38 protein-coding genes, 1 tRNA gene and 1 other RNA gene are annotated in these 46,167 nt (G+C 62.1%); 11 read left to right on the forward strand and 29 right to left on the reverse strand.

Going from position 1 to position 46,167, the window contains the following annotated elements:
* Positions 1-411 precede the first annotated feature (411 nt).
* Together B5D49_RS12230 and B5D49_RS14895 are read right to left on the reverse strand one after the other, a co-directional pair.
* Entirely contained in the window at positions 412-1,128 is a 717-nt protein-coding gene (locus B5D49_RS12230; protein WP_078717997.1) for a class I SAM-dependent methyltransferase, read from the reverse strand.
* A gap of 113 nt (positions 1,129-1,241) precedes the next feature.
* Positions 1,242-1,415 (reverse strand): thioredoxin domain-containing protein, encoded by a 174-nt coding sequence (locus B5D49_RS14895; RefSeq protein ID WP_159447228.1) that lies wholly within the window; start codon positions 1,413-1,415, stop codon positions 1,242-1,244.
* Positions 1,416-1,592: 177 nt separating this feature from the next.
* Between B5D49_RS14895 and B5D49_RS12235 the strand changes: the two genes are divergently transcribed.
* Both B5D49_RS12235 and B5D49_RS12240 read left to right on the forward strand, forming a co-directional pair.
* Positions 1,593-4,490 (forward strand): insulinase family protein, encoded by a 2,898-nt coding sequence (locus B5D49_RS12235; RefSeq protein WP_078717998.1) that lies wholly within the window; start codon positions 1,593-1,595, stop codon positions 4,488-4,490.
* A gap of 167 nt (positions 4,491-4,657) precedes the next feature.
* Positions 4,658-4,861 carry a hypothetical protein gene (locus B5D49_RS12240; RefSeq protein WP_078717999.1) on the forward strand — a complete coding sequence of 68 codons (204 nt, stop codon included), beginning with the start codon at positions 4,658-4,660 and terminating at the stop codon, positions 4,859-4,861.
* A gap of 441 nt (positions 4,862-5,302) precedes the next feature.
* On the opposite strand, the gene cysS is transcribed toward B5D49_RS12240, so the two are convergent.
* The 10 genes from cysS to B5D49_RS12290 form a co-directional block, all read right to left on the reverse strand.
* The gene (cysS, locus tag B5D49_RS12245; protein ID WP_078718000.1) at positions 5,303-6,757 is read right to left on the reverse strand and encodes a cysteine--tRNA ligase; all 1,455 of its coding nucleotides are present in this window, start codon (positions 6,755-6,757) and stop codon (positions 5,303-5,305) included.
* A 66-nt stretch (positions 6,758-6,823) separates the two neighbouring features.
* A complete protein-coding gene (locus B5D49_RS12250; protein WP_078718001.1) occupies positions 6,824-7,708 on the reverse strand; it encodes a hypothetical protein in 885 nt (294 codons plus the stop codon).
* Positions 7,709-7,776: 68 nt separating this feature from the next.
* A complete protein-coding gene (gene ispD, locus B5D49_RS12255) occupies positions 7,777-9,024 on the reverse strand; it encodes a 2-C-methyl-D-erythritol 4-phosphate cytidylyltransferase (RefSeq protein ID WP_078718002.1) in 1,248 nt (415 codons plus the stop codon).
* Between the two features lie 66 nt (positions 9,025-9,090).
* An RNA gene (gene rnpB / locus B5D49_RS12260) (RNase P RNA component class A) lies at positions 9,091-9,450 on the reverse strand.
* An 86-nt stretch (positions 9,451-9,536) separates the two neighbouring features.
* Entirely contained in the window at positions 9,537-10,274 is a 738-nt protein-coding gene (locus B5D49_RS12265; RefSeq protein WP_078718003.1) for a zinc ribbon domain-containing protein, read from the reverse strand.
* 80 nt (positions 10,275-10,354) lie between these two features.
* Positions 10,355-11,374 carry a Nif3-like dinuclear metal center hexameric protein gene (locus B5D49_RS12270; RefSeq protein ID WP_078718004.1) on the reverse strand — a complete coding sequence of 340 codons (1,020 nt, stop codon included), beginning with the start codon at positions 11,372-11,374 and terminating at the stop codon, positions 10,355-10,357.
* A gap of 154 nt (positions 11,375-11,528) precedes the next feature.
* Positions 11,529-11,604: transfer RNA gene (locus B5D49_RS12275), tRNA-Ile, on the reverse strand.
* A gap of 77 nt (positions 11,605-11,681) precedes the next feature.
* Positions 11,682-12,170: a D-glycero-beta-D-manno-heptose 1-phosphate adenylyltransferase gene (gene rfaE2, locus B5D49_RS12280; RefSeq protein WP_078718005.1), complete on the reverse strand. Its 489-nt coding sequence runs from the start codon at positions 12,168-12,170 to the stop codon at positions 11,682-11,684.
* Positions 12,167-12,928, reverse strand: coding sequence for a YkgJ family cysteine cluster protein (locus B5D49_RS12285; RefSeq protein WP_078718006.1), 762 nt, complete (start codon positions 12,926-12,928; stop codon positions 12,167-12,169). The genes rfaE2 and B5D49_RS12285 overlap by 4 nt, the downstream gene beginning before the upstream one ends.
* Before the next feature lie 141 nt (positions 12,929-13,069).
* Positions 13,070-14,497 (reverse strand): sigma-54-dependent transcriptional regulator, encoded by a 1,428-nt coding sequence (locus B5D49_RS12290; RefSeq protein WP_078718007.1) that lies wholly within the window; start codon positions 14,495-14,497, stop codon positions 13,070-13,072.
* A 322-nt stretch (positions 14,498-14,819) separates the two neighbouring features.
* On the opposite strand from B5D49_RS12290, the gene B5D49_RS12295 reads away from it, so the two are divergent.
* Genes B5D49_RS12295 through B5D49_RS12305 form a run of 3 tightly spaced genes read left to right on the forward strand, consistent with a single transcriptional unit; the run spans position 14,820 to position 20,059 of the window.
* A complete protein-coding gene (locus B5D49_RS12295) occupies positions 14,820-16,898 on the forward strand; it encodes a glycosyltransferase (protein WP_078718008.1) in 2,079 nt (692 codons plus the stop codon).
* 54 nt (positions 16,899-16,952) lie between these two features.
* Entirely contained in the window at positions 16,953-18,695 is a 1,743-nt protein-coding gene (locus tag B5D49_RS12300; protein WP_078718009.1) for a glycosyltransferase, read from the forward strand.
* Positions 18,671-20,059: a deoxyribodipyrimidine photo-lyase gene (locus B5D49_RS12305; RefSeq protein ID WP_078718010.1), complete on the forward strand. Its 1,389-nt coding sequence runs from the start codon at positions 18,671-18,673 to the stop codon at positions 20,057-20,059. Before B5D49_RS12300 ends, B5D49_RS12305 begins: the two co-directional genes overlap by 25 nt.
* Positions 20,060-20,101: 42 nt before the next feature.
* Here the strand turns inward: B5D49_RS12305 and B5D49_RS12310 are convergent, their stop codons facing one another.
* Positions 20,102-21,442 carry a response regulator gene (locus B5D49_RS12310; RefSeq protein WP_078718011.1) on the reverse strand — a complete coding sequence of 447 codons (1,341 nt, stop codon included), beginning with the start codon at positions 21,440-21,442 and terminating at the stop codon, positions 20,102-20,104.
* Between the two features lie 281 nt (positions 21,443-21,723).
* Entirely contained in the window at positions 21,724-21,990 is a 267-nt protein-coding gene (locus B5D49_RS14770) for a hypothetical protein (RefSeq protein WP_144019479.1), read from the reverse strand.
* Between B5D49_RS14770 and B5D49_RS12315 the strand changes: the two genes are divergently transcribed.
* From B5D49_RS12315 to B5D49_RS12330, 4 genes are all read left to right on the forward strand, one after another.
* On the forward strand, positions 21,989-23,158 hold the full coding sequence (locus B5D49_RS12315; RefSeq protein ID WP_078718012.1) for an amidohydrolase family protein: 1,170 nt from the start codon (positions 21,989-21,991) through the stop codon (positions 23,156-23,158). The two genes, B5D49_RS14770 and B5D49_RS12315, sit on opposite strands and share 2 nt — an antisense overlap.
* A 114-nt stretch (positions 23,159-23,272) precedes the next feature.
* Positions 23,273-24,202 (forward strand): aspartate carbamoyltransferase catalytic subunit, encoded by a 930-nt coding sequence (locus B5D49_RS12320; protein WP_078718013.1) that lies wholly within the window; start codon positions 23,273-23,275, stop codon positions 24,200-24,202.
* Positions 24,203-24,205: 3 nt separating this feature from the next.
* Entirely contained in the window at positions 24,206-25,489 is a 1,284-nt protein-coding gene (locus B5D49_RS12325; RefSeq protein ID WP_078718014.1) for a dihydroorotase, read from the forward strand.
* A 50-nt stretch (positions 25,490-25,539) separates the two neighbouring features.
* Positions 25,540-26,871: an HD domain-containing protein gene (locus tag B5D49_RS12330; RefSeq protein ID WP_078718015.1), complete on the forward strand. Its 1,332-nt coding sequence runs from the start codon at positions 25,540-25,542 to the stop codon at positions 26,869-26,871.
* A 106-nt stretch (positions 26,872-26,977) separates the two neighbouring features.
* Here B5D49_RS12330 and tyrS read toward each other — a convergent pair whose 3' ends face one another.
* The 13 genes from tyrS to B5D49_RS12395 form a co-directional block, all read right to left on the reverse strand.
* Positions 26,978-28,243 (reverse strand): tyrosine--tRNA ligase, encoded by a 1,266-nt coding sequence (tyrS, locus tag B5D49_RS12335; RefSeq protein WP_078718016.1) that lies wholly within the window; start codon positions 28,241-28,243, stop codon positions 26,978-26,980.
* Positions 28,244-28,256: 13 nt separating this feature from the next.
* Positions 28,257-28,841, reverse strand: coding sequence for an LOG family protein (locus B5D49_RS12340; RefSeq protein WP_078718017.1), 585 nt, complete (start codon positions 28,839-28,841; stop codon positions 28,257-28,259).
* Positions 28,842-28,854: 13 nt separating this feature from the next.
* Positions 28,855-29,628 (reverse strand): TIGR00282 family metallophosphoesterase, encoded by a 774-nt coding sequence (locus B5D49_RS12345; protein ID WP_078718018.1) that lies wholly within the window; start codon positions 29,626-29,628, stop codon positions 28,855-28,857.
* 207 nt (positions 29,629-29,835) lie between these two features.
* The gene (locus B5D49_RS12350) at positions 29,836-31,161 is read right to left on the reverse strand and encodes a histone deacetylase family protein (RefSeq protein WP_078718019.1); all 1,326 of its coding nucleotides are present in this window, start codon (positions 31,159-31,161) and stop codon (positions 29,836-29,838) included.
* 69 nt (positions 31,162-31,230) lie between these two features.
* On the reverse strand, positions 31,231-32,928 hold the full coding sequence (locus B5D49_RS12355; RefSeq protein WP_078718020.1) for a hydantoinase/oxoprolinase family protein: 1,698 nt from the start codon (positions 32,926-32,928) through the stop codon (positions 31,231-31,233).
* Positions 32,929-33,128: 200 nt separating this feature from the next.
* Positions 33,129-34,112, reverse strand: coding sequence for a class II fructose-bisphosphatase (glpX, locus tag B5D49_RS12360; protein WP_078718021.1), 984 nt, complete (start codon positions 34,110-34,112; stop codon positions 33,129-33,131).
* Between the two features lie 106 nt (positions 34,113-34,218).
* Complete coding sequence (gene tkt / locus B5D49_RS12365) at positions 34,219-36,213, reverse strand: transketolase (protein WP_078718022.1); 1,995 nt, start codon at positions 36,211-36,213, stop codon at positions 34,219-34,221.
* A 27-nt stretch (positions 36,214-36,240) separates the two neighbouring features.
* On the reverse strand, positions 36,241-36,675 hold the full coding sequence (gene rpiB, locus B5D49_RS12370; RefSeq protein WP_078718031.1) for a ribose 5-phosphate isomerase B: 435 nt from the start codon (positions 36,673-36,675) through the stop codon (positions 36,241-36,243).
* Between the two features lie 57 nt (positions 36,676-36,732).
* Entirely contained in the window at positions 36,733-37,020 is a 288-nt protein-coding gene (locus B5D49_RS12375) for a hypothetical protein (protein ID WP_078718023.1), read from the reverse strand.
* A gap of 71 nt (positions 37,021-37,091) precedes the next feature.
* A complete protein-coding gene (locus B5D49_RS12380) occupies positions 37,092-38,096 on the reverse strand; it encodes a hypothetical protein (RefSeq protein ID WP_078718024.1) in 1,005 nt (334 codons plus the stop codon).
* On the reverse strand, positions 38,093-39,904 hold the full coding sequence (locus B5D49_RS12385; protein WP_078718025.1) for a tetratricopeptide repeat protein: 1,812 nt from the start codon (positions 39,902-39,904) through the stop codon (positions 38,093-38,095). The genes B5D49_RS12380 and B5D49_RS12385 overlap by 4 nt, the downstream gene beginning before the upstream one ends.
* Positions 39,905-39,942: 38 nt before the next feature.
* Positions 39,943-40,701, reverse strand: a complete 759-nt coding sequence (locus B5D49_RS12390; protein WP_078718026.1) for a hypothetical protein — start codon at positions 40,699-40,701, stop codon at positions 39,943-39,945.
* Positions 40,694-41,704, reverse strand: coding sequence for a sigma-70 family RNA polymerase sigma factor (locus B5D49_RS12395; protein ID WP_078718027.1), 1,011 nt, complete (start codon positions 41,702-41,704; stop codon positions 40,694-40,696). Before B5D49_RS12395 ends, B5D49_RS12390 begins: the two co-directional genes overlap by 8 nt.
* Before the next feature lie 250 nt (positions 41,705-41,954).
* On the opposite strand from B5D49_RS12395, the gene B5D49_RS12400 reads away from it, so the two are divergent.
* Positions 41,955-44,375: a homocysteine S-methyltransferase family protein gene (locus B5D49_RS12400; protein WP_078718028.1), complete on the forward strand. Its 2,421-nt coding sequence runs from the start codon at positions 41,955-41,957 to the stop codon at positions 44,373-44,375.
* Between the two features lie 64 nt (positions 44,376-44,439).
* Here B5D49_RS12400 and B5D49_RS12405 read toward each other — a convergent pair whose 3' ends face one another.
* Together B5D49_RS12405 and selD are read right to left on the reverse strand one after the other, a co-directional pair.
* On the reverse strand, positions 44,440-44,814 hold the full coding sequence (locus tag B5D49_RS12405; protein WP_144019483.1) for a hypothetical protein: 375 nt from the start codon (positions 44,812-44,814) through the stop codon (positions 44,440-44,442).
* Positions 44,815-44,846: 32 nt separating this feature from the next.
* A complete protein-coding gene (selD, locus tag B5D49_RS12410; RefSeq protein WP_078718030.1) occupies positions 44,847-45,917 on the reverse strand; it encodes a selenide, water dikinase SelD in 1,071 nt (356 codons plus the stop codon).
* A gap of 52 nt (positions 45,918-45,969) precedes the next feature.
* Here selD and B5D49_RS15065 point away from each other — a divergent pair.
* A partial coding sequence (locus tag B5D49_RS15065) for a hypothetical protein (protein ID WP_234990736.1) occupies positions 45,970-46,167 on the forward strand: 198 nt, incomplete at its 3' end.

The raw sequence follows: 46,167 nt of genomic DNA on the forward strand, positions 1-46,167 counted from the left end.
TGGCCTTCGGCGACCAAGGGGAAAAAGAAGTGGCCTTCGGCGACCAGGGGGAAAACCTTTCTGAAGAAAGGTTCTTCCCCCTGGACCCCCTTTCCAAAGACTTTTCCTAGCTCCAGACCTGCGGTCTGTCGCAGATGTTCGTTGTTTATCTGATTTTTATTTTCTCCCCCCTCCCAAAGCAAAAGAACGGCCGAAGCCGTTCTTTTGCTTTGGGGCGCACCGTTGCCGCGAGTTTCGGGAGGGCGCAGCCATCCCGGAAATCGCGGCAACAGAACGACACGCCGCCGCGCTGCTCCCCGCTGCCATCCTCCAGACGTCCTCCCACCCCATGCCCCCGGCCGCGCGCAGCGCGAGACCGGTAAATGGGGGTCCAGGGGGCCGCGGGCCTCCTGGCCGCCGGAGGCATGCCTTTCAGCCGGCCTGTGATCCGTGTGTCCAGGAGGCGATGGGCGTAAGTGGTGTTTGGTCTTTGAAGTCGACCCGGGCAGCGGTGAAGGCTCCGAACCATGGCGGGATGCAGCGTGAGTTCAGCAATCGGAAGGGCATACTTTTTTTCCAGGAGCTGACGGGACCGGGCAGCACGGAAAAGGCGTGCTCTGCGGGTCGCCCCACATTGACTTTGATGAGCCGCCGCATTTCCGGCCAGCTGAACCAGTGGGCGCGTCCCAGGCTTTTTTGTGGATTTCTTCCGTTGCTGAGGTAGTACAAGGACCAGCGATTCAGAAAGCCGATGAGCACGCCTTGTTCGGCAACGCGTGTTGCTTCGCGCAGCATGGCGGCGGGGTCACTGCTGAATTCCAGCACGGTCCAGAGGATCACGAAATCGAATTTCCCGGCCCGGAAGGGCAGGCATTCTCCGTTGGCTGTTTCAATTTCCGCGCGTTTTCCCATGCGTTTTCGTGCGGCCTCGACCATGCTCAGGGAGCGGTCAACGCCTGTGACGTTGAAGCCTTTTTGCCACAAAGATTCCAAAAACAGTCCTGTTCCACAGCCGATTTCCAATAGTCGCGTGCCGCGTCTGGGCCAGCCGGCCACCATGAAGTCAAGCAGTCGCCGTTCGCAATCCAGCGCCACGGCTCCGGCGGTTGTGGTGAACCACTGTTCGTATTTTTCAGGATCCCAGGTCATGCCGACTCCAGGGGCTTGCATGCGGGACCGACCCAAGGTAGGTTCCTCGGTCCGGCAACGGTGTTACTCATGAATGGATTCGTAGACGCATCCCACCAATTCTTTTCTGGATGTCAGCGTTTTTTTGCCCGGGTGACCAATTTGGCGGGGCAGAAAAAGAGTACGGTCCATTTTCCTCGGTGTTGCAATTCCGAGCGGGTCACGCGGGTGAATCCACCCTCTTCCGGATCAAAGGCGTCGAGCGTGAAGTCCTTGACCAGCCCGCCCACACGGGCGCACTCGGGCAAATCTTCAAGATGGTCATGTGCTCAGCTCCTGCGGCCCATCTCCTTTTTTTGTTATCAAGCGTCCTTAACAAGCAGGGTAACGCTGATTATACAGAGGTAGAACGCGATGATTGTGGCGTCAAGCCGCGAGTTCTGGTAGCGTGACAGAGAGGGAATCTCCAACCTTTGGGACAAATAATGGCTAAAAAGCATGGATTTAGGTTGATCGCGGAACGGGAGGTGCCGGAAATCTCCTCTCGTGCGCTGCTGTATGAGCATGAACGCACTGGCGGGCAAGTGCTTTCGATGGTCAATTCGGATGAAAACAAAGTCTTTGGCATCAGTTTTCGGACCACTCCGGCGGACTCCACGGGCCTGCCGCATATTTTGGAGCATTCGGTGCTTTGCGGCTCGCGCAAATATCCCGTGAAGGAACCGTTCGTGGAGCTGCTCAAGGGGTCATTGCAGACCTTTCTCAATGCCATGACGTTTCCGGATAAGACGTGCTACCCCGTGGCCAGCGCCAATGCCCAGGATTTCTACAATCTCGTGGACGTGTATCTGGACGCGGTGTTCTTCCCCAGACTGACGCGCAACGTATTGCGGCAGGAAGGCTGGCACTACGAGCAGAAAGACGCGGGCGAACCCCTGACATGCAAGGGCGTGGTCTACAACGAGATGAAGGGCGCGTATTCCTCCCCGGACAGCCTGCTCTACGAATATTCGCAGCATGCGGTTTTCCCGGACACGGCCTACAGCCTGGATTCGGGCGGCGACCCCGATGTGATTCCCCAGCTCAGTTTTGAACGCTTCATGGCCTTTCATCGTGAGCATTACCACCCGTCCAACGCGTTCGCATTTTTCTGGGGCAACGACGACCCGGAAAAACGGCTGGCCGTGCTGGATGAATATTTCGACCGTTTCGAGCAGGGCGAACCGGGGCGCATGGTCCGGTTGCAGCCGCCGTTTGCAGCCCCGCAGACCGTGACCCGCCACTATCCGTCCAGCGGCGAAGGCAGGAGCATGGTCACCGTGAACTTCGGCCTGCCCGAAACCAGCGACCCGGACCTGAACCTGGCGCTGAACGTGCTGGAACACCTGCTCATCGGTCTGCCGTCCTCTCCATTGCGCAAGGCGCTGCTGGATTCGGGTCTGGGCGAGGACATTACGGGCGTGGGCCTGGAAACCGACATCCGCCAGATGTATTTTTCCACCGGACTCAAAGGGGTTGCCCTGGAAGATGTGGACAAGGTGGAAGACCTGGTGCTGGATACCTTGCGCCAGATTGTGGAGCAGGGCGCACACCCGCACGACGTGGAAGCCGCGTTGAACAGCGAGGAATTCGCCCTGCGCGAAAACAATACCGGCAACTATCCCCGGGGCATGTCCGCCATGTTCCGTGGCCTGTCCACCTGGCTATACGGCGGCAATCCCGTTGACATCATTGCCTTTGAGGGACCGCTCCTGCGCCTCAAGGAACGTGTCGGCTCGGGCGAGGCCGTGTTTGAAAAAATCATTCAGGAACATTTCCTGGACAATCCGCATCGCGTGACCCTGAAGCTGTTCCCGGATCCGGAATTGGCGGAAAAAGTCCGCCGCAAGGAAAGAGAACGCCTTGAGGACGTGCGCCAAAGCATGACCGAAGAGGAGCAGGCCCGGCTGCGCGACATAGCGGACCATCTGCGCGAACAGCAGAGCAAGCCCGACGACCCGGAAAAGCTGGCCGCCATCCCGCGGCTTTCGCCGTCGGACCTCCCCCCCCGCAACCAGATCATCCCCTTGGAATCCTACGAGCGCGACGAGTCCTGCACGCTGCTGCATGACCTGGATACCTCGGGCATCCTGTACCTGGATCTCGGATTTGACCTCTGCCGTCTGCCCGAACGGCTCCTGCCCTACGTGCCGTTGTTCGGCCGGGCCTTGCTGGAAATGGGTACCGAACACAGCGACTATGTGACCCTGACCAAACGCATCGCCCGCAAAACCGGCGGCATTGAGCCGATGACCTATGCAGCCCCCACGCTGCTGACCGACGCGCCCTGCGTTTCCAAGCTCTTCCTGCGCTGCAAATGCACCGTGGATCGCGCCGACGAATTGTTCAGCATCCTGCTGGAAGTGCTCACACAATGCCGGATGGACAACAAAGACCGCTTCCGCCAGATGGTGCTGGAGGCCAAGGCCCGGGCCGAGCAGCGCATGATCCCCTCGGGACACAACGCCGTGGCCGCCCGTCTGCGGGCCGGAATGCACGAAGCCGGACTCACCAACGAACTGATGCACGGAGTGACCAACCTCTTCTACCTGCGGGAGTTGGCCCAGCGCGTGGAAAACGACTTTCCGGCCGTATTGCGCGACCTGCAGGAAATGCGGGAGCTGCTCTTTTCCCGCAATAATCTGATCATCAACGTCACAGCCAGCGAAGATGATTTCGCGGAGATCATGCCCGGCATCACCTCCCTGACCCGCGCCCTGCCGGATGCCATGAACCCGCGGCTGGAACGGACCCCATGCAGCTATCCCGAACGGGAAGCCCTGATCCTGCCCGCTCAGGTCAATTACGTGGGCAAAGGCGCAAACCTGCGGGAGCTGGGCATGGAGTTCAACGGCGCGGCCAACGCGGTGAGTAAATTCCTGCGGGCCGGATTCCTCTGGGATCAGGTTCGCGTCCTGGGCGGTGCCTACGGCGCGTTCTGCATGTTCGATATCTTCTCCGGTACGCTTTGCTTCGTCTCCTACCGCGATCCGAACCTGGACAACACCTTGCGCGTGTTCGACCATGTCGGCTCCTACCTGCGGGACACCGCCCTGAGCCACGACGACATCGAAAAAAGCGTCATCGGCGCCATCGGAGAAATGGACAGCCACATGCTGCCCGACGCCAAAGGATTCACGTCCATGATCCGGCACCTCTCCGGCGTGGACGACGCCTGGCGACAGCAGATTCGTGAGGATATTCTGAACACCACCAGCGGCGACTTCCGGCATTTCGCCGAGGCCGCGCGCCTCGTGGCAGAACACGGACGCTCCGTGGTGCTCGGCTCCGAAGAAGCAATCCAGACCAGCATCCACGAATTCTCAAAAACCACCATTCTTTAAACTCCACCAAACGACCAACACAGGGATCGGTTTCCAACCAAGGGGACCGGTCCCTTTTTTTCTCCTTGGACCGACAGCCTAAAGCCCTGCCCGCCCCAGCCGATAAGAAATGCAGACACTGCTCGGGATCGCTTGTCGCAGCAGCGTTCCCAACAAGGAGAAATCGCGTGTACTACCAAGCGTTTGAACAAAAAATTCCTTCTGAGGCACAACCCTGGAACCAAAATGACGAGCTGTTCGTTTCCCTGCTCTTCTCCAGGGCCATCACCCGAAGCGCCATTCCCGAAGCAGGAACCGCGGTCTTGCAAATCGCCATGAGTCAACTGCTGGATATGTGTCTGTACCTGAGCAAAGACGCGAAAGATTGTTAGCCACGGCTCCATAGCAGCACAGGCTGAAAGGCATGCCTCCGGCGGCCAGGAGGCCCGTGGCCCCCTGGACCCCCATTTACCGGTCTCGCGCTGCGCGCGGCCGGGGGCATGGGGTGGGAGGACGTCTGGAGGATGGCAGCAAGGAGCAGCGCGACGGCGCGATCTCATGTTGCCGCGATTTCCGGGATGGCTGCGTCCTCCCGAAACTCGCGGCAACGGTGCGCCCCCAAACAAAAGAGCGGCCTGGGCCGCTCTTTTGTTTGGGGAGGGGAAAAGGGGGGGGTGAAACAAAACAAAAAAACGATAACCGCGACAGACCGCAGGTCTGGAGCTAAGAAAAGTCTTTGGAAAGGGGGTCCAGGGGGAAGAACCTTTCTTCAGAAAGGTTTCCCCCTGGTCGCCGAAGGCTCTTCTCTTTCCCCGTGGTCGTCAGAGGGCGTATCAGGCGTCCCAGACCGGACCTTTGGGTGTATCTTTCACTTCCACGCCGAGTGCGGCGAGTTCCTCGCGCAGGCGGTCGGCTTCGGTGAAGTCTTTGGCTTTCCGGGCGTCTTGTCGGGCGGCCATGAGTTGTTCCACCTGCTCTGGATCAATGCCTTTGCGGGCGGCGCGGGTGTTGCGCAATTCATCGAGGAACTCGGCGGGATTGCGCTCGAACACGCCGAACACCTTGCCCCAGGCGGCCATATCGGTTTTGATGCGCTGCCAGAGGTCGCGTGCGCCTTCGGATTTCCGCAGGGTTTTATCCTCGCCCAGACGACCGGCCAGCCGCACGGCGTTAAAGACCTGTCCCATGGCTCCGGCGGTGTTCAGATCATCTTCCATGCTTCTGGTCCATTCGGTTTCAATGGTTTCCAGCTCCTGAAGCAGCTCTTCGGGGAGCGGAGTTTTGGACCATTTGGAGCGGACCGATTCCTCGTCGATTTGCCGCAGGGCCGCGTAGACCCGTTTGAGACCTTTTTCCGCCTCTTCCATGGCATCAAACGAGAAGTCCAAGGGACTGCGATAGTGCATGGTCAGCAGGAAGTAGCGCAGGGTCTCGGGGTGGAACTGGGCCAGGATGTCCCGAATGGTGAAAAAATTGCCCAGGGATTTGGACATTTTTTCGGAATTGATCTGCACGAATCCGTTGTGGACCCAGTAGCGGGCAAAGGGTTTGCCTGTGGCGGCCTCGGACTGGGCGATCTCATTTTCATGATGCGGGAAGGCCAAATCCTGTCCGCCACCGTGGATATCCAGAGGCAGGGCAACGTATTTTTCGCTCATGGCCGAGCATTCCAGATGCCAGCCGGGCCGTCCCGGTCCCCAGGGGCTTTCCCAGGAGGGCTCCCCGGGCTTGGCGGCCTTCCAGAGGGTGAAGTCCAGGGGATCCTGCTTGTCTTCCCCGGGAGCGATGCGCGCACCGGATTCGAGTTCTTCGATACGCCGACCCGAGAGCTTGCCGTATCCTTCGAAGGAACGCACCTTGAAGTACACGTCGCCATTGGGCGCGGCATAGGCGTGGCCCTTGTCGATGAGCCGCTGGGTGAGCTGGATCATCTCCTGGATGTGTTCGGTGCATTTGGGTTCCACGTCGGCGCGGAGCACGGCGAGCCGGTCCATGTCCACATAGAACTCCTGGATGAACTTGGCGGCCAGTTCCGCAGGATCCATTCCGGTTTCGGCGGCGCGCTTGATGATCTTGTCATCAATATCCGTAAAGTTGCGGATAAAGGTGACATCGTATTCTTTATGGCGCAGGTAGCGCACGAGCACGTCGAATACCACGCTGGAGCGGGCGTGTCCGATATGACAAAGGTCATACGCGGTGATGCCGCAGACGTACATGTTTACGGCATTGCCGTTCAGCGGGGTGAATTCTTCCTTGTTTCCCGTGAGGGTATTATACAGTCGCATTGAAGAACTCCGGTTGCAACAAGCTGGTATGCTTGTTTTTTGATTGCTGTAACCGATGCTTTCCCGCTAGTCCGCCACAACCTGGATACCCAGGGTGCGAATCACGTCCTTGGGATCCTGCATGCCGAGCAGCTGGAGCATGGCCACGGGTTCGTCGGGCTGGGCCTGGACACGAAGGGTCTGGGGGTTGTTCAAAAACTCTTGAATCTCCTCCATGACCTGGGCGGCGAAGTCTTCGCCGTTGGCCCGGGCGCGCTGAATTTCCCTGTCCGTGTTCTGATTGATTTCCGCCATCAGCTTTTCGCGGGACATGCGCTCTTCCTTGGCGGCCATGTCGAACAGGCGATCCATGAGGGAGTCTTCCCCATAGCTGAGTTCGGCCTGGTCCACGGTCACGAGCATGGCGCTGGGTCCGCCCTTGGTCAGGTCCGCAAGATCCACGTTCCCGAGGCGAAAGGAGAGGGAGAACTGTCCCGCGTCCTTGACGCTCAGGGAGAGTTCCTTGGTTTCAAAGATTTTATCCTTCTCGTCGTAGGCGTAATCCATGACGTAGTCGCAGTGGAGCATTTCGTAGCCCAGGTTGCGGATCACGTCCACGGAGTCGCCGAAATATTCCGGGGTCACGGGGACGTCCACACCGCTGAAGCGGACGGTCACGGCGTGGGGTACGCCGTCCTTTTCCTCGTAGCGGTCCAGCACGAGCTGGTCGATGTCGATGACCTTGCCGCCCAGCACGGCGACCTTGAGGTCGTTGACTTCCGCGGCCTGGGTAAAGAGGTTCACGTCAACGTCGCCGTATTCGGCGTGGACCACATCGTCCATACCCGCGAAGAATTCCTTGACCTTTTGCTCCGCCACATTTTTGGCCATGTAGTGGGCGCCGAAGTAGCCGCCCACAAGGAGCACAGCGCCGATGCACAGCGCCACCAATAAATTTTTGCCTTTTGCCATGATCTCTCCCTCGTTGAATGTTGAAATATAGGTATTGCCGGGCGTTGGTCCGACCGGGCAATTGTCCGTTACTGCATGCAATCGGCGTCGCGCAGGGCGCTGACCAGGGCAACAGCTTTAATACCGCGTTTTTCCCCTGTAAAGCCGAGATGTTCTTCGGTCGTGGCCTTGATGTTCACGCAGGCCATGGGCAATTCCAACAGCCTGGCCACGTTTTCGCGCAGGTGTTCCTTATGCGGGCCGAGCCGGGGAATCTGGGCGATGACGGTCAGATCCACGGAAACAATGCGCGTTCCGCGTTGGCGGGCCAGCGCCTGGGCTTCCTTTACGAATACGGCGCTGCTGCGGTTTTCGTTTTCTTCGGCATTGTCCGGGAAGTGGTCCCCGATGTCCCCGCCGCCGCAACACCCCAAAATGGCGTCGGTAAGCGCGTGCAGCAGCACATCCCCGTCGGAGTGGGCCAAAACGCCCGGCGCTTGGGGGATGGGCACGCCGCCCAGGACCATGGAGCGAACCGGACCAGTGTCGGTTTCCCCGGCATAGCGGTGTACGTCGTAGCCGAAGCCGGTGACGGCCTGCCTGGGCTGCTGGGGGCGCAGCCGTTCCAGGTCCGCGGGGGTGGTGATCTTCATATTGATTTCCTCGCCCGGCACCACAACCACACCGCCCGGTGCGGCGTGCGGGGTTTGTTCCGCGAGCCGTTCCACCATGGATGCGTCGTCGGTCACGTCCCATTCGTGGGTCAACGCCTGTTCGTGCGCCGTTTCCAGCACGCTCCGGTCAAAGCCCTGCGGCGTCTGCACGGCGCGGAGCGCGGCGCGGTCCAGGGTCGTCAGCACCTGTTCGGCGCAATCCACGCTTTTGATGGTGTCGGTTACAGCCAGCCCCGGCACAACGCCCGACGCTCCTTGTTCCAGGGCATTGAGCACGCGGAGAATCAGCGCGGGTGAGGCAAAGGGCCGGGCCGCGTCGTGTACGAGTACGCGACCGCACTCCCGAGGCAGAGCGCGCAGGCCGTGTCGCACGGAATCCTGACGGCGTTTTCCGCCGGGAACTGCCTGCCAGGGCAGGCCCAGGGGAACACGCTGCATCCATTCCCGCAGCTCGGCCTCACGTTGTTCCAGTTCGGATTCGGGGAACACGAACACCAGTCCGCGCAGCGCGGGCAGGGCCGCGAGAGTCCGTGCGGAGCGCCAATACAGGGGCGCGCCGTCCAGGGGCAGAAATTGTTTACGCCGCCCCTCGGTGGCCTCGGCCAAGCGGGTTCCGCTACCGGCGGCCAGCAGCACGGCCCATGTTTCCGGGCTTGCGCTCACGTGATCCTCGTTCGTTGGAGCAAGCCCGCTCCGAAGTGCATCGGAACGGGCCGCCCATGGTGTACAATGTGGAGCCGGACGATAAGCCGGGTTTTGTCTCCCCTTGCGGGGCGGTCGTCATTCATCTGGGGCGGGCGTTACCGCACGCCTCAAGCAACCTACCCGGAAGTCTGATGGCCGGGCCGGCCGACTTCCCTATTTGGTCTTGCTTCGGACGGGGTTTACCTAGCCGGATGCGTCACCGCACCCGCTGGTGGTCTCTTACTCCACCGTTTCACCCTTACCTGCCGGAAACCGGCGGGCGGTCTGTTTTCTGTGGCACTTTCCCAGGATCGCTCCTGCTGGGCGTTACCCAGCGTCCTGCCCTGCGAAGCCCGGACTTTCCTCCACGGCGACATGCACCGCAGCGACGACCTGTCCGACTCCAAAATATATATGCGACGGTTTCGGACCTTCGCGCCGGGCCGACATGGTGACAAACACCGGCCCGGCGCGCAAGTCCGCATTCCGGACTACTCAGCCTCGCGCAACGATTCCGGGGTGTGCTCCACCCAATAGATCAGGCGCTGGCAGTTGGGGCAGGAGAGAATCTGCTTGCCCTTTTGCAGCTCGTTGTAAATCTGGGGAGGAATCATGATGTTGCAGCCGCCGCACACGCCCTCGGTGACCGGAACGATCACGGGATGGGACAGGCGGGAACGGATGAACTCATAGCGGCCCAGGATGGGATCAGGCACGACCTTGCCCGCCTTTTTCCTCTTTTTATCCAAGGATTCAAGGCGTTTTTCCGTTTTTTGCACGCGTTCCTGCAGGGTGGCCCGCTTTTCTTCGCACTGCTCGCGCAGTTCGCCCATTTCCTTGTCCAACTCGGTTTTGGCGTCCTGTTGCGCGGCCAGCTCCTCCACCACGGTGACGCGCTCTTCCTCGCGCATGCGGTTGAGTTTTTCCAAGCTGTCCATCTCGCGCATCATGGCGTGATATTCTTTGGTGTTGCTGGCCATCATGAGCTTGTTCTTGCTCTTTTTGACCTTGCCGGCGTCCTCCTCGATTTCAAAATCAAGGCGCTTTTGTTTTTCCCCCAGGGTTTCGACCTTTTCGTCGATTTCCTGCACACGGGTATTGAAGGACTCCAGGCGCTGTTCAAGATCCGCAAGCTCACGCGGGGCCGCTTCCAGCTCCTCGCGCAGGCCGATGATCTCGTCGTCCACGCTCTGCAAAATCACCAATTGTTCGATCTGTTTCTGATACATACGTCCTCACCTTGTTCTATTCGTGAACCGGCCCAGGCCGGGTTTCACCTGTATTCGAATCCGCCGGATATCGGGCCGCGTCATCGGGCGACGCGGCTTTGCAACGGATCCACGCCCGGAAGAAAACGAATTTCCACGCCTTCCAGCTCCTGTTCCAGCCGTCCGGCAAAGCGGCGCATCATTTCCTCTTCCAGGCAGAAATGTCCCACATCCAGCACATGCAATCCGGCCTGCACTGCGTCCAAGGCCGCATGATATTTCACGTCTCCGGTGATGAAGACGTCCGCCCCGGAACGAAGGGCCGCGTCCAGGGCCGACGCCCCGGATCCCGGCAGATAGGCCACGCGGCGCACGTTTTCCGGCCGGGGACCGATCTCGTTCCACTGATCCCGGCCCACGAGTCCGCCGAGCAGGGCGGTGAACTGTTCATAGGGCAGCTTGCCCGGCAACCGGCCGCTTTCGCCAAAGCCCACGGTTTCGCAGGGGGCGGCCAAACGGGTGCGGAAATAGGCGGTGCGCTCCATTCCGCCCTGGTCCAAAGCGCGGTCCAGGCGGGCGCGCACGTTCTCCCAGGCCGCGCCGTGGCAGAGGATGCGCACTTCGCCCGTGCCTTCCTGGGCCACGCCGAACACGCCGTCCAAATCGGCCAGTTCATCCGCGAGGTCGCCGTCCAGATCCTCCTGAAGAAAGAAGGAGACGGAAACCGAGTCGAACTGATTGCCCGGCTCCAACACTTGCCGGTCCTCCAGGCCCAATTCGTCGCCCAGCCAGCAGGCTGTGCCGCGGGGGCTGGAATCCAGGGAGGTGTGAGCGGCGTAGAGCCAAGCCCCGGAAGGCAGCAGGGTGCGCAGGGCGCGCAGGTAGGGACCGTCCGTAACCGGGGCTGTGGGCTTCATGTAGAGCGGATGGTGGGAGAGCACGAAATCCGCGTCCCATTCCACGGCCAGGGCCAATTGTTCCGGCAGCGGATCCAGGCACACGGCCAGTCGTCGGGCCTGGTGCCGGGTTCCGGCCAGCTGGATGCCGCTGTTGTCCCAGGGGGCGGCGTACCGCTCCGGAGCCAGGGCTTGCAAAGTAGCTATTATTTCTTTTATTTTCATAACTTAGGCGGATTTTTGAAAAAAAGATGCTCCCCTAGGGTTTCCCCTGGGGGAGCATTCGTGCCTCTCGTATGTCGGCGAGGAAAGTGGTGTTTTGTTGACCGTATCCTTGGGCAATACTTCCTTCCTCGGCTCCGCTGCGCTGCGGAGGGGTTGGTAGGCCAGCCAGGATTCGAACCTGGGACCGACCGGTTATGAGCCGGTGGCTCTGCCAACTGAGCTACTGGCCCAAAATTGTCAGGAGCCGGATTCAATACCGCGTAACGGTCCGTCTGTCAAGCAGTGCGCCACGCGGGTTCCGGGCGGATCACCCCCGGATGCGGCGCACCAGCCCCGTGGTGGAATATCCGGACAGCAGCGGCAGGCTGCACACCTCGCCGCCCAAGGCCTGGACCACGTCCCGCCCCACGATGGATTCCACGGGCCAATCCCCGCCCTTGACCAGCACATGCGGCCGCACCGCCCGGATCAGTTCCAGGGGCGTGTCCTCGTCAAAAATGATCACGTAATCCACGCAGGTCAGGCCCGCCAGCACGAAGGCGCGTTCTTCCTGGCGGTTCAACGGGCGTTCCGGCCCTTTGTTCAGCCGCCGCACCGAGTCGTCGGAGTTCAGCCCCAGCACCAGGGCGTCGCCCAGGGCGCGGGCGCGCGTCAGCAGATCCACGTGGCCGGGGTGCAGGATGTCGAAGCATCCGTTGGTGAAGACCAGACGACGCTGTTCCGGCAGTTGTTCGCGCAGCGGAGCAAAGGTGTCCACTGTGAACAGTTTGGGATTGGGGGGGAGCATCGGAGTCATTTTTTTTCCAGGCCCGGGCAGTCGCCCATGAGGATCAGTTCCAGCCAGTCCAGGCCAAAGGCCAGGGCCGCTTCTTCATCCTCCATGATGGCGCGTTGGCGCTCCTCGTCCACGTTCACACGGTCGAACATGCGCATGTCCGTGATGAAGCGGCGGAAATCGTCGGGCTGGTAGAGCGCCAAAAAGGCCATGTTGGCCTGACGTTCATCCAGGGAACGGCCCTGACCCTTCCAGCGATTCATGAGCCGCATGTAGCGGTCGTTGGCTTCGTTGTATTCCTCCAGCCCCTGATCCTGGAGCCACTCCCCGGACGACCAGTGGCTTTTTTCCTTAAAACCGTTGCAGTGCGGTTCCTGAACAATGAAAAAATGTTCCACCAGGTTGCCGTCGTCATCCAGCATGGAGGCGCGGCCCAGAGGATAGGTGCGGCAGGCGCCGGGCCGGTCCGGGTACACGGAGCAGCCTTCGGGCCGCACAAAGGGACAGCTCTGCCGGTCGTCATCCAGCATGCGCAGCCGGACCATGGGGAAGCCCAGATCCTGCCCGGCCGCCACAAGGCAGTGGGCGTGGATGAATTCACGGCTGGATTTGCCCAGGGCGCGACGCAGGCGCAGGGCGTCATAGGGGGTGAGCATGAGGTTCAGGTCGCTGCAACAGGCATTGAAACAGTCCACGCCCGGATGACAGCGAAACTGAAATGTTTCCCCCGGCTTCAGCTGGGGCATGTTTTGCAAAAATTCCCGGCTCTCGTCATTCATGATGGAAATTCCTGTGGTCTGGGTTGATGGTTTGCCGCCCCTCCAGACCAGAGATGCGCGCAAAGATCAAGCGCGGCCCAGGCCTTGCCGTCATGCGGGAGGGAGAATGAAGCGCGGACGCGGGAGCACCGGGCCGGAAGATCAGGGAACCACAAGCCCCAACTGTTTGTACTCGTTGATCTTGTTGCGCAGGGTGCGCACGGAAATACCGAGCAGCTCCGCGGCTTGGGTGCGGTTGCCGCCGGTTTCGTTCAGGGATTTGAGCACCAGGCGTTTTTCCATTTCGTGCAGGGGCATGACCGAGAGCGCCTCGTCCCGGGTTTCGGGCGGGGTGGTGTCCGTGTCCGAGACCGCGCCATCCAGATCGTCAGGCTGCCAGGCTTCGGGATCCATGAGGAAATGGGCCGGGGTCACAGGACCGCCTCCGGCCAGCAGTACGGCGCGTTCCATGAGGTTTTGCAACTCGCGCACGTTGCCGGGCCAGTCGTAGTCCAGCAGCCATTGCCGGGCTTCGTCCGAAAACGGCGGCCGGGGCATGTTGTAGGCCGCGCAGTATTTGGCCACAAAAAATTCCGCCAGGAGCAGGGCGTCCTCGCCCCGTTCGTGCAGGGCCGGGAGCTTTAGCGGGATGACATTGAGCCGGTAGAACAGATCCTGCCGGAATTTGCCCTCCTGCACGGTCTGTTCGATGTCCCGGTTGGTGGTGGCCAGTACGCGCACGTCCACGCCCACGGTCTCCACGCCGCCCACGCGGTCGATCTCGCCTTCCTGCAACACGCGCAAAAGCTTGGCCTGCAGGCCCAGGTCCATTTCCGTGATTTCGTCCAGCAGCATGGTGCCGCCCGAGGCCAGCTCGAACTTGCCCAACTTGCGATTGATGGCGCCGGTGAACGCGCCTTTTTCGTGGCCGAACAGTTCGGATTCCAGCAGATGTTCAGGCAGGGCCGCGCAGTTCACGGCCACAAAGGGCTGGTTCGCACGGTCGGAATGGTAATGCAGGAACCGGGCGAACATTTCCTTCCCCGTGCCGGAGTCGCCGGAAATCAGCACCGTGGCCTTGGAGCGGGCCACTTGCTTGGCCAGGGCCAAAACCCGGAGCATGGCCGGATGTTTGCCGATGACCTGGAAATTTTTGGCCGCGCCCACGGGAGCGACGTGTCCTGAAGCCGGTTCCGGCGCGGAGGGCGTGGACTCGGCAGCGGGGCGGGCGGGTGTATCGTTGCGGGGCAGCACGGCCTGGATTTTTTCGCAAAGCAGCGGCTCCAGCCAGAAATCACGCGCCCCCAACTCCATAAACCGCTGGGCCTCATCCGCGGTGCCATCGCGGGAAAAGACCACCACGGGCGGAAAGTCCGGATCGGCCTGGGCCTCGGCCAGGAGCTTTTCCGCGGCAAACCCCTGGAGGCGGGGACGGCAGAAAATGGCGGCGGGCGAAGACTTGCGCACAAATTGCAAGGCTCCATTGAGATTGTCGGCCAATCCCGCCTGGAGACCGGCCTCCTTCAATGTGGAGAAGATGCCGCTTACGGCCTGAGGTTCCGCCACGAACAAAATCGTCTTAGTGGTCATATCCCTCTCTCTTAGCCTCTCCGGGAATGCATTTCAATATCCATGCGCCTCGCCCTTGCCCGGGGAACCGGCTTTTGCTACCAACCAAAAGCGTCGTATCACGGTTCCGCACGGGCGGATATCCGCTTTCCGCGCGGTCTGTAGCTTGCTCATCCCCTTGCTGACCGTTGATCAATGCCGAAGCAAAGGCGGCTCAAAAAAGATGCGATGCGAACGCAAAAAAATACAAGGCCAAAGCGTACCTGCCTCGGCAAGAAGGTAAAGGTATTGCCGCACCGCAGCAGATGGCCTTTTTCAACAGCCTGCCATATCAAGGACACTCATGTTGCCACCCAGCATTCCTATAGTATGTTACCACGACATCAGCAATGCCAAGGGCAGTTTGCCGCCGCATCGCTTCCTCGAGCACCTGGACGCCATGGCCGATGCGGGCTGGAAAACCCTCACGGCCCGGGAGCTGTATGACGCGGTAACCGGCAGCCGTCCCGTGCCGAGGCGCTCCGTGGTGCTCACCTTTGACGACGGGCATGTGAGCAACGCGCTCTTTGCCGCGCCCGAGCTGGAGCAAAGGGGCATGACCGGGGTGTTTTTCGCGGTAACGGATTTCATTCAGCCGGGACCGGCCCGCACCCCGGACGCCGCGCCCCAGGAAAAGCGCATGCCCGATTGTTTTGTCGAAGCGCTAACAAGTCAAAATTACGAACAATTCATTAATGAAGGTGAAATTGCCCAGCTGCTTGCGGCCGGACATGAAGTGCATTCCCACGGCTGTCGGCACCAGGGCTGCTTTCGGACCATGCAGCCCCGCGCCCCGCTGGGCAGACATGGATCGCACTGGGCCTCCTGGAGCATTTATCCCCAGCCCCGGCCCGGCCTGCCGACCTTTGAGGTGGGCAGCGCCTATGTATATGACGGCTACTGGCCAAACCAGGACGCGGTGCCGCGCTTTACCCGCCGCAGCCCGCAAGAGCGTCTGGCGTTCTGCCGTGAGGATTTTGCCCGCAGCCTGGAACGCATGCGCGAGCTTACGGGCGCGCAACGGCAGTTTTTTTGCTGGCCCTGGGGCAACTATGATCAAGAGTCCGATCAGATCCTGCGTTCCGTCGGGTATGACGGCGCCTTTACCCTGGAACGCGGACCCAATGTCCGCGGCACGGATCCGTTCCGCCTGCACCGCATCGGTGTGGCTTCGGGCAAGGACAGCGACTGGCTGCTCTCACGCCTGCGCATGTACGGCTACAGGCTTTCCGCTTCGGTCTGCTTCAAAAAACTGCGCAAACGGCCCGAGGTGCAGCACGTGCTCCTGACCACGGATTCCCAAAAGGTTTCCGGCGGCAGCCGTCAGATGCTGAACAACGCACACGCGCTCTCAAGCCTGGGAATGCGCGTCAGCGTGTGTGTTCCCCCGGATTCGCAGATTGCCCGCCAACTGCCCCCGGGCGTAACCCTGGTGCCGCATACGGACTTCCGCAACATCGGCGCCACGGCGCGGCATTTGCGCGGGTATTGCCGAAAGCAGAACGTGGATGTGGTCCACACCTTCCACAACAAAACCTACAAGCCCGCACTGCTGGCCCGGGCCATGAACGTCCTGACCACGGGCCGTCCCGGATTCCGGCTGTTCATCAACCGGGGCGTAATCTTCAGCGCCAACGTGCTCTTCGGACTCTGGGCGCGGCTGGCCAACGGCATGATCGTGAACTCCCGGGCCTGCGCCGACTCCCTGCGGCGGTTGCGCGTTCCTGAAAAACGCCTCAATGTGGTCTACAATGGCCTGGATTTTTCCGCCCGGCCCATGCCCCGCCCCGAAGAACGCAAAAAACGCGGCCTGCGTGTGGTCTACCTGGGCAACAACCATCCGGCCAAGGGGCTGGACGTGTTTCTCCAGGCCGTGGACAGGTATGCCCAGACCTACGATTGCCGGGACATGGAATTCGTGGTCATCGGCAGCCCCGGCAAAAACAGCGCCTGGGACGTACTCTCTCCCGAAGCGCGCAAACGCATCCACCACGCAGGGATTCTGCCCCATGAGCAGGTGCAGGAACAGTTGGCCCACGCGGATATTCTGGTTCTGACCTCGCGGCAGGAAAGCATGCCCAACGTGCTTTTGGAGGGTTTTTTCGCGGGCCTGCCCGTGGTGGGAACCCGTGTGGGCGGCATTCCCGAGCTGATCCGCGACCGGGTCAACGGCCTGCTCTGCGAGAGTGAGGACGCGGTTTGCGTGGCGGAAAAAATCCGGTATCTTGCGGAGCGACACTCCGAACGGTTGCGCATGGGTCTCCAGAATCAGGAGCTGGTGGAAGCTCATTTCACGGTGCGCGCCAAAGGAGTCAAATTGTTGCAGGTCTATCACGGCAGGCACGTGCGCGACCGGCTGGCCCTGCCCGACGCCGAATCCTGACGGCCCGGGACCGGTCCGGCGTTGTCGCGGCACCAGCACAGGAGGCATACGCCCTTGTCCCGTCATCCCTTGCTTCGGCTCCCCGCTCCCTCGGTCCTGTTTCCGGCCCTGCCCGCCCCGGTACGGCGCTCCCTGTACGTCGGTTCCTGCGGCGTGCTGCACCTGCTCGAAACCGTGGGTCTCGGCTTGGACTCCCTGCCCGGCAAGGAATCCGAGGACAGGAACGCCGACCCTGCCCACGATTCGTTTTTTCCCGCCCTGTACGCGGACATGCTGCTGGCCGCCCTGGCCGAACGCCCCCTGGCCCATGATCTGGCCGCACGCCTGCCCTCCCTGCCCGGCATCAAGGAAGCGCTTGGTCCCGAGCAAATCGCGGAGCTGCGCGCCCTGGAGCAGGCCACAGCCAGCGTACCCCAGGGGCAACGGCATTTCCAACACCTGGCGGCCCAGCGGGACATGCAGCGGCTGCGCTCCTTTGTGCTGGGGCGCATCCAGGCCGAGCCGGATCAACTGTTCTGGCGGGAACACGCCCTGATTCTGGCCGTGGCCGAAGGGGACGCGGATCTTGCCGACCATGCCCTGGACGCGGACGTGCTGCAAACCCTGCCCTCTGTCCATGCGTGCCTGTCCTGGCAGGCCGCGTTTCTGGCGGGCCGTTTGGAGCAGGCCGCAAAACTGGCATTGGACATGGAACCATTGTTCGGTCCGGGAGTGGCGCAGACCCGTCTGGCCGAAGCCCTGCTGGCCCAAAACCGACGCGAGGCCGGGATACAGGCGCTGTTGCAGGCCGTGGCCGCCTCGCCCTGGCGGAGCAACGAACTGTTGCGAGTGCATGAGCTGCTGGAAGGCTTTGACACGCAGGTTCGGCCCATGCGCGGCGAGGGACGCATTTTTCTCTACACCTGGAACAAGGCCGGGGATCTGGACCAGGCACTGCACGCCCTGGCCCGGTCCAATCTCGGACTGGCGCGCATCGTGGCGCTGAACAACGGCTCCACGGACGACACGGCCCGGGTATTAGCCAAGTGGCAGGGGGAGCTGGGACGCGACCGCATGGGTATTGTGGAACTACCCGTGAACATCGGCGCGCCCGCGGCCCGCAACTGGCTGCTGCATGCCGAGGCCGGGGACGCGGACTGGGTGGTTTATCTGGACGACGACGCCCTGGTGCCGCAGGATTGGCTCGGACGCTTCGGGTCCGCGGTGGAGCGTCTGCCCGAGGCCGGGGTCTGGGGCTGCCGCGTGGTGGACCATGCCCAGCCCCTGCTGGCCCAGGCCGTGGACTACCAGCTTTTCCCGGCCCGCGACGCGGCCGCCGGACCAGACCTGACCAGCATGCAGCCCCATCCCTTCAAGCTCTCGCGTCTGCACATTCAGGGATTGGATCGTGGACAATTCCACTATGCCCGGACCTGCGCCTCGGTCACGGGATGCTGCCACCTGTTCCAACGCGACCGACTCGAACAGGCCGGTGATTTTTCCCTGTTTCTCTCTCCCTCCCAATACGACGATATGGAGCGGGACATCCGCATGCTGGCCTCGGGACGCACCGCCGCGTACCAGGGACATTTGCGCGTGGAGCACGTCAAGCGCACGGGCCGGGATTCCCTGCTCCCCGGACCGGAAAACGCCAATGCCCTGGGCAACCGCTACAAAATGCAGGTATTGCACGACAACGCGGAAATCCGCGAATCCGCCCGAGTTCTGAATCAAGCCCTGGAAACGGATTTATTCTCACGCCTGGAACGCATCCAGACCGCCATGGAGGAAGCATGTTCGACAGAGCACGGCAACTGACCAGTCCGCACGAGCATCGGCCCGGTCCGGTGCTGCACTGGATGCGCCGGGAATTTCGCGTCAATGACAACCCAGCGCTGCTCCTGGCCCGGGAGCTGGCCGAGCGTGACCGCGTCCCCCTGGCCGTGGTGCTTTGCCTCGATGCGGACGAACAGTATCCATCCGTGCGGCAACGCGCCTTTTTGGTGCAGGGACTGGAAGAGCTGCATCAAGGGCTGGAGCAGCGAAACATCCCCCTGACCGTGCTGCACGGCGACCCCGTAAACGAACTGTCCGGCCTGGTGCGCCGCGTCAAGGCCACGACATTGACCACGGATTTCGATGCCCTGCGTCCCGGACAACGGCAGATACAGGCCTTGACCGCCCTGTCCGGGCTTGCCCTCTGGGAGGTGGACGGTCGCAACATCGTACCCTGCTGGATGGCTTCGGACAAAAAGGAATACATGGCCCGGACCATCCGGACCAGGATTCATCGCCTGCTGCCGGAATTTCTGCTGCCTCTGCCGGAATTGGAGCCGGTTCCCACGGCCTGGGACGCCTCCCTGCTCCCAGCGTTGCCCGCGCCGGACCAGCACCGCTTGCAGACCTGGGCGGGCCAGGGGTTTGCGGCCGCGCCCGTGACCTGGGCCGAGGGCGGCGAATCCCACGGGCTGCAACGGATGCGGAGCTTTGTGCAAAAAGGGTTGCGCGGGTATGCCCAGCGGCGCAACGATCCGGTGCTGGATGCCTCCTCCCGGCTCTCCCCGTGGCTGCATTTCGGATTCGTGTCCGCCCTGCGTACCGCCCTGGAAGCGGCGCGCTCCAACGCGCCCCAGGAGGACAAGGACGCGTTTTTGGAAGAACTCATCGTCCGTCGGGAACTTGCCGATAACTTTTGTTATTATGAGCCGCGCTACGACAGCCTGGACGCGGCCTGGGACTGGGCGCAAAAAACCCTGGACGCCCACCGCGGGGATACCAGGTCCGCCGTATATACGCCCGAACAGTTTGAGACCGGGGAAACCCATCAACCCCTATGGAACGCGGCCCAGCTCCAATTGCGCGGCCAGGGGATCATCCATGGCTACATGCGCATGTATTGGGCGAAAAAAATTCTGGAATGGAGTGAAAGCCCGGAGCAGGCCATGGAAATCGCGGTGCGGCTCAATGACTGCTGGGCCTTGGACGGCCTGGAGTCCAATGGATATGCGGGCGTGGCCTGGAGCATTGCGGGCGTGCATGACCGGGGCTGGAAGACGCGGCCCGTGTACGGCAACATCCGCTACATGAACGCCAACGGTGCCCGAAGAAAATTCGATGCCGCGGAATACGTCCGCCAGCATGCGGGCATTGCCCAGGCCCGGTTATTCGCGGGTCTGAAGTAGCGCGTTCGGGCGGCAGGAACACGGGCCGGAACCACGGCCGCATTATTTCATGCGTTGCTGCACGCTTTTCAGCAGCTGTCTGGCCGGACCACTGTTCGGGTTGGCCTCCAGCGCGTCACGCAGAAACCGTTCGGTGCGGGGCATGCTTCCGGCCCGAAAAAATGCGTTGGCCAGATTCAGACAGACGCGTTCGTTGCCCTTGTGGAACGAATCGTTCAACTGCAAGGCCTTGCCGAAACTGCGCACCGCCTCCTGGATTCGTCCGCCCTCAAAGTACGCCACCCCGATGTTGTAATGCAGTCCCTCGTCGTCCGGCGCGATTTCCAGCGCTTTTTGGTAGTTTTCAATGGCCGCCTCCCATTTGCCCTGAAGCTTGAGGGCAATGCCCAGGCGGTTGAAGGTCACGAGGTCGGCGCGGGTCAGGTTGCCTTTCTTGGAATCCAGCATCTTGGCCAGATATTTTTCCGCCAGATGCGGCGAGCGGCCCTGCACCTTTTGAGCAATGCTTTCGGCCATGTTCTCGATGATTGAGGACGCCTCTCGGGTGGCGCAGGTGATGGCTTGGTCAAAGTATTTTTCCGCAGTGGACATGTCGCCCTTGTCCAGGTGCGCTTCGCCGATGTCCCGCTTGCGCTCGGCGTGCAGCGGGGAAAGGCGGTCCAGCCGCTTCATGTATTCCAGGTACAAATTGCCGTCCACGCCCTTGTAAAACGCGGCCAGTCTCTTGAGCGGTTCAATGAACAGCTTGGCGTTTTCATGCGCCTCCAGATAGGCTTGTTCGGCGCGTTCGCGCTTGCCCAGCCCCTGGAACGCGTCCCCCTTGAGCATGAGCGCGGTGGGGCTGTCCGGTTTGATGCGCAGGATCTTTTCGCACAGGGGCAGCACCTTTTCATACTGACGGGCCGCCAAAAGCCGCTTGGTCAGGTGCACGATTTCCGTGAGCTTGCCCTGCGGACGGATGGTGAAGGCCATTTTCTGGATGATGTTGTTCACGGACGCGGGCTTGGCAATGACGTTGTTGGCGCCCACTTCATAAAGGTAGGCCACGTCCTCCCGGCGTCCCTCGCCCACCAGGGCGATGACCTTGGCCTCGGGAGACTGGGCCTTGAGGCTGGTGATGAAGTCCGTGGTCAGCTTTCCGTTCAGCAGCCCTTCCAGGAACAAAATCACGGGATGGCCGTTTTCCAGGTGTTTTTTCAGCGGGCTGGCAACGGAAAGCGTGGAATCGTAGGTTTCCAGAATATCCGCCTTGACTCCCAGGGTCTTGCCCAGAGTGGCCCGGAGCATTTTTTTGAACAACTCGTCGTCCGAGACGATGAGCACAACGCTGTTTGGCTTTTCAAGGAACTCCAGAACGATGTTGTCATAGCGCGCCGTGTTCACCTTGCCTCCCGCAATAGGACCATGTTGCACTGGTGTCGAAAAAAGAGCGAAACCGCGAACGGTGTTTACATTTTCCTAGCAGATCCAGGAATGGAGGGGAACCATCCCCTTGCACATTTTTTTTCTGAGTGGCTTAACAATTGTTAAGGAATCCGACAAGCTGTGTAAAGGGAATCCTTTCGTTTCCGCAGTGTCCACTCCCTTGGAAGGCATCGGAACTATCCATATTCCGGGATGCTGCACAGCGTACAATGGACACGAGCCAACGGTAGCAAAAAAAGTCACCCAAATGTAATGATTACCCGCTGTGCCTCTGGAAAAAAAATGCCGGGCTTGCGAAAAATATCACCAACAGGAAACGATCTCCCTGCCTTGGGTGATGCGTTGCGCGGACGCTGGTCACCGGGATTCGCCTGCGGTGTGTTGCGCGTGGGCCGGGAGCGCGGACCGCGCTGCAAACCAGGCCATGCGAGCCATTTGGATGCAAACGTCGCTTTTTTCTTTACCGTCATCAGCAAAATGGCTATTATCTTCTGTTGAGCGAACATGAGCACAGCAAAATTTTACACTCTCCGCGCGGCCGGAATGTTCTCCATGAACCCCGGTCATGACTTGATACGCGATGCGGCCATCGTCCACGATGGCCGTTTTCTTGTGTATGCCGGTCCTTGGAGCGCTGTTCCAGCCGCCCTTGTCGGCAGCGGGCCGGTGCGCCGCCTGGACGATGCCGTGCTCTGCCCCGGCGTGTTCAACGCCCACACGCATCTGGAAATGTGCCACCTGCTGGGCAAGACCGTGACCGGACAAGGATTTACCGCCTGGATGAAAAGCCTTGTGGCCAATCCCATGTACGACATGTCCGACACGGAGGTGGCCGCGCATTGCCGACGAATCAAACAGCTCGGCACGGCTCACGTAGCCGACATATCCACGAAACAGGCTCCTCGCCTTGCCGGTATCCTTGATGATTCCGGCATTTTTTTTGCGGCGTTCCGGGAGATGATCTTTTTTGATGCCCCGAACGAGCGGACCGAATACATTCCCGCAGGCGCGTTCGAGCGCGGGGTGTTGTCCTGTGCCGGACATTCCCCCTATTCCACGCATCCCGGGCTGTTGCGCGGCGGCAAGGCCGCGTGCCGCACCCTGGGGCGGCCCTACTCCCTGCATCTGGCGGAAAACGAAGAGGAATCGCGCATTCTGATGGGGGAACGCATCGAATTTGTGGAACTTCTGGAGCGGGCCAACATCCCCATGAAGGATTTTCGTCCGCCCAAGACCTCGCCGGTCCGCTATGCCCTGGAGCTGGGCCTGCTGGACGAACACACCCTGGCCGTGCATTGTGTTACCGTGGACCAGGAGGACATCCGCCTGCTGGCAGAAACCGGGACCAATGTTTGCCTATGCCCGCGCAGCAACGCGCACATCGGCGAGGGCCGCGCCCCCTGGGAACAGCTGTGGCGGGCCGGGGTGAACCTCTGCCTGGGTACGGATGGGCTATGCTCCAACGCTGACCTGAATATCTGGAATGAACTGGCCTGGATGCTGGAACGCTACGAAGACGGCCTGGACCCGGAACACGCCCTGGCCCTGGTCACGCGCAATCCGGCCCGCGCCTTGGGCGTGGACCATGTGCTGGGCAGTCTGACCCCGGGCAAGGCCGCATGCTGGTCCGTGGTTCCGGACGAGGTGCTGGCCCACTGGCCCGACCTGCTCTAGCGGGTGCGCGGCTCCCGATATATTTCGCGGCTCCGGCCGCATGGAACCGGAGGCCCGGCCTCCCCATGGGCGGCGCGCCCCCGCCCGAAACCAAGCTCACAAGGAACAACGGCTATGCAATGGCGGCATAAGGATCTTTTGGACATTTCACAGCTCTCGCGCGACGAGTTGCTGCATATCTTCAACACCGCGCAATACTTCCGGGAAATCAACGAACGTCCCGTAAAAAAGGTGCCGACACTCAAGGGCAAGAGCGTGGTGCTGTTTTTCGCGGAACCGAGCACCCGCACCAAAACCTCGTTTGACGTGGCGGGCAAACGGCTCTCGGCCGATACCTTTTCCCTGTCCAAAAGCATGAGCAGCCTGCAAAAGGGCGAGAGTCTCAGAGATACGGCCCTGACCCTCCAGGCCATGAACCCCGACGCCATTGTGCTGCGCCACTCCGTGAGCGGCGCGGCCAAATTCCTGGCCGACCGCCTGGACTGCGGCGTGCTCAACGCCGGGGACGGCCGCCACGCCCACCCAACCCAGGCGCTGCTGGACGGCTACACCCTGTGGGAGCAATGGGCCGGAGAATTCGCCGGAAAAACCATCCTGATCCTTGGGGACATCGCCCACAGCCGCGTGGCCCGTTCCAACCTGATCATGTTCAACCTGCTGGGCTGCAAGGTTCGTTTCTGCGGGCCGCGCACCCTGCTGCCCCCGGGAGTGGACCAGTGGCCCGTGGAGGTCTATTCCGACCTAAGCCGCGCCGTGCAGGACGCGGACGCGGTCATGTGCCTGCGGCTTCAGCTGGAGCGCCAGCAGGACGGCCTGCTGCCCGACCTGCGGGAATATTCCCGCATGTATTGCCTGACCCCGCAACACATGGAAGCGGCCAAACCCGGCGCGCCCGTGCTGCACCCCGGTCCCATGAACCGGGGTCTGGAAATCAGTTCCGTGTTGGCCGACGCGCCCCAGAGCGTGGTGCTCGACCAGGTGGCCAGCGGCGTTGCCGTACGCATGGCCATGCTTTTTCTCATTCTCACCCGCAAGGAGGCCTGATCCATGTCCACCCCTGAATTGATCGTCGCAAACGCCCGGCTCTGCGGGCAGGAAGGGGAATCCCGCAACGTGGATCTGCTGGTGGGCCAGGGCCGGATTCTGGAGTGCCTGCCAGCGGGGAGCGCGCCCCAGGCGGATTGCCCGAAGCAGGACGCCCACGGCCTGATGCTCTTGCCCTCGCTCACGGACGTGCACACCCATCTGCGCGAACCCGGCTTCGAATGGAAGGAAGACATTGCCTCAGGTCTGGAGGCCGCTGCCCACGGCGGGTTCGGCAACATTCTCTGCATGGCCAACACCGACCCGGTGAACGACAAAGCCGGAATCACGAAACTGATGCTGGACAAGGCCCGGGCCGCGCATCCGCACGGTCCGCGACTTTTTCCCATCGGAGCGCTTACCGTGGGGCTGAAGGGCGAAGAGCTGGCACCCATGGGCGAACTGGCCGACGCGGGCTGCGTGGCCTTTTCCAACGACGGGGTGCCTGTGAAAAATAGCGACCTGTTCCGCCGGGCCATGGAATACGCCGCGGATTTCGGCAAAGTGGTCATCGACCATTGCGAGGATCCGTACATGGGTGTGGCCGCGGGAGCCAACGAGGGCGACCTTTCCGGCCGACTGGGGCTGCCCGCCCAGCCCGACGCGGCCGAGGCCGTTCAGGTGGCCCGGGATATCCTCCTGGCCGAATATCTGCACCTGCCCATTCACCTGGCGCACATTTCCTGCGAAAAATCCGTGGAGCTTATTGCCTGGGCCAAGCAGCGCGGCGTGAACGTCACCGCTGAAACCTGCCCACACTACCTGACCCTCACGGAAAACGAGCTGGCCGACTACGACACCAACGCCAAGGTCAATCCCCCGCTTCGGCCCGAACGCGACCGCCGCGCCGTGCTGCGCGCCCTGGAAAACGGCGTGCTGGACATGCTCGCCACGGACCATGCCCCCCATGCGGCCCATGAAAAGGAAGTGGAATACGATTTTGCGCCCTGCGGCATCACCGGACTGGATACGGCCCTGGCCACCACCTGGGGACTGGTCGCCAGTGGCGCACTTTCCGAGGCCGCGTTCCTGCGCGCCTGGACCACGGCCCCGTGCGAACGCTTCGGCCTGCCCGTGAATCGCTTCCAGCCCGGGGATCCCGCGGATTTCCTGCTCTTCGACCCCGAGGAGGAGTGGCGGGTCACGCCCGAAAGCCTGCACTCGAAAAGCAAGAATACCCCGCTCTTGGGCCGCCCCCTGCGGGGCCGCGTGGTGCGCCATTTCCTTGCGGGCAAAAACATTGTATGACCTCGGGAGCGACGTAACCATCATCCGAGCGACTTCCCGGAGGAGAATACATGAGTCAGCCCTTTAAAGACGCCGTTGGATTCTGCAAAACCATCATGCGCAACGGCTTTGACGCCTATGTGGTCAACGCCCGGCTGCAACAGCAGACCCTGGGCGATCACGCCGAACAGCCGGAAATCGACATCAGCACGGACATGAGCGCCGAAGATCTGACGCGCCTGTTCCCGAACATCAAGCCCTCCGACGATTCCGAACTGCTCGGATTCTTCAAGGAAGGCGAAAGCACCTACTTCTTTTACAATTCCCCGGCCGCCACGGACGCTCATCCCGAGGAATGCGTGGCCCGACTCACGCCGCGGCTCATGAAGCGGCTGGAACAGCGCGGTGAGATTCCGCTCTCCTCGGTCTGCCCCTACATCCCGTCCGCCGTGGAAACCATGGACGGGTTCGCCGACTTCAGCGCCGGCGAAGTCCGCTTCCTGGGCATTCCGGACGAGACTCTCAAGCGCGATTATCTCCTGGCCGTGCGCGCCCTGCGGTTCGCCGCCAACTTCCAGCTGCCCATCGAGCCGAACTCCTGGCTGTCCATCGTTCGCGGTGCGCGCCGCGTGCTGGACTACGTGTCCGTTACGGACATCATGGACGAGTGGCGCAAGGTGGAAGTGGAAAACATGTGGCAGTTCGTGCAGTACCTCTTTGATTCCCAAATTCTGCACGGCCTGATCCCTGAAGTGGCGGCCCTCTCCCGCGTGACGCAGATCAAGAATCCCGAAGCCGGAGAGGAAACCGTCCTTGAACACACCATCAACGTCATGAAGCGCTACCCCGAGGAATTGCCCTACGACTGGTTCGGGACCATGGCCTGCCTGTTCCACGATGTGGGCAAACTCTTTACCGCTGAATACTTCGAGGGGCAGTGGACGTTCTATCAGCACCACTACGTGGGCGCCCGCGTAACCCGCAAACTCCTGAAGCGGTTGCGCTTCGAGCCTGCGGACGTGGACCTGATCTGCGGGCTGGTCAAAAACCACATGCGACCGCATTTCATGCTCACGGACAAAGGCATCCGCCGATTCAAGGCGCTGGACGAGTACCCCCGCATCATGGAAATGGTGCGCGCGGACATCAAGGCCCGCGAAGGCTCCTACCGCGAATTCAACCATAACCTGAAAATGCTGGAACGGGCCGACATCCCCGAGGACAACCTCGAACCCCTGCTCAACGGCAACGAGATCATGCAGTCCACGGGGCTGAAACCCGGTCCGCAGGTGGGATTGATCCGCGACAACCTGCTCCAGGCCCAGATCGAGGGCGAGGTACTCAGTCAGGAAGACGCCATTCGGTTCGTGCGCAACTATGCGCGCCGCGAACAGCTGAAATAACGTCCTGAATATCCCGGGCCAATGTTCGGTCCGCGATACTGACCAAAAAAAGCGGGCGACCCGTACAGGATCGCCCGCTTTGTCGTATCTTCATAACCGTCTTCGGCTAGGCCACGGTCACCAATCCATAATTCTTTTTGCCCTTGCGCAGCACCAGCAGCTCGCCGCCGAGAAAATGCTCGGCCGAGGGCTGAAAGTCCGCGTCCACGCGGTTTTGGTTCACGTACACGCCCCCGCCCTGAATGTCCTTGCGGGCCTGGCCCTTGGATTTGGCCAGTCCGAGGTCCACGAGCAGCTGGGGCAGGTCGGGCAGGGCGGCCTTGTCGCAATTGATGGCCGGAGCCGCGCCCAGCGCCTGCTTCAGGGTGGCGGGATCCACCTTGGAAATTTCGCCCGAGCCGAAAAGCACGTCCGTGGCGACCTGGACCTTGTCCAGTTCCTCCTGGCCGTGGACCATGCGGGTCACTTCCTCGGCAAGGCGCTTTTGCCCCTGCCGCAGGTGCGGCTGGGCGGCCACGCTTTCGGCAATGCCCTTGATCTCGTCCTGGTCCAGGAAGGTGAAGTACCCCAGGAAATTGACCACGTCGGCATCCTCGGTGTTCAGCCAGAACTGATAGAAGGCGTAGGGGCTGACCATGTCCGGGTTCATCCAGATGGCGTTGCCCTCGCTCTTGCCGAACTTTTTGCCCGAGGCCGTGGTGATCAGCGGGAAGGTCAGGGCGTAGCCCGTATCCTGTTCCTTGCGGCGGATCAGTTCGCAGCCCGCGGTAATGTTGCCCCATTGGTCACTGCCGCCGATCTGCAACCGGCAGCCGTATTCCTTGTAGAGCTTCCAGTAGTCCATGCCCTGGAGCACCATGTAGGAAAACTCCGTGTAGGAAATGCCCACGCTGTCGCGGTTGAAGCGGTTCTTGATGGAATCCTTCTGCATCATCCAGTTCACGGTGAAATGGCGGCCCACGTCGCGCAGCAATTCCAGGGCGGACATGTCCTTGGTCCACTCGTAGTTGTTGCGAATGTCCGCCTTGCCTTCGGAGTTGCGCTCCACGAATTTGCGCACCTGGTCTTCGATCATGGAGGCGCGCTTGTCGAGCACCTCTTCCGTAGCCATATCGCGCTCTTTGTCTTTCCCCGTGGGATCGCCGATGCGGCCGGTGGCGCCGCCGAGCAGGAAGATGGGGTTGTGCCCGGCGCGCTTCATGCGCACGAGGCTGAGCAGCGGCACCAGGTTGCCGATGTGCAGGCTTTCGGCGGTGGGATCAAAGCCGCAATACATAGAGCGACCCGGCTCGGAAAGATACTCCCGGACCCCTTCTTCGTCCGAAACCTGATTCACCAGTCCCCGCCACTTCAACTCATCAAAAATGTTCATCTCCCTAACTCCATTAGTCCAGGTCGGGCCGTTCGGCCCATTTACCGCCCACAACGGGCTTCCAATTCCTCAACTTATCAAGCAGCGCGTCCGGATCCTCGTCCAGCAGCCACATGTCGCGGTGCTGGGACCGGATGAATCCATGGTCCGCTGCCTGGCTCAAAAACGCCAACAAGTGGTCGTAATAGCCATTTACATTCAGCAGGCCGTTGGGCTTGGCGTGCAGCGAAAGCTGGGTCCAGGTCAGCGCCTCAAAGAATTCGTCCATGGTACCCAGGCCGCCCGGGATGCTGATGAACGCATCGGACATGGTCATCATCATGCGTTTGCGTTCCATCATGCCGTCCACCACGAGCAGCTCGGAAAGGCCGGTGTGGGCGATTTCCTTGTCGCGCAGCACCGTGGGAATGACTCCCACCACCCGGCCACCCTCGGCCAGGGCCGCGTCCGCCAGCTTGCCCATGCAGCCCACGTTGGAGCCGCCATAGACCAGCGTCAGTCCTTGGCGGGCAATGGTGCGGGCCAGCCCCTGAGCGCGCTCCACGAACAGCGGATCGTCACCCGGGCATGACCCGAGAAAAACACATATATTTCGCACTTTTGTATCCTTATTACTCAGAAATGAGCCGCACGCTCCGCGCACGGCCCGAAGATTCGTCTATGTCAAAAAACGCGCCTTGTAAAACACAGACTCCCCCGGCCACCTCAAAGCGTACGGGCAGGCCGTTGAGGAACTTCTGCACAATGGGTCCGGGCTTCATGCCCAGGCAGCCGTCACGCGGGCCGCACATGCCCAGGTCCGTAAGATAGCCCGTGCCGCCGGGCAGCACGCGGGCGTCGTTGGTCTGCACGTGGGTATGCGTGCCTACCAGGGCGCTGACCCGGCCGTCCAGATGCCAGCCCATGGATATTTTTTCGCTGGTGGCTTCGGCGTGCAGGTCCACCACGCGCACGCGCACGTCCTCGGGCAATTCGTCCAGCAGCGCGTCCGCCGCACGAAACGGGCAGTCAATGGCGGGCATGAAGGTGCGCCCCTGCAGGTTGAGCACGGCCACGGGCGGCAGGTCGCGCACCTGGTAGACCCCCACGCCGGAACCGGGCGCGCCAGGGGGATAGTTGGCCGGACGCAGCACTCGCGCTTCCGAGCGCAACAGGGATCCCACGTCCTTGAATTTCCAGATATGATTGCCGCTGGTGAGCACGTCAATGCCCGCGTTGAGCAGTTCGCGTGCGTTTTTGGGGGAGAGGCCCAGCCCGCCCGAAGCGTTTTCGCCGTTGGCGATGATGAAATCCGGTTCCAGACGTTCGCGGAGCGCGGGCAGATGTTCCTTGACCTTTCGCCTCCCGGGGCGACCCACGATATCACCGAAAAAGAGTATCTTCATATTTTGCTATCCCAAAGTTGGCGCTGTTGGTGCCTGGCCCGGCTGCAGGAGCGGTCCGTCGCGTCACGCGGCGTTGCTTTGCAGCGTATGGGCCGAACAATCGTCGCGCCCGGCGGCATGACGTCGGGCGCGGCGGCTCCACCGGGGATAGCCGTAACCGCCGCGTCTGTCACCTCCCGGACCGGTGCCGCGCCGGAAACCGGAAGGTCAGAATCCGTAGCGGGAGGTTTGCCTTGCCGCCCGGTCGATGAGCTGCACGTAGCGATAGGCGCTTTTGAGCTGGGCCTGCTCCACAATGGACCGGCCCAGGTTTTGGCATTCAGGGCAGGCCTCCAGCGGGACTTCCACCCCCAGGCAGCGCACCGAACCCACCTGGGATTCGATCTTGAGCACGCCCCGGCAATGGTCGCAGAGCCACAGGGACTCCTTTTGCGTCTCCTGAAATCCGCCCGTGTCGTAAAAGATGGACTTATTGCGCACCCACCAGTTGCCCTCGCGCAGGCCGTGTTCGGCCCCGTCCGGCGGCTTTGGCGGATCAAAATACACCCGGGGCATTTGGCGGCAGAGTTCCTCCACATAGGCGGTGATGCGCGCATCCTGTTGCAGGCTTTCGGCCCGGTAATCCGGCTCGCGCACCGTGGAGGAGTCCATGCCCGCCATGGCCAGGCAGATGCCCAGGTTCACATAGGGCAGCGCGCCCTGGATGGCGTAGCCTCCCTCAAGCACTGCAATGTCGGGATTGAGGATCCGGTTCAATTCGGCATAGCCCTGGGCCGAAACGTTCATGTTCGTGATGGGGTCGGAATAATGATTGTCCTGGCCTGCGGAGTTGATCACCAGCTCGGGCTGGAAGTCGTCCAGCAGGGGCATGACCAGCTCGCGAATGACCATGAGCACGCCTTGGTCCCCGGTGCCGGGGGGCAGGGGGATGTTGATGGTCCGGCCCCGGGCCTTGGGTCCGCCCGAATCAATGGGAAAGCCCGTGCCGGGAAAGATGGTGCGCCCATCCTGATGCAGGGAGATGAAGAGCACGTCCGGATCGTGCCAGAAAATATCCTGGGTGCCGTCCCCGTGATGGCAGTCCGTGTCCACGATGGCGATGCGCCGCAGGCCGTAGTGCTCGCGCAGCCAGTCCACCATGATGGCTTCCATGTTCACATTGCAAAAGCCCCGCGCCCCGCGCACGCATTTCATGGCGTGGTGTCCCGGGGGGCGCACCATGGCAAAGGCGCGCTGGGCTTCCTTTTCCATGACCAGCCGCGCCGCACGGATGGTGCCGCCCGCGGAAATCAGATGGGAACGGGTGGTCACGCCGTCCACGTCCGGAAAGCAGAAATGGGTACGTTCCACGTCCTGGCGCTCGGCCACGTCGGGCTTGTATTCACGAATGCCCTCCACGTCGAACAGCCCCTCCTCATGGAGCTGGTCCCGGGTGTAGAGCAGCCGTTCCTCGCGTTCGGGATGCGTGGGGGAGATGGCCCAGTCAAAGGCCGGAAAAAAAACCACTCCCAGGGATCGTTCCGCCTTGCGCATGTCGCTGTCGTCCTTTGGCGGACCCGCGTGGATCCGCGTGTGCTGTTGCCGAAAACAAAGTCTGCCGGGCTATCCCAGGGTGCGTTCCACGCCGGGTTTGATCTGGCATTTCACCCGCATGTTGCGGCCCGTGGTGCGCATGCCGTCCACCATGTTGAAGCTGGACGCGTGGGTGATCTCGGCACGCTGGGCGTCCGCCGAGAGCCGCAGATCCGCCAGATGAGCCAACAGGTGGTTCATGGCGTCGCGTTTGGCGTCCTCCAGGGTGTAGGTGCCGGGGATGTTTTCATGATGCCCCAGCCCGGGCAGGAACATGATGTGCTTTTGCGTGTCCGCAAAAAGCTCCACGTCCGTGGTGGTGCGGGTCAGGGCCGCGCCCACGGCATTGGCCACGGCAAAATGTTCGGGTGCCTCGTTGGAGAGTTGGAACCGTTGGAACAGGGGCATGCGCATGGCCTCGGCCGGCCCGCCCATGAGATAGAGCTTGCGCGGCACGATGCGCTTGCCTTCGATCAATTCATGGATGGTGTAGACGGGCTGATCGTTGATTTCGGCCACCAGGGCGCGGGTCTGTTCATGGATGGTGCGGGCCGCCGCATCCACGGCCTGGGCCGCGAGTTTATCCGGGCTGATGGTGTGGGCCTCGGCAAAGGCGGCCATGCCGTTTCGGGAGGCGTCCACATCGCCCACGGCGGAAAGTCCCTGGCAGTTCAGGGCGTCCGTGAGCGTGGGATGTTCGCCTCCGGCGGCCATGCTTGGTCCCAGCCGTCGTGGGCCTACGCGCACCGTGTCCCCGATGACGGACAGGGCCGAGTCCCCGCCCACGCCGATGGACTTGACCTTCAAGGCCCGCACCAGGGTGGGATGGGAACCGATGGCAATGCCGTCGCGCTCCAGCAGGGGGGAGCCGGCCGCGAACACCGCAATGTCCGTGGTGGTGCCGCCGATGTCCAGAATCACGGAATCATGAATGATTTCGCACAGGGCAATGATACCCATGACCGAGGCGGCCGGGCCGGAAAAAATGGACTGCACGGGCATGCGCCGGGAAAACGCCAGAGGCATGGTGCCGCCGTCTGCCTTGAGCACGTTGACCCGTACATGCGCCATGTCCATGGCTTCGAGTCCGCGTTCCACGGCATCGGCAAAATCGTTGTACAACCGGCGTACCGAACAGTTGAAATAGGCCGTGGCCACACGTCGGGGAAAGTTCAGACGGCCGCCCAGCTGGTGTCCCAGGGTCACGAAGTCGGCCCGTTCGCAGGCCTGGCCCTCCCGGGTGCCGCAGAGCATGTGCCGCAGGGTGTTTTCATGCAGGGGGTTGCGCACGGAAAATTTACCCACCACGGCAAAGGTATTCACCCCGTTGGCCCGGCACGAGGCAATGGCCGCCTGGCACTGCGTGTTGTCCAGGCGCGCGGTTTCATTGCCGCGATGGTCCATGGCGCCGTCCAGCACGTGGTAATCCCGGCAGAGCATGTAATCCGTAGGATCCATGCCCGGTCCGGGGATAACCAGCACGCCCACCTCCTCGGTGCGGCCCTCCACGATGGCGTTGGTGGAAAGCGTGGTGGAAAGATTCAGCCGTTTGACCTTGGCGCGGTCCACGCCCTGCAGTACGCGCTCCAGCGCCTCGCGCACGGAGCCGAGCAGATCGCGGGGCCGCGTGGCAACCTTGCAGGCGGAGACCACCTCCACGCCCGGCCCGGAAATGTCCAGCGCCACCGCGTCGGTATGGGTGCCGCCCACGTCGATTCCAAGATACATGCTACCTCCCGCCCGAGACCTCGGGCATAGCCCGGAATAACACCCCGGACTCGCACACGTCCAGAGGATGCGGGGTGAACGGTCGATATTCCCTGGTGAATTGCGTTCGCTGTGTTCGGGCAGGCTGGCGTTGGAACGCAAAACACCCCCGAGACCGTCAGCGGCTTCGGGGGTGTGCAAAGACGTTGCAGCTCGTGTTGCTAGTCGTATTTGACCGCGGAGAAGCGCATCAGCTTGTCCCAGGTGTGCTCGGATTCGATGTAGCGGATGGTGCCGGTGTGGCCGCGCATGACCAGGGAATGGGTCACCGCGCCGGTGCCGGTGTAGCGCACTCCGTCCAGGAAGCTGCCGCCGGAAAGCCCGGTGGCCGCGAAAAAGACCTCGTCGCTCTTGACCAGGTCCGAAGCGGTGTAGACCTGCTTCAGATCATAGCCCGCGTCGATCATGGCGCGTTTTTCATCTTCCTTTTGCGGATCAAAACGGGCGAACAGCTCGCCGCCCATGATGCGGATGGCGCAGGCCGAAAGCACGCCCTCGGGGGTGCCGCCCGTTCCCATCATCACGTCCACTTCGGCGCGGGGGTTCACGGCCATGAGGGAGCCGTTCACATCGCCGTCCGTGTGCAGCTGGATGCGTGCGCCCGCAGCGCGGATCTCCGCGATAAGCCCCTTGTGCCGCGGTTTATCCAGCACAAAGACCACCAGGTCGTCCACATCCTTGCCCAGCGCCTTGGCAATGGACTTGAGGTTGTGGCCCACCGGGGCGTTGATGTCCACCACACCGCGGGCCGGCGCCGGGACAACCAGCTTTTGCATGTAGTAGCTCGGGCCAGGATCAAGCATGGTTCCGGCCGGGGCCACGCCCACCACGGCGATGGCGTTGGGACGGCCCGTGGCCAGCAGGTTGGTGCCTTCCACGGGGTCCACGGCCACGTCCACGGCAAGCCCTTTGCCGGTGCCCACGTGTTCACCGTTGAAGAGCATCGGAGCCTCGTCCTTTTCTCCTTCGCCAATGACGATCTTGCCGTCAATGTCCAGGCTGTTGAAGGACAGGCGCATGGCGTCCACCGCGGCCTGATCTCCGGAATTCTTGTCGCCTCGGCCCAGCCAGCGGGCTGCGGCCAGAGCCGCGGCCTCGGTCACGCGGACCAGGTCCATGGCCAGGTTTTTGGACGGAGCTTCCATAGTTCGTACCTCCAGGGGGTCGTGTTGCGGAGCAGCGGATCAGCGGGACCGTGTTGCGCTCCCCGGGAACCGGACGGCGTTGTCCGATCCCCGGTTCGTGGCGCGGTCAGGCGTATTTTTCCTGAATGAGCCGGGCCAGCGCCTCAGGCGTAAACCCGTACTCTTCTTCCAATTTCTTGTAGGGGGCGGAATGTCCGAAATGGTCCATGCCCTTTACCAGGCCGTCCATGCCCACGTAGCGGTACCAGATGTCGGGACGTCCGGCCTCCACGGCCACACGGCGCGCCACCTTGGGCAGGAGCACGGCATCCTTGTATTCCCGGCTCTGCTCCTCAAAGAGAGTCACCGAGGGAATGCTTACGATGCGGATGTTGTATCCGGACAGGAGCTTGGCCGCTTTCATGGACAGGGAAACCTCGGAGCCGGTGGCCACGATGACCATGTCCACGGCATCGGGTCCGCCTTCGGGATCCTGGATCACGTAGCCGCCCTTGCGCACGCCTTCCGCCATTTGCGGATATTCGGCCGGATCCAGCACGGGCAGTCCCTGACGGGTCAGGAACAGGCAGGACGGCCGTTTTTCCTGGCGCAGGGCCACGTCCAGACAGAGCGCGGTTTCCGTGGCATCGGCCGGACGCAGATCAATGACTTCCGGAATGAGCCGCAGGGAGGAGATGTGCTCCACAGGCTGGTGCGTGGGACCGTCCTCGCCCAGATAAAACGAATCGTGGGTGAACACGAACAGGGAGGGCAACTCCTGCAGGGCGCTCATGCGCACGGCGTTGCGGCAGTAGTCCGAAAAGGTCAGGAAGGTGGCGCCAAAGGGAATCACCCCGCCATGCAGGGCCAGTCCGTTGACAATGGCGGCCATGGGGAATTCCCGCACGCCAAAGGAAAGGTTGCGCGCTGCAAACCCGTCCACGCCAAAGCAGCCCACGTGGTCGCGGAACTTGGCGGTCTGGTTGGAGGGGTCCAGGTCGGCGGAGCCGCCCACAAGCTGGGGCAGCTGGTCCATGATGTGGTTCAGGCACGCGCCCCAGGCCTTGCGCGTGGCCACGCTCTCCCCGGGGGTGAAGCCGGGCATCTCCACCTGGAGACCCGAACGGGGACCGGTGAAGAGGTTCCACTTGGCCGCAAAGTCTTCATCCTTGAGCTTGGCATCCAGAGCGGCCTTCCAGTCCTCCACACGCTTGCCCAACGCATCGAACCGGGCGCGGAAATGATTCAGGGCCGTGTCCGGCACCTGGAAAAATTGTTCGGGATCCAGGCCCATCTTGGTCTTGGACGCCGCGATCTCCTCGGGCGGCAGGGGCGAACCATGGGTCTCGTGGTCGCCCTCGCGTCCGGCCGTACCCTGGGCCATGACGGTATGGCCGATGATGATGCTGGGCCGGGCCACTTCCATCTGGGCGCGCTTCACGGCTTCGGCGATGGCCTCGCGGTCATGGCCGTCCACTTCCTGCACATGCCAGCCAAAGGACTCGAACGCCTGGGCATAATTGGTGCAGTCCACGCGGGAACACGCGCCCGCGATCTGGACCTTGTTGGAATCGTAGAAGGCGATGAGCTTACCCAGCCCCCAGCGTCCGGCCAGGATGGCGGAACCAAGGGACACCGGTTCCTGGATGTCGCCGTCCGAGGCCAGCACATAGGTGAAGTGGTCCACCACGTCGCTGCCCAGGGTCTCGCCCAGGAAGGCTTCGGCCGCGGCCACGCCCACGGACTGGGAGAACCCCTGACCCAGCGGACCGGATGTGGCTTCCACGCCGGGGGTGAGGTGCTTTTCCGGGTGTCCGGGCGTCTTGGAACCCCACTGGCGGAATTGCTGCAACTCCTCAACAGGCAAAAAGCCCTGCAAGTGCAGCAGGGAGTAGAGGAGCATGGACTCGTGTCCGGCGGACAGAATGAACCGGTCGCGGTTGAACCATGTGGGATCCTGGGGATCGTAGTTCAGAAAATCCTTGAACAGCACGGTGGCGAAATCCGCCGAGGACATGGCTCCCCCCGGATGGCCGGAATTGGCCTTGCGGGTGCCGTCCATGATCAGACCCTTGACGGTATTGACCACGAGCTGGTCGTTGCTGAGCGTCTCCTGGGACATGGTGGAAAATCCTTATAAAATGCTTGGTTATTGGTCCATAAGATTGATGCGGCGCAGGTGGCGTCCACCTTCGAACTGTGCCTCGAGAAATGCCTCAAGCACGCTCTGGGCCAGGCCGGGTCCGGTGGTGCGTTCGCCCAGGCAGAGTACGTTCGCGTTGTTGTGGGCGCGGGCCATGCGGGCCATGTATTCGTTGGTGCAGACCGCGGCGCGGATGCCCTCGAAACGGTTGGCCGTCATGGACATGCCCAGACCCGTGCCGCAGATGAGCAGGCCCAGGGCCGATTCCTCTTCCAGCACGGCCTTGCAGACCTCTTTGGCGATATTCGGATAGTCGCAGCTTTCCGCGGTGTGGGTGCCGAGGTCGCGTACTTCAAGCCCCAACTCTTCCAGCCGGGGCTTGAGCGCGATCTTCAAGGCCAGCCCGCCATGGTCGCAGCCGATGATCAGGGTTTTTGTCATGTGTCCCCCTTCGCGCCCGGGGGCGCGTCCCTGTTGCGGCCCGAGTCGGGCCATGGTTCACGACGCTTCCTTCTCCAGGGCGTCGAGTTCGTCTTTGAGCAGACCGATCTGCCCCATGACCAGCGCGCGGCTGGTTTGGCAGTCGTGTCCGGCCTGGATGCGGCCCAGGCGGCAGTACTCTTCCTGCAGCCGCTTGGCAAGGGCGCGGCGTTCGTATGCGCGCACCAGGCGTGCGCCCATGGCGCGGCATTCGCGCCAGACAACGCGCAGGCCGATCAAAAAATTTTCCACCACGCCCGGGGCGTGGGTAAATCCTGTGGCGGTTTGTTCCTCGTATCGGGGCATGGCGGCTCCTGTTGGATGGCGTGGATTCCGATCCGCAACCGTGCGGACCGCTCGTCGCTTCCTGTATGAGGTCAGGGCGCTGCCGGGGAAGCTTCGACAGACGCGGGTACCCGGCCCGTGGTCCAGTCGCGCTGTACGCCGTCCAGGGCGCGGGGCTGCACAGCTTCGGGCAGACGCAGGGCCGTGGCCTGCTCGGGCCAGGGCCGGAGTTTAAGCTCTCGGGACTGGATGCGCAAGCTGCCCCGATGCCCCCCGGGCAGGGTCAAAAACAGCCGATGCGCCATGGGAGCGCGCTGGACCCGGGTGGTTTGCTCCAGACCGTCGCTCTTGTCAGTTATAATCAGATCCGGTTCGTCCGGATACCGGGAAAAATCAATGCGCCATTCCCCGCCAAGCGAGTCGGCGTACTCCTCGGGAACCACGGTGCGCCCCGTCATACGCAGGGGCCGCGCCGCCTTGTCCAGGGTCAGGGTCTGCACGCGTGCGTCCGCAAAACCAAAACGGTAGGCGCCGTTGTCCAAAGCGGTGACCGCGTCGTAGTGGGCCGGAATCAGGTCCGTGAAGTCACCGTGCAGCAGGGCCGCGAAATCGGCCAGGGAAAAGGGAAACGGCAGTCCCAGCAGACGGGCGCCCAAAATGGGATCCGCATGGGTGTAGGCCTTCATCTGATCGGGATAAAACGCGGCCAGACCGTCCGGTCCCTGGCGCAGTTTGCTCAGACTGCCGCCCAGATTGCTCCAGGCGTCCATACGCACCACGGCCGGTACGCTGCCGGCTCCATGCTGGTCAAATTCTCCCCAGAAATCCAACAAAATGCGAGCACTGCGGTTGCCGGAAGTCCAGGCCAGACTGCACGCGGCCACAAAAGCGGGTGCCGGTGGGCGGACCCGGTATCCGGCCTGAAACACGTTCCAGGCGCGTTCGGCGTTGTCGTAACTGGGCAGTGGTTTTTTGGCGCACCCGGCAGCAAAAAGCACAAACGCGGCAAGCAGCAGCGCGGGCCACACCGCAAACGGGCGCGGGCGCGAGATCGGCAACCGCCGAACACTGATTGGGCGCAAGCAGTCCGGAATCATAGGGATTTGATCTTCGCTTTTACGGCTTCCACATCTTCCGCACCGAACTGGATGGCCTTGCGGTAGCCTTCCAGGGCAGAGACCTTTTTGCCCAGGGCCGCGGCGATGTCGCCGTAATGTTCCCAAAGGGTCGGCTCGGACGGCACCTCGCGCACGGCACGTTGGATGACCTCCCAGGCCTTGCTCAAGGCTCCGGCCTTGTAGTGGACCCAGGCCAGGGAATCGAGGATATACCCGTTGTCCGGTTCTTCCATGAGCGCGTTTTCAACGAGCACCTGGGCGCGTTTGAGGTCGCGCCCCTCCTGGGCCAGGGTATAGCCGATGTAGTTCAGGGCGTCGGCGTGGCGGGGGTTGGCCGTGATGATCCGCTCCATGACCTCCAGCCCCTTGTGGCGTTGGCCGGACTCGTCCAGGAGCGCGCCGTAGCGGTAGAGCAGGTCCGGATTATCGGACCGCTGCTCCAGGCCGCGTTCCAGGGCGCCGAGCGCCTGAGGTATGTCTTCACGGTCCATCCAGTATTCCGCTTCCATCTGATAGAACCCCACGTTGTCGGGGTAGACCTTCTGGCCCTCATGCAGCAGCTTGAGTACTTCCTCGGGTCGTTTCAGGGTATGCAGAATCTGGATGCGGAACTCCAGAGCGTCGTCGTAGCGGTCGTCCCCGGCAGGCACCTTGTCCAGGTACTCCAGGGCTTTTTCAATGTTTTGTTCCGCTTCAAAGGCGATGACGGCCTTGTAAAAATAAAACTCCGAAGGCACGGGATCGAATCCGGCCAGGGTGTCCAGCACGGCCGAGGCCTGGGCAGGAAAGCCCTGGTTCAAAAACCCGCCAGCCGTGGAGAGCAGGTAGGCCTTTTCCGCGGGTCCGTCCATGGCGGTCTTCAGGGCCGCGTCCACGCTGTTGAGCTTGAGCTGCAGGGTCACGAGCCGGGTGCGGATTTCTTCCTCGGGACCACCCAGCTTCAGGAGCTGTTCATAGGCTTTGATGGCGCCGGGCAGGTCGTTGTCCAGCTCCCGCTGATACGCCATTTCGGCCCAGGCTTCATAATAGTACGGGTCCAGTTCCAAAGCACGGTCCAGGGTACGCAGCGCCTGCCGCTGCCGACCCAGGCGGGATTCGGCCCGGGCCTGGAGGTACAGGGTCACCTTGTTGCGCTCGGCCTTGGGGATGACGTTCAGCTGATCCAATCCCCTGGCGTATTCCTGGGCGTCGATGAGCACGCCGGCCAGCCGCTGCCGCATCTGATGGTCCTCAGGCGCGGAAAGCAGATATTCCTCCAGGAGCAGGACCGCGTTTTCCACGTTGTTTTCCATGAGATAGGCGTTGACCAGCGCCGCCACCAGGGGGCGGTTCTCCGGGAATTGGCGCAGCCCCTGGGACAAAATGCGCCGCGCCCGGCCGATCTGTTCGGTGTTGAAGAACAGGGAGGCCTTGTCCACGAACATTTCCGGGGAGGGACGTACTTCCAGAATGCTGTCCGCGACCCGGGCCGCATTTTCCTGCAGCTCCATGACCCGGGTTTCATCTTCCCGGAGCACGCGTCCGGTGCGGGTAAGGCGTTCCAGCTCGGAAATTTGATCCTGAAACAACAGATAATTGTAGGTAAGCTCGGCGTCCTGGCTGATTTTCGGCGGTGCAATGTCCGGGGCTGTTTCCGCCGGATCAACGGCCTGACGGCGGGGAGCGCAGCCGCAGAGCTGGGCCAGCGCCAGAAGAAGCAAGAGCGCGGCAAGAGCGCCCACGCGCGAGCGGGCGCGTCCCGAATCGGCATGAGGGTACAGGGAATCGCGGACCGCGAGGCTGTTCATGGGGTCTCCGTGCTGCTGTGGTGGAAATGGCCGGGTCGTCAGCGGGACCGGCCTTCTTGCCCGGCGGCCTCCCGAAGGCGTTCGAGCATGATTTCGCCCTGCTCCACTCCGGCTTCCAGGATCTCCGGGCCGTACTTTTTGCCCAGGTCCGTAAGAAAACCGTCCGAAGCATACCGGGCGTCATTCACTCCGGTTTCAAACTGTTCGATGAGTTCGGGCAAGGAGGCGGTGCTGTAGTCGCAATAGAGCCACATGACCGTGGAAAAAATATCCGGCCCAAAACGGAACCAATAGGCGTCGTGCAGGCAATAGCTCATGGCGCGCAGCTGGCTGGATTCGGGCATGTCCGACACATCGGGCCGCCGCCGACAGGTGGAGGCGCGGGAAACGAGGTGTTTTTCACTGTCCGAGAGGGTGCAGCCGTCCAGCAGGGTATAGGCGGAACCTTGGGTGCGTTCGCCCTCGCCGCTGGCGCATTCGATGTCGCGGATCATGGCGGCCACGGCCGTGAGCAGAGCGGTGCGCCGGGCAGTCTGTCGGTCCAGGCCGCTGTTCCAGGCCATCACCAGTGTAGCCGCGTCCTGGGCCAGGCGCTTGGAGTGTTCGATGCCGAACATATAGTCGTCATAGAGAAAGGGAACCGAGTCTTCCTGCAGCTTGAGCAGGGCAGGGTGATTGAAAAACAGGTCCGAGGCAAAGGAAACGTCTTCGGTGAAGTCGTCGTAGAAGGAAGGCAGGTTATGCTGCCGCGCCAGACGGCAGGATTCTTTTTTGAGTTCGATGAGTCGTTCATTCATTGTCGTTGATCCACTCCACGGAAAAGTCGTCTACTGTATTTTCCAGATGTTGCCGAAGTTTCTGCAACAGCCTCGCCTCGATCTGGCGCACACGCTCCCGCGTGACGCCGTAGCGTTCCCCGATTTCCCGCAGCGTCACCGGGGAGTCGGAAAGGAGCCGTTCATTAAGGATGGCCAGTTCCTTTTCATTGAGCTGGTGCTCAATGGCTTTGAGGTTTTCCAGCAGAATGCGGGAAATTTGATTGTCGGAGAGGGTCTCCTCCACGCCCGGAGCCAGGGAGGGCAGAAAGTCCAGGCGTGTGGCGTCGGTATCGTCGCCCACGGGCATGTCCAGGGACATGTCCCCCCGGGAGAGGCGCTGGTCCATTTCCACGATTTCCGATTCGCTCACGTTCAGGGATTCGGAGAGCGCCTCGGTGGTGGGGTCGAACCCGAGGGAAAGCAGACGCTGGCGTTCCTTGTTCAGATTATAAAACAGCTTGCGCTGGGTCTGGGTGGTGCCGATCTTGACCATGCGCCAGTTGTCCATGATGTACTTAAGGATGTAGGCCTTGATCCAGAACGCGGCATAGTAGGAAAACTTGATGCCCTTGTCCGGGTCGAACTTATTCACGGCCTTCATCAGCCCCACGTTGCCTTCCTGGATCAGATCCAGGGCGTTTTGCATCCAGCGGCGTTGGAAGTCCATGGCGATCTTGACCACCAGGCGCAAATGCGAGGACACGAGCCGGAAGGCCGCGTCCTGGTCGCCGTTGTCGCGCACGCGCTGGGCCAGCTCCTGTTCTTCCTCGGGCTTGAGCAGGGGGAACTTGGAAATTTCGCGCAGATACAGCGAGAGCGGATCGCTGGGAACGACCGCGCTGGAGCGCTTCTCCTTGAGCGCCGGCAGCATATCGCCGCCGCGCTTGGCGGGAGCGTTGCTGGTATTGTTGGATGCTTCCCCGGCTCCGGCGTCTGTGTCCGAAGACCGGTGAACTTCCGGCTGGGAGATGGTATCCGTCATGTCAGGATTGTCTTTCGGCGCTATCTTCGCCGTGTGGTGTTCGGTAGTGGTCAAATGGGAACGGTATACCTTTTAGAGCCGCTTTTCAAGCCTTGCCCGCGGCAGCCCTGTGTCATCGAGGTGACACCGTCCTTTTTGGTTGACCTATATTGAGATATATTGATACAGATCCGCCGAAACCCGAACGCAACACTCAGCACCCGGCAGTACGACCGGGACAGAGCGGCCCGGGCCGCAGAGGGGAACATCCATGCCCGATTTTCGAAAATTGCTCAAGGACGACCAGGTCCGCTTTTTCGACGGTGGTTACGGCACACTGCTGCAACAGCGCGGCCTGCCACCGGGCATGTCTCCGGAACTTTTCGGGCTAAAAAGCCCGGATGCCGTGCTCCAGGTGCACCGCGACTATCTGGCCGCAGGCGCACAGGTGCTGACCACCAACACATTCGGCGGATCGCGTTTCAAGCTTGGGCCGGACGCGGACGTCTACGACCTGAACAAGGCCATGTGCACCCTGGCACGCAAGGCCGCCGGAGACAACGCGTTCGTGGCCGCCAGCATCGGACCCACCGGGCATTTTTGCGAGCCGTTGGGAGAACTCACCTTCCGCGAGTTGGTGCAGGCGTACAAGGAGCAGATCCAGGGTTGCGTGGACGGCGGAGCCGACCTGATCCTGGGTGAAACTCATTTTGATCTGGCCGAAGCCCGGGCCGTGGTCATCGCGACCCGCGAGGTCTGCGACCTGCCCGTGGCCGTGTCCATGACCTTTGAGGGCGCCAACAGCCTGACCGGAACCACGCCCCTGCACTTCATCGACACCATGCAGAACATGGGCGTGGACATGGTGGCCACCAATTGTTCGGCCGGACCGGAACAGATAGCGGACGTGGTCCGGGCCATGCTCCCGCGTCTTTCCACCCCCCTGTACGTGGCCGCCAACGCCGGACTGCCCGAACTGGACGAGAACGGCAACACGGTTTTCCGCCTTGGGCCGGACGATTTTGCCAAGCAGTCCACCCGCTTTTTCGACATGGGCGCCAAGTTCGTGGGTGGCTGTTGCGGCACCGGGCCGGACCACATCCGCGCCCTGGCCGCGTGCAGCAGGGAAAAATCCTGGTCCCTGCCCCAGCCGGAAGACCGCGCCGTGGTGCTCACCTCCCGGGGCGAGGGCGTCCCCCTGGGCAAAGGCCACCCCGCCGTGCTCATCGGGGAACGCATCAATCCCACCGGCAAAAAACAACTCATTCACGAACTGCAACAGGGCGAACAGACCGAAGCCCTGCGCCTCGCCGGAGAGCAGGTGGACCGCGGCGCGCCCGTGCTGGACGTGAACGTGGGCGCGCCCATGGTGGATGAAACCGTGACCCTGCCCGCCCTGGTCAAGGCGCTCACAGGCCGGTTCACCACGCCCCTGTGCCTGGATTCCTCCACTCCCGGGGCCGTGGCCGAGGCGCTCTGGGCCTATCCCGGCTCCCCCCTGGTGAACTCCATCAGCGGCGATCCCGGACGCATGGCCGAATTGGGACCGCTCTGCGCCCGCTTTGGCGCGCCCTTCATTCTCCTGCCCATCAAAGGCAAAAAACTGCCGGTCACCGCGCCCGAACGCATCGCCATCATCGAACAACTGCTGGACGAGGCCGAAAGCCTGGGCGTGCCGCGTCGTCTGGCCGTGGTGGACGGGTTGGCCCTGACCGTCTCCTCCAAACCCGAGGCGGCCCGCGCCACCCTGGAAACCATCCGCTACTGCACCGAGGAACTGGGACTGGCCACCACCCTGGGGCTTTCCAACGTATCGTTCGGTCTGCCCGCGCGCGACCTGCTCAATTCCACGTTCCTTTCCATGTGTCTGGCTTCCGGACTGGCCTCGTTCATCGCCAACCCGGATTCGGCCCGGCTGCGCGAAGCCCTGGCCGCTTCCGAGGTGTTGCTCAACCGCGACCCCCAGGCCACCTATTTCATCAATACCTATTCGGACTGGAAGCCCACGGGCGGAACCGGACAGCCCGGCACAAACTCCCCACAGCAGGGAACCGGCGGGGAACCGGATTCCCATCCCCTGTTTTCAGCCGTGGTCAAAGGCAACAAGGACGGCATCACCGCCCTGGTGCAGGACGCGCTGGATCAAGGCAATGGTCCGTTCGATCTCGTGGACGAACATCTCATCCCGGCCATCATGGACGTGGGTGAAAAATACGAACGCAAGGAATACTTCCTCCCCCAACTCATCCAGTCCGCCGAGACCCTGCAAAACGCCTTCAAAATCCTCAATCCGCTCATGGAGGCGGACAGCGGGAAGCAGGAACGCCCCTGCGTGATCATGGCCACAGTGGAAGGCGACATTCACGACATCGGCAAAAACATCGTCTGCCTGATGCTACGCAACCACGGGTTCAACGTGGTGGACCTGGGCAAAGACGTGACCGCCGACCGCATCGTGCAGGCCGCTGCCGAGGAAGGAGCCAAGCTGGTGGGCCTTTCCGCGCTCATGACCACCACCATGGTGCGCATGGAGGACACGGTCAGACTGCTGCGGGAAAAAGGACTGGAGCACGTCAAGGTCATGATCGGCGGGGCCGTGGTCACCGAAGCGTTCGCCGAATCCATCGGCGCGCACGGCTGTTCCACGGACGCGGTTACCGCCGTAAAACTGGCCAAGCAGTTGGTGAACTGATCATCACCGCTGTTGCGGGAAGGCCATGGCCTGGAACGGCTGCGCCACCCGTGACCACGAACGGTCAGCGACCCGCGCCCTGACGGGCCAGATCCCAGACGCGGTAATCGTACAACGCCGCAGCCAGGGCGGACGCGGGCAAATCATATTGCTCCGCCAGCTCGCGCAGGGCGGTTTGCTCATGGTCCGGATCAAACAGGGCATCGAGCATGCCCTCCTGCCCGGTATTCAGGTACATGGGCGGCGTGGTGGCCATGGCCGTGAGCGCATGGCAGGCCGCCTCGGGCTTGATGTCGTGCTTGAGGCAAAGCAGCCGCACCATGTTCACGGCCTCGGGGTCGGACGTACCCAGGCCCGGCTGGGCCGGGACCGATGCCGCAGTGCAAAGGACAAACAACACCACCGCAACAGCCCCACCGCCCACCAATCGATTTCGCATCTGACGCTTTTCTTTTCGCACAGCCAATCCGCCTATTCCTCACGCCGGGCCGCAATTTCCAACAGCGGCTCCCCTTCGGCTCCGGGCTTCCGGGCGCGGCCCACCACAAAGGCCGGCTCGCCCAGGTCCGTGAGCATGGAAACACAATCCCCCAAACGGTCCGGCGGCACCGCCAGCAACAAACCGCCCGAGGACTGGGCGTCAAAGAGCAAATCCCGCCGCAGTTCGTCCAGATCGGAAGCCGCCCGGCAACGGGGCAGATAAAAATTGCGGTTGCAGATCGACCCCGCAGGCAAAAGCCCCATGCCCGCCAGCTCCAGCACATCATCCAGAAGCGGCACCTGATCCAGCCAAAGCGTGGCCGCGCAGGCACTGCCCTGGCACAGCTCCAGCAAATGGCCGCCCAGACCAAAGCCGGTCACGTCCGTGGCTCCACGCAGGCGAAGACGCTGCAAAACATGTCCGGCATTGGCATTGAGCCGCCCGCACCAGTGGATCAAACGGCGCTCGAACTCCTCGGCTCCCTCCCAGTCCGCCTTCAGGGCCGTGGCCAGCACCCCGGTACCCAGCGGCTTGGTGAGCACCAGGTAGTCCCCGGGCCGCATGCCCTGATTCGTGGCCATGGCCTCGGGATCCACGGTGCCGGAAACCGCAAGCCCGTATTTCACTTCGTCGTCTTCCACGCTGTGGCCGCCGGACGGCACAGCCCCGGCCTCCAGTACCGCTTCCTGCCCGCCTTCCAAAATGGCGCGCAACAGCTCCGTGGGCAGTTGTTTGACCGGGAAACAGACAATGTTCATGGCCGAGAGCGGTTCGCCGCCCATGGCGTAGATGTCGGACAGGGCATTGGCCGCGGCAATGCGCCCGAACCCGTGCGGATCGTTCACAATGGGCGTAAAAAAGTCCACGCTCTGCACCAGGGCGCGCCCTTCGGGAAAACGCAAGGTGACCGCGTCCTCGTTGTCGCCAGGACGTCCGGCCAGGATGCGGGGATCGGAATAGCCGTCGCCCAGCCCCGCCAATGTTTGCTCCAGTACCTCCGGAGCGATTTTGGCTGCTCAGCCCGCAGCTTTGGCGCGCTTGACCAATTCGTACTCAGCCATGACCATCTCCATTAAAAAGATACCGTCCCAACACGGGGATATATATCCCACCATGCACCCCAGCCGACTCATTCCCCCTTACCAGACCAAGGAACCATTGCCTAGCCGGAGAGAAAAAGAACTCGCGAAAACCAATGCCTTCGGCGACCAGGGGGAAAACCTTTCTGAAGAAAGGTTCTTCCCCCTGGACCCCCTTTCCAAAGACTTTTCCTTGCTCCAGGCCTGCGGCCTGTCGCGGTTATCGTTTTTT

The sequence above is a fragment of the Paucidesulfovibrio gracilis DSM 16080 genome, from assembly GCF_900167125.1.
Lineage (GTDB): Bacteria > Desulfobacterota > Desulfovibrionia > Desulfovibrionales > Desulfovibrionaceae > Paucidesulfovibrio > Paucidesulfovibrio gracilis.

Bases quoted from the DNA above. Each gene is read 5' to 3' on its own strand.
- B5D49_RS12230 (WP_078717997.1), bottom strand. From the start codon at position 1,128: ATGACCTGGGATCCTGAAAAATACGAACAGTGGTTCACCACAACCGCC.
- B5D49_RS12235 (WP_078717998.1), top strand. From the start codon at position 1,593: ATGGCTAAAAAGCATGGATTTAGGTTGATCGCGGAACGGGAGGTGCCG.
- cysS (WP_078718000.1), bottom strand. From the start codon at position 6,757: ATGCGACTGTATAATACCCTCACGGGAAACAAGGAAGAATTCACCCCG.
- B5D49_RS12250 (WP_078718001.1), bottom strand. From the start codon at position 7,708: ATGGCAAAAGGCAAAAATTTATTGGTGGCGCTGTGCATCGGCGCTGTG.
- B5D49_RS12265 (WP_078718003.1), bottom strand. From the start codon at position 10,274: ATGTATCAGAAACAGATCGAACAATTGGTGATTTTGCAGAGCGTGGAC.
- B5D49_RS12270 (WP_078718004.1), bottom strand. From the start codon at position 11,374: ATGAAAATAAAAGAAATAATAGCTACTTTGCAAGCCCTGGCTCCGGAG.
- rfaE2 (WP_078718005.1), bottom strand. From the start codon at position 12,170: ATGACTCCGATGCTCCCCCCCAATCCCAAACTGTTCACAGTGGACACC.
- B5D49_RS12285 (WP_078718006.1), bottom strand. From the start codon at position 12,928: ATGAATGACGAGAGCCGGGAATTTTTGCAAAACATGCCCCAGCTGAAG.
- B5D49_RS12290 (WP_078718007.1), bottom strand. From the start codon at position 14,497: ATGACCACTAAGACGATTTTGTTCGTGGCGGAACCTCAGGCCGTAAGC.
- B5D49_RS12295 (WP_078718008.1), top strand. From the start codon at position 14,820: ATGTTGCCACCCAGCATTCCTATAGTATGTTACCACGACATCAGCAAT.
- B5D49_RS12305 (WP_078718010.1), top strand. From the start codon at position 18,671: ATGTTCGACAGAGCACGGCAACTGACCAGTCCGCACGAGCATCGGCCC.
- B5D49_RS12315 (WP_078718012.1), top strand. From the start codon at position 21,989: ATGAGCACAGCAAAATTTTACACTCTCCGCGCGGCCGGAATGTTCTCC.
- B5D49_RS14770 (WP_144019479.1), bottom strand. From the start codon at position 21,990: ATGTTCGCTCAACAGAAGATAATAGCCATTTTGCTGATGACGGTAAAG.
- B5D49_RS12320 (WP_078718013.1), top strand. From the start codon at position 23,273: ATGCAATGGCGGCATAAGGATCTTTTGGACATTTCACAGCTCTCGCGC.
- B5D49_RS12325 (WP_078718014.1), top strand. From the start codon at position 24,206: ATGTCCACCCCTGAATTGATCGTCGCAAACGCCCGGCTCTGCGGGCAG.
- B5D49_RS12330 (WP_078718015.1), top strand. From the start codon at position 25,540: ATGAGTCAGCCCTTTAAAGACGCCGTTGGATTCTGCAAAACCATCATG.
- tyrS (WP_078718016.1), bottom strand. From the start codon at position 28,243: ATGAACATTTTTGATGAGTTGAAGTGGCGGGGACTGGTGAATCAGGTT.
- B5D49_RS12345 (WP_078718018.1), bottom strand. From the start codon at position 29,628: ATGAAGATACTCTTTTTCGGTGATATCGTGGGTCGCCCCGGGAGGCGA.
- B5D49_RS12350 (WP_078718019.1), bottom strand. From the start codon at position 31,161: ATGCGCAAGGCGGAACGATCCCTGGGAGTGGTTTTTTTTCCGGCCTTT.
- B5D49_RS12355 (WP_078718020.1), bottom strand. From the start codon at position 32,928: ATGTATCTTGGAATCGACGTGGGCGGCACCCATACCGACGCGGTGGCG.
- glpX (WP_078718021.1), bottom strand. From the start codon at position 34,112: ATGGAAGCTCCGTCCAAAAACCTGGCCATGGACCTGGTCCGCGTGACC.
- tkt (WP_078718022.1), bottom strand. From the start codon at position 36,213: ATGTCCCAGGAGACGCTCAGCAACGACCAGCTCGTGGTCAATACCGTC.
- rpiB (WP_078718031.1), bottom strand. From the start codon at position 36,675: ATGACAAAAACCCTGATCATCGGCTGCGACCATGGCGGGCTGGCCTTG.
- B5D49_RS12375 (WP_078718023.1), bottom strand. From the start codon at position 37,020: ATGCCCCGATACGAGGAACAAACCGCCACAGGATTTACCCACGCCCCG.
- B5D49_RS12380 (WP_078718024.1), bottom strand. From the start codon at position 38,096: ATGATTCCGGACTGCTTGCGCCCAATCAGTGTTCGGCGGTTGCCGATC.
- B5D49_RS12385 (WP_078718025.1), bottom strand. From the start codon at position 39,904: ATGAACAGCCTCGCGGTCCGCGATTCCCTGTACCCTCATGCCGATTCG.
- B5D49_RS12390 (WP_078718026.1), bottom strand. From the start codon at position 40,701: ATGAATGAACGACTCATCGAACTCAAAAAAGAATCCTGCCGTCTGGCG.
- B5D49_RS12395 (WP_078718027.1), bottom strand. From the start codon at position 41,704: ATGACGGATACCATCTCCCAGCCGGAAGTTCACCGGTCTTCGGACACA.
- B5D49_RS12400 (WP_078718028.1), top strand. From the start codon at position 41,955: ATGCCCGATTTTCGAAAATTGCTCAAGGACGACCAGGTCCGCTTTTTC.
- B5D49_RS12405 (WP_144019483.1), bottom strand. From the start codon at position 44,814: ATGCGAAATCGATTGGTGGGCGGTGGGGCTGTTGCGGTGGTGTTGTTT.